This window comes from Olsenella sp. An285, from assembly GCF_002159625.1.
GTDB classification, from domain to species: Bacteria; Actinomycetota; Coriobacteriia; order Coriobacteriales; family Atopobiaceae; genus Thermophilibacter; species Thermophilibacter avicola.
On sequence record NZ_NFIZ01000004.1, the window covers coordinates 1 to 57,671 of the forward strand.

Sequence of the window (57,671 nt, forward strand, 5' to 3'; positions counted from 1 at the left end):
CCGCCCGCCCGCCCGAGCTCCAGGCGCTTCTCTCGTCGCTCTTCCTGTCCCCGGCACCCGCGGTGTCACCCACGGGCGCCCTTCGCGTGCTCCTTCCCGCCGGCCCCTCGGCAGAGCCGGAGCTCGTCGCGCGAGAGGTGGCCTCCCTTGCCAGGGACGGCATGCGCGACGTCGTCGTCGTTGCCCCGGACCCCGTCGGCGCGTGGTCGGCCCTCGCGGGGCGCCTCGTCGCGCGCGGGGTCTCCGTGCGGGCGCAGCTCTCCGTTCCCGTGGCCTCGCTCGAGCTCGGTCGCGCGTACCTCGAGTACGTCCGGGCGGTCGCGCGCCTTGTCGAGCTCGACGGGGCATGGCCTCCTGCCGAGGTCGTCCCTGACGCCCCGCGTTCCGGCACCGTCCGCGTGCGCCTGGCGGACATGTCGTGGTGGCCGCCGCGGGACCTCTCGGACTTCCTCATCTCCGGCGCCTCGCACATGGACTCCTCCCGAGCGCGCCGCCTGGACGCCGAGTGGCGGGCCAACCGTCTGCTCACGCCCGCCGCGGTACTGACGCAGCTCCAGTCCGAGAGGGACGTCTCCCCGGAGGTGGCCTCCGCCACGCGCGAGCTCCTCAGGGGGCGCCTGGGGTCTGCGGCCTCAAAGCTCTTCTCGCCCTACGTGCAGGGAGAGAAGACGTCAGCGCCCGTGGCCCACGAGGCGGCCGCCGTGCTCTCCGCCATACTGGGCGTGGCCAAGAGCCTGAAGGAGCTCGGGCTCTCGGCGGACCCCGCCGAGCCGGGCCACGTTGGGCTCCCCGAGCTGGTGGAGCTTGCCGTGGACGTCATCTCCCGCGCGCGGGCATCGCTCCGACCGGAGCGCGTTGTCGCCGGCGCCACGTGCCAGGCCCGTCTGATGTCCCCGCGAGCGGCCGCCCGCCTCGCCCCCCTTTCCGCAGACGCGCTCCTGCTCCTTGGCCAGACCTCGACCGAGTCGCCCGTCTCCGCGCCCGACGACGTGCTCCACGCCCTTCTCGACGCCTATGGCGTGGAGCCCGGCTCTGGCGCGATGGACGAGGCGCGCGCCCGCCTTGCGGCGGTGGTGCGCGTTCCGAGGGAGGGTCTCGTTCTGGAGAGGACCCTCTTTGGCGCGGACGGAAAGGAGCGCTACCCCTCGGTGATGATGACCGAGCTGCTGGCCTGCTACGGGCTTGCGGCGGACTCGTCGGCGGAGGAGATCGACGACGCCCTGGGCTCCGGGCGCGTGGGCTCTCGCTCGGAGGCCCTCGTGTGCGAGAACGTCTCCTCCACGGGAGAGGCGGCCCCTCGGCAGGGGAGCGAGACGCCGTCTCCCGCGGGCAGGATCGACCCCTCGGAGCGCGAGTGCGTCTCCCCGCCGCCCGAGGGCGTCGCCGCCGAGGATGCCAGGCCGCTTCTCTCCGCCTCGCAGATCGAGACGTACCTCGAGTGCCCCTACAAGTGGTTCAGCCTCAGGCGCCTGAGGCTGCGCGACGCAGACGCCGGCTTCACCGGAGCGGAGATGGGCACCTTCGCGCACCGCGTGCTCGAGGTCACCCGCAGGGAGCTTCTCGCCCGCGCGCAGGAGCGCGCCCTCGACGGGCACGAGCTCGCGGACCTTCGCGCCGCCCATGAGGGCGCGATGCAGCTCGCCTCCTACCGCGAGGCGGTGGGGCGCCTCGAGGCGAGGGCGCAGGAGGACCCCGCGGCTCGCCTGATGGGGTCCTCGGTTGCCGACCCCGCGGCGCTCGAGGAGGCGCGCGCCGTGCTCGGGGAGGAGTTCGACGCCCACCTCTCGCATCAGTACCAGCTCGAGCGCGGCCGCCGACCCCTGCCTCAGGCGCTCGTTCCGCACGACGCCCGCCAGGCCGGGCAGCTCCGCGCGCTGCGCCGGGACCTCTCGACGCTCCTGGACTACGAGGCGGGCGCGCTCGTTGGGTTCGAGCCTCGCTACTTCGAGTGGGGGTTCGGGCGCGGCGGTGCCGAGGTCGAGTATGCGGGCGTGCGCCTCACGGGCACGATCGACCGCATAGACGTGGACGCGCACGGCCAGGCCGTGGTCATCGACTACAAGCACAAGTCGGACGTCGGTTTTGCGGGGGAGTACGACGTCTTTCCCAGGGACGGTGCGGACCCCTCCGCCCTCCAGCTGCCCAGACGCGTTCAGTCGCTCGTGTACGGCCAGGTGGTCAGGCGCGCGTTCCCCGGCCTCAGGGTCCGGGCTGCCGTGTACCTCTGCACCAAGGGCGCCCACGCATTGGCCGGGGCGGTGGACGAGAACGTCCTGGACAACGTGTTTGGCTCGTGCGCCCCCTCGTCGCGGCGCCTGCCGCGCATCGCGGTCCCGCGCGACGCTGCCTTCGGGCGCGAGGGCCAGTGCGGCATGGAGGCCCTTCTCGACGCGTGCGAGGAGCTCGTCGCCGGCCGCATCGAGCGCATGCTCGCCGGGGACATAGAGGCCGCGCCCGTCGACGCGGACGCCTGCCTCTTCTGCCCGGTACTCAACTGCGAGAGGAGGCTTCGCAAGTGAGCGAGAAGAACCGGACGGCCTCGCCGGCGCCCGCGATCGACCTCGCGGGGCTCAATGACCGGCAGCGCAGGATAGCCGAGACGCTCGACGACCCGCTCTTCGTCGAGGCGGGGGCGGGGTCGGGCAAGACGTTCACCCTCACGCAGCGCATAGCGTGGGCGCTCGCTCCGGGCTCCGGGGAGGGTGGCGAGCCCTTCCTGGAGGGGCTCGACCAGGTGCTCGTCATCACCTTCACGGAGGCCGCCGCTCGCGAGATCAAGGAGCGCGTGCGCTCCACGCTCCGCCGCGCGGGCATGGGGGAGGCGGCGCTCGCGGTGGACGACGCGTGGATCTCCACGATTCACGGCATGTGCCGGCGCATCCTCGTGCGCCACGCCCTCGACCTGGGACTCGATCCGTCCTTCTCGGTGGTAGCGGACTCTCGGCAGGCCGCTCTCTTTGACCGTGCGATGGACGATGTCATGCGCGTCGCCAGGAGGGACGAGGGGCTCGCCGGCGTGTTCGAGGAGTACGACCTGGGGACCTACTCACCGCAGACCGGCTACACCGGGCTGATGGGCCTCGTGGAGCGCCTCGTGCGCGAGGGCGGCTCGCTCCCCGGGGGCGTGGGCTCGCTCGAGCCCGCCCCAGGCGGATGGGACGCCGCCGTCGACGCGGCGCACGAGCTGGCCATGCGGATGGAGGAGCTCGGCGCGGTGCCGCGGCTCAGCGCGTCCGCATCGGCCGCCGTGGGGACGTCCCTCGAGGCGCTTCGCGCGCTCGAGGCCCTTCCTCGGCCGGAGCGAACGCCCGAGGCAGTTGCCGAGGCGCTCTCCTCCGTCAGCGTGCCGCGCTCGTCGAAGGCCATCGCTGCCGAGGTGACGGCCGTCAAGTCGGCACTCGCGCTCGCGAGGGCGGAGCTCGCCTTTGCCCGGGTGGCGCCGCTGGCGCAGCCGCTTCTCGAGCTTGCGCGGCGCGTGGAGGCCCGCTACGCGGAGGTCAAGCGCGAGGAGCGCTGCCTCGACAACGACGACCTCGTTCGCCTTGCCCTGATCGCCGTGCGGGACCACGAGGAGGTCCGGCGCGACTACGTCGGGCGCTTCCGCCTGGTGATGGTCGACGAGTTCCAGGACACCGACGAGACGCAGCTCGAGCTCATAGGGATCCTCTCCGGCGACGGGGCGCGCCATCTCTGCACGGTTGGCGACGCCCAGCAGTCCATCTATCGCTTCCGCGGCGCCAACGTCGGCGTCTTCCGCGGCCGCGGAAAGGAGGTCCCCGAGGGGGGCAGCGTCCGACTGGACACCAACTACCGGAGCCATGCCGACGTGCTCGCCCTGGTGGAGCGCGTCTGCACGGGCGGCGAGGCGGCAGGTGCCCGCGGCGCGATGCCCGACTTCATGCACCTCGACGCCAACCCCGAGCGAGAGGACGCCTATCGCGCCCGCGAGCTCCCGCGCATCGACGTCGAGGTGTGCGCCGGACCCGGCGCCTCCGGGTTCGCCACGAGACACCAGACCTCGACCATGGCGGCGCAGGTGGCCGACGCGCTCGCGCGCTATCGGGCCGCAGGCGAGCGTCCTGGAGACATGGCGCTGCTCCTGGGGGTCACCACCCATGCGGACTCCTACATCGACGCCATTCGCGCCCGGGGCATGGAGTGCGTGGTCACCGGCGGCTCCACCTTCACCTCAACGGACGAGGTCAAGGTGGTGCGCGCGCTGCTTCACACTCTCGCCAACCCGGCGGACACCCAGTCCGGGCTCTTCCCGCTCCTTGCCAGCGAGATGTTCGGCCTCGATGCCAACGACTTCTGCGAGCTTGGCACGCGGGCACAGGAGAAGCTCGACGCTCCCACCAAGCGGGGGATCGATCGCGGCCTCTCGGACATGACCTTCTATCGCGACCGCGAGCCGTCCGCCCGTCTCCGCCGCGCCCATGAGGTCATCGTCCGCGCTCTCGAGGACGTGCGCACGCGCCCCGTGGCAGACGTCTGCGAGGACGTGGTGCGAGACTCCGGCTGGCTCGCCCGCCTCGAGGCCGGCGGGCCCGAGGGCCTTGCCCGCGCGGCCAACGTGCTCGCTGCCGTGCGCTATGTGCGCGACCTCACGTCCGAGCTCGGTCTCGGCCCCGCACGCGCCGCCGTCGAGTTCGACCTCTGGCTCGACGCCGCAAAGGTGCCCCCCGCATCCCTTGCGGGAGCGGAGGGTGCCGGCGGCGGAACCGTGCGCGTCATGACGGTTCACGCATCGAAGGGCCTGGAGTTTCCGGTCTGCGCGGTGGCGGAGTGCTGGGGCAACCCGCGCTCTGACGCGCAGGTCGCATGCGGGCGCTCGGGCGCCGGCAAGACCTTCGTGCTCAGACCGGCGAATATGGACTCCAAGCTCCTGGCAGGCATAGGCTCCGAGGAGCTCGAGCCCAGCGCGGATCGCTCTGCCGCCATGCCGCTCTCGGCGCGCTACCTCGCGCTTCGCGCCCAGAACGACGAGGAGGAGGCGCAGGAGAAGGCTCGCCTGCTCTACGTGGCGCTCACGCGCGCCCGCGAGGCGCTCATCGTGGGCGTGAACGCGGCGTCCGGAAGGGGGGGCGTCTCCTCCGCGCTCGCGGGGGCCGCGCTCGAGGCGCTTTCGGGCGGGGAGTGGGTTCCCGAGCCGGGCGAGCGTGCGGTGGACTACGGCGGCTCGGCCCCCGCGCGCCTGCGATGCGTGACGGTTGGCTCCGAGGGCAAGGGGCCCGATCGCCGCGTCGTCGCGTGCTCGGGCGGCACGCTCCCCGGCTTTGACGGGCCTCTTCCGGACGACCCGGCGGAGGTTCCGCGCTGGGGTCTCGGGGACGCCGAGAAGGACCTCGGCCAGGAGGGCCCCGCTCCCTTCGACCTCTACGAGACGGACGTCTCCGCGCGCCCCGCAGCGCCCTGCTCATGGCGTGCCCGTGAGGGCGTCTTCAGCTACTCGAGCGTTCACGCCGCCCTTGCCGAGGCGGGTCCCCGCCCGCCCATGCCCACGCGCGAGCAGCGCGAGGCGGAGGCTGCGGGAGCCCCCTCGACCGAGGACGCCGACCGCGCCACCAACCTGGGCTCTGCCTTCCACGAGCTCGCGCAGGCCATGGTGGAGCGCGGCGGCCCGGTGGGGGAGGACCGCATTGCGGCGCAGGTGCGGCGCTGGAACCTCTCCGCCCGCGCGGAGGCGCGGCTTCGTGCGGCGCTCGAGCGCTGGGAGGGCTCGGGCCTGCGCGCAGAGGCCCTCTCCTGGCCGCTCGTGCGCCCCGAGGTGCCGTTCTTCCAGCGCGTGGATTCCCCGTACGGCGACTACCTCGAGGGTGCCATCGACCTGCTCTGCACCGACGCCTCCACGCGCCGAGCACTCGTGGTGGACTACAAAACCGGCGACGCCGGGCTCTCGCCGGAGGAGGTCCGCGAGCGTCACGCCATGCAGGCGGAGTTCTACGCGGGGGTCCTTCTCACCGAGGGGTTCGAGCGCGTGGACGCCGCCTTCGTCTGCGTGGAGCGGGACGACCCCGAGGCTCCCGACCAGCCTCTCGTGGCCCGTTACTCCTTCGGCGCGTAGGGGCGCGGCGTCGCCCGTCTTCGGGCGTCCGTCCGCGCCCAGGACCAGCTGAACCGTTCCGGCCTTGGGCGCGCGCCGGGAGAGCCCGGGCCGGCCGATGGAGATAATCTGCACCCGCGACCTGCGAAAACAAAATGAATCGCAGGTCAGGCAAGCACCCTCGCCCGCCACCGCCCGTGCCCAAACGGCTATCCTAGAAGAACATGACGCCAGACGGACACCAAGCTGACGGGACACCATCACATGGCCTTCGTGCACCTCCACAACCACTCGGACTTCTCGATCCTCGACGCTGCCACGCGCGTCTCCGACATGGTCAAGCGCGCCGTTGACCTCGAGATGCCGGCGCTCGCCCTCACGGACCACGGCTACATGTTCGGCATCCCGGACTTTGACATGGAGTGCCGCAAGTACAACGACGCCCAGAAGGACATGGGCCAGTGGCGCCACGACGTCGAGTGCTTCCAGAAGGGCTGGGAGCTCGAGGAGCCGGAACCGGACGCCGAGGACGCCAGGCCGCACGACCGCGTGCACGCCCAGTGGGCCTCCGACGTGCGCATCTGGAACGAGACCCATGACCTCGACGCCGTGCGCGCCAACCGCCCGTCGCTGCTCATCAAGCCCATCTTTGGCTGCGAGGCCTACTTCATCACGGACGACTGCATCGAGAAGGGCACGCGGCAGCACCGCTACCACCTGATCCTCCTGGCAAAGAACGAGACCGGCTACGTCAACCTCATGAAGATGATGAGCGAGGCCGCCTCGGGCGAGATGTTCTACTACTACCCGCGCACCACGCTCGACATGCTGCGCCGCTACCACGAGGGCATCATCTGCACCTCGGCGTGCGTCTCGGGCATCATTCCGCGCATGTACTTCCAGGGCCGCCCGGACGAGGCCAAGCGCTGGGCGCTCACGTACCAGGAGATCTTTGGCGAGGACTTCTACCTCGAGGTCCAGGACCACGGACTTGCGGACGAGGCCTGGGGCGGCTTCACGGACCGCACGCTCTCCGAGCAGATCGTGCGGCTCGGCCAGGAGCTGGGCATCAAGGTCATCGCCACCAACGACAACCACTACCTCACGCGCGACGAGGCGCCCACGCAGGACGTGCTCAGCTGCATCGGCACGGCCTCCAAGGTGGACGACGTCAACCGCAAGCGCATGACGGGCACCGAGTTCTACATCAAGAGCGAGGCCGAGATGCGCGAGCTCTTCTCGTGGTGCCCGGAGGTCATCGACAACACCCTCGAGGTAGCGGACAAGTGCTCCTACGAGCTGGACTGGACGCACATGTACCTGCCTAAGTTCCCGGATCTCGAGCCCGGGGAGACCTCCGAGGAGCGCTTCCGCAAGGAGTGCGAGACCGGCCTCGCCCGACGCTACGGGGAGGACTGGCGCGAGCTCACCATCGGCGGCGAGAACGTGCGCGAGCGCTTTGAGTACGAGTACAAGGTCATCTGCGAGAAGGGCTTCGCGGACTACTTCCTCATCGTGCAGGAGTACGTGCGCTGGGCCAAGAGAAACGGCATCGGCGTCGGCCCCGGCCGCGGGTCTGCCGCGGGCGCCATCGTGGCCTACGCCATGGACATCACCACGTTCGACCCGCTCGAGAACGGCCTCATGTTCGAGCGCTTCCTCTCCCCGCAGCGCTCCGAGATGCCGGATATCGACATGGACTTCGACGACGAGCGTCGCCTCGAGGTCGTGGAGCACGTCCGCCAGCTCTACGGCCCCGAGCGCGTCTGCCACGTCATCACCTACTCCACGATTAAGGCCAAGCAGGCCATCAACGACGCCGCGCGCGTGCTGGGCTTCCCCGTGTGGCAGGGTCAGCGCCTCTCCAAGATGCTCAACAACGACCCCAAGCTCACGCTGGACAGCGCCCTGCACAAGAGCGAGAAGCACGCGGACCAGTACTCTCCCGACTTCGAGGACGCCTACAACAACGACGCCGACTCCCGCCGCATCATAGACGCGGCGCTCTCCATCGAGGGCCTGCACCGCGGCGAGGGCGTCCACGCCTGCGCCGTCCTCATCGCCCCCACGCCGGTGAACGACCACGTGCCCACCAAGATAGACACCAAGGGCGGCGTGGAGATCACCCAGTACGAGGGCCACTCGGTCGCGGACATGGGCCTGCTCAAGATGGACTTCCTGGGCCTTCGCACCCTCACCGTCATCTCCAAGGCCCTCGCCAACATCAGGGCCAACCACGGCGTGGACATCAACGTCGACGAGATTCCCTTCGACGACCCGGAGATCTACAAGCTCATGCGCGAGGGTCGCACGGCGGGCGTCTTCCAGATCGAGTCCGCGGGCATGACGTCCACGATCAAGAACATGCGCCCCACCGAGTACAAGCAGGTGGTCGCACTCATCGCCCTCTACCGTCCCGGCCCCCTGGGCGCCGGCATGGTCACGAGCTACATCAACCGCATGAACGGGCGCGAGGAGGCCGTCTCCTACGACCCGCGCCTCGACGACATCCTGGGCGAGACCTACGGCACGATGGTCTACCAGGAGCAGGTCATGAAGATCTCGATGAAGATGTCGGGCTTCTCGGCCGGAGAGTCCGACTCGCGCATCCGAAAGCCCGTGGCCAAGAAGAAGATCAAGCTCCTCACCTCCACCGTCTTCCACTGGGACGACGGCAAGGACGAGACCACCTATGACCACTGGATGAACGGCGCGGTCACCAACGGCTACAAGAAGGAGATCGCGCAGCGCATCTGGGACGACGTCCTCGAGTTCGCCTCGTACGCGTTCAACAAGAGCCACTCGGCCGGCTACGCCATCCTCGTCATGCAGACGGCCTGGCTCAAGGCCCACTACCCGCGCGAGTACATGGCCTCGGTCCTCACGTCCTACATGGGCAAGACCGACAAGATCGTCCACTACGTCACGGCCTACCGCCACGAGGGCGTGGCCATCCTGCCGCCTGACATCAACGAGTCCGGCCGCGACTTCACCGCCACCTCCGAGGGCGTGCGCTTTGGCTTCGCCGGCATCCGCGGCGTGGGCGAGGGCGTGGGCGAGGCCATCATGGCGGAGCGCGAGAAGAACGGCCCCTTCGAGAACCTCCACGACTTCGTGGAGCGCATGGACACCGGCCAGGCCAACCGTCGCGTGGTGGAGGCGCTCATCTGCTCGGGCGCCTTCGACTCCACGGGCTACACCCGCATGCAGCTCATGCGCTTCGTGGACAAGGCCAATCCCGAGAACATCATCGACGCCGCCGCCAAGCGCCAGAAGACGCGCGCCGCGGGACAGTTCTCCATGTTCGACCTCTTTGGCGACGTGGAGGGCTCCGGCTGGGAGAGCACCGTCCCCGAGCCGGACGGAGAGGAGTGGGACCGCTCGACCAAGCTCGCCAAGGAGCACGAGGTCCTGGGCCTCTACGTCTCCGACCACCCGCTGCGCCCCTACGAGTACGCGCTCGCCAAGAACCGCGACTACACCATCGCCGACATCGAGGTCGCCGAGGAGGTCACGGACGCAACGGGCGGCGTCCACGAGCGCTTCAAGGTACCCGAGGGCAAGGTCATCCGCCTGGCCGGCATGCTCGGCGCCATCCAGAAGAAGACCACCAAGAACGGCGACTCCATGGCCATCGTGACGCTCGAGGACATGGAGGGCGAGGTCACGCTCGTCATCTTCCCCAAGCTCTACAAGAAGTGCGCCCAGACCCTCGCGGGCGAGGTGGACGAGGAGACCGGCGAGAGCACGGGCGACGTCTTCGTCAAGGTGGAGGGCAAGCTCGAGCGCTCCGACCGCGGCAACCAGATCATCTGCATGTCCGTGGAGCCCCTTATCCTGGACGAGAAGTCCAACCGCCCCAAGGTCATGGAGGTCAACATCCCCGCGGGCCTGCTCACGCGCCCCTACATGGACAGCCTGGGCCAGATCCTCGGCCGCTACCCCGGCCTCGACCACGTGGAGCTGCGGGTGGAGTCGTCCTCCGGCGACGTCATGCGCATGGAGCTCCCCACGAGGATCGACGCGCGCAACATGGTGCTCCTGGCCGAGATGGTGGACCTCGTGGGACGCCAGGGCCACGTGAAGGTGGCGTAGGGAGGGCCTCCCGCCGGTATGGCGCCCCCCTCCGCTGGGTACGAATACGGGTACGACGTCGCAGTGGGCGGCGCCGCCCGGGAGAGAGAGGATCTGCCATGGCCGAGGTCAAGTTCTACCGCTGCAACCACTGCGGCAACGTCGTCGCCGTCGTGAGGGACGGGGGCGTCACCCCCAGCTGCTGCGGCGAGCCCATGGAGCTGCTCGTCGCCGGCTCCACGGACGCAGCCACCGAGAAGCACGTGCCCGTCGCCACCAGGGACGGCAACCACATCGTGGTGCGCGTGGGCGCGGTCGACCACCCCATGGCGCCCGAGCACTACATCGAGTGGATCGCGCTTGCCACGGACGGCAAGCTCTGCCTCAAGCACCTCAAGCCGGGCGACGAGCCGGCCGCCAAGTTCGGCGCCTGCTGCGCCGAGGGCGGCACCGTGTACGCGTACTGCAACCTCCACGGCCTCTGGAAGGCCGACCTCTAGGGCGCACCCCGGCGGGCGCGCGCCCGCCCAGGACCGCTCGCGGCGACTCGGGCCCCGGGAGACCGGGGCCCTTTCCGTTGCCGCGCGGAGGCTGTGAGACAATGAGGAGACAGAAGAGGGACGATTCGTCGACGGGAGCCCAAGCATGAGGATCGCAATCGCACAGACGAGCACGCGTGCCGGGGACTTCGAGGCCACGGCCGCGCACATGGTCGAGCTCTCCGCCCGTGCGGCGGAGCAAGGGGCCGACCTCCTCGTCTTCCCGGCGCCCGCGCTCTGCGGGACGTCTCCCGTGGCGTACCCGGACCGGGAGGGCTACCTGCTCGATCTTGCCGAGTGTCTCGTGCGCCTGGCGGACGACCTTGCGTGTCCCTGCCTCGTGCCCGTGCTCACGGACCTCGACGGCGTGCCCCTGCCCGAGGCCATGCTCATCGCGGACGGAGACATCACGCCCGTGCGCCTCTCCACCTACATCGCCTCCATGGCGCAGGGTGACGGTGAGGCGGACGCGCGAGCCCTTCCGGAGCTCGAGTTCGCGGGAGCGCGCCTGGGCGTCGCCTTCACGTACGACGATCTCGACGATTACGACGACTACCAGTACGACGTCGACGTCATCCTCTTCCTCTCCGGCTACGGCTTTGCCACGGACGACCCGTCGAGCGCGCTCGGCAGCTCGCTCGCAGAGGGCCGCTACCTCGCGGACGCGGAGGCCACCGGGGCCTGGATCGTGGGCGTGGGTCCGCTCGGCTGCTACGAGTCCCAGGTCTTCTGCGGCTCGAGCTTCGTCCTCGCGCCGTGGGGCGAGCTCGCGGCGCAGGCGCCGAGCCTCGAGGAGGCTCTGCTCGTGTGCGACGTGGACCCCTCCGCCGAGGGCCCGCTTGCCGAGCCCCTCACGCCCGAGGTCTATGACGCGCCGCTCGCCACGTGGGGCGCCCTCGTGAGCGGCCTCTCCGGGGCGATCGAGCGCTCGGGGAGCGACGGTGCCTGCGTCCTTCTGGACGGGAGCCTGAGCTCGCTTCTCGTGGCGACGCTCGCCACGGACGCGCTCGGCCCCACGCGCGTTCACGCGCTCGTGGCGGCGGGCGAGGCGTCCCGCTCGGCAGCCGAGCAGTCGGTCCGCGCGCTGCGCCTGCCCGACGGCGCCGTGACGCGCCTCGACTCTCCCGGGGAGGGGGACGCCCAGCTCGCGCGCGACATCGCGCAGGTCCGCCTCTCCGAGCTCGCCCGGCAGACGGGCTCGCTCGCCCTGGGCTCCGACGACAAGACGACGCTCGCGCTCGAGCCCCCGCTCGGCGTCACGGCAGCGCGCCTCCAGCCCGTCGGCGACCTCTATCGCTCGGACGTCGTGGCCCTCGCGCACCTTCGCAACACCATCTCCCCCGTGATTCCCGCCTCCGCCTTCGCCGGTCTGGCAGCGCCCGACGTAGAGGGGCTTGCGGAGGCGTTCCCCTCGGTCGAGGGCAGGGTGGAGTTCGTCGACCTCGTGCTCTCGAGCAGGGTGGAGTGGGAGCTCCCGCTCACGGACATCGTCTCGGAGCGCGGCCACGCCGAGCTCGTCACCGCCATCATCGAGCGCTTGAGGGAGACGGCGCCCGCGCGCGCGGGTCGCGGCGCGGTGCTGGCCGTCTCCTCCAAGACGCTCGAGGAGGCGCGCGAGCCGTGGGGCCTCGCCTGGGCGGACCACGTGCGCTCCCGGGACGAGCGAGCGGGAGAGGGCATCATGCGCGCGCTCGCCAGGGGCATCGGCAGCATGGGTGCCGAGAGCCAGGGGGACGAGAAGGACGAGGAGCCCCGTGAGCCGACCGAGGCCGAGCAGCGGCGCGACATGAGCGATCTCCTGGGGTACCTACGGGACTTTCTCCCGGGCGGGGGCTTCTCGGGCATGGGTCCCATGGGCCCGGCGGCTGCGGACGAGTCGCGGGGACGACACGACGGCGAGGACGGCCCCTCGCATCCCCTGTGGGACGGGCCCTTCTCCGAGAACTGACCCCGTGGGAGCCGCTTGCCTTCTCCTCTGTCCGTGCTATGATGGAACGAACGTTCGTATTGCGAGACGCGCCTCTGGTCTCGCGCGTCTGCACAGGGGGAGGTGACGGGACCTGGTCGTCCTTGGCATAGACCCGGGGCTGGCCCACACGGGCTGGGGCGTCGTCGAGACGCGCGGGTCCGTGTGCCGCGCGCGAGCGTACGGCTGCGTCACCACGCACGCGAGCGAGCCCATAGACATGCGCCTCGGAAGGATATACGCCGAGCTCAGGCGTGTCATAGAGCGCTATGGTCCCACTGAGCTCGCCATCGAGAGCATCTACTTCGGCGAGAACACCAAGTCCGCCATCGCCACCGCCCAGGCCCGCGGCGCCGCCATCGTCGCGTGCTCCACGGCGGGGCTCTCGGTGGGGGAGTACACCCCCATGCAGATAAAGCAGGCGGTGGTGGGCACCGGTGCGGCTGACAAGCGCCAGGTCATCTATATGGTGAGGAGCGTTCTCGCCCTCGACCACGACCCGCGACCCGATCACGCGGCGGATGCCCTGGCCGCGGCGGTCTGCCACGCCAACGTAACCAGAACCAAGAGCCTCGAGGAGGCAAGGAGGGTCCTCACGTGATAGTTCAGCTCACCGGCACGCTGTTGGAGGTGCTCCCCAGTCGCATAGTGCTGGACGTGGGGGGAGTGGGCTACGAGCTCGGCGTCTCGTCCACCACGGCCGCGGCGCTCCCGCACGCGGGAGAGGCGGGCGTGACCGTGCTCGCCCGTATGATCGTGCGCGAGGACGCGATGGAGCTCTACGGCTTTGCCACGCGCGACGAGCGCGCCCTCTTCGACCAGCTTCGCGCCATATCCGGCGTGGGGCCGCGCCTTGCGCTCGCCGTCCTCTCCACGTTCACCCCCGCCGCGCTCGCCCAGATCGTGACCGCGCAGGACGCCTCACGCATGGCGCAGGTCCCCGGGGTGGGCCGCAAGAAGGCGAGCCGCCTCATCGTTGAGCTCTCGGACGTCTTCTCAAAGAACGCTGAGCTCAGAGGTCTCGTGGGGCTCTCCGAGCCCGGTGCGGCGTCGCTTCCCCTCTCCCAGGCCGCCGCAAGTGCGGGCGTGGAGGCGGACGCGACGGAGGCGCTTCTTTCCATGGGGTTCACCTCGCAGGAGGCCGAGCTCGCCCTCGAGGGCCATGCGGAGGCCGGTGCCAACACCATCGAGCAGGTGCTCGCCTACGCGCTGCGCCGCCTGGGGAGTGGTAGGTGATGTGGGAGGCGAGCGAGAAGGACCTCTTTGCCGGAGCCGCGGCGCCGCGACCCTCCGGGCCGCGCGACGTCACGGGCGAGCTCACGGCGGACGACCTTGACCAGGACCGCACGCTCCGCCCGCGCACCCTCGACGAGTACATCGGCCAGGAGCGCGTGCGCGAGAACCTTCGCGTGCTCATCCAGGCGGCGCGCGACCGCGGGGAGTCGCTCGACCACGTGATCTTCTCGGGCCCCCCGGGGCTGGGCAAGACCACGCTCGCGGGCATCGTGGCAAACGAGATGGGCGCCAAGATGCACACCACCTCGGGCCCCGCCATCGAGCGCGCGGGGGACCTCGCCGCCATCCTCACCAACCTCGAGCCCGGTGACGTCCTCTTCGTGGACGAGATACACCGTCTCAACCACCAGATCGAGGAGGTCCTGTACCCGGCGATGGAGGACTTCTTCCTCGACATCGTCATTGGCAAGGGGCCGGCCGCGCGCTCCATCAGGATCGACGTCCCGCACTTCACCCTCGTGGGCGCCACCACGCGCACGGGCCTGCTCACGGGCCCGCTGCGCGACCGCTTTGGCATCTCGTACCGCCTCGACTACTACACTACCTCCGAGCTCGCCGTCATCGTCACGCGCTCCGCCACCATCCTTGGCGTGGACATAGACGCCCAGGGCGCGGCGGAGATCGCCTCGCGCTCGCGCGGCACGCCGCGCCTCGCCAACCGCCTTCTCAAGCGCGTGCGCGACTACGCGCAGGTCAAGCGCGAGGGCAGCATCACCTGGGACGTTGCGGCGGAGGCGCTCGAGTTCTTCGAGATTGACGCCCTCGGCCTCGACACCATGGACGTGAGGATACTCACCGCGCTCTGCCAGACGTTCCGCGGGCGCCCCGTGGGGCTCACCACCGTTGCGAGCGCCGTCTCTGAGGACCCCTCGACGCTCGAGGACGTCTACGAGCCCTACCTCCTGCAGCGCGGTCTCATCGTGCGCACGCCGCAGGGCAGGCAGGCCACGCTCGCCGCCTTCGATCACCTTGGGATCGAGCCCCCCTCCCAGTAGGGGCGGATTGTGGGGAGCTTCCCAAGGGCCGCTTTTTTTGCTCGGCGCGGGACGGCACATGTATCATGGGGTGGAGGCGTCTACCACCATCCCCGCGGGGATGAAACAATGGAACAGGGGGCTCACGTGAGCGACTTCGTCAAGGCAGAGAACGTCTTCGTGGAGAGCGGCATCAAGACCCGCGAGGACATGATTCGATTCATCTCGGAAAAGGCCGTAGAGCTCGGCGTGGCCGACGACGCTGATACCGTCAACGCCGCCTTCCTCGCCCGCGAGGACATGGGCGAGACCGGCATGACCGACGGCTTCGCCGTCCCGCACGCCAAGAGCGCCGCCATCAAGAGGGCGGCCGTGCTCGTGGTCAAGAACGACGAGCCCATCGACTGGCCGAGCTTCGACGGCAAGCCCATCGACGTGGCAATCGCCCTTCTCGTCCCGGACGACGAGGCGGGCACCGTCCACATCCGCCTGCTCTCCAAGACGGCGGTCCTTCTGATGAAAGACGAGTTCAAGGCCCTCGTGCGCGGCACGGACGACCCGCAGTCCATCGCAGACGCCGTGAACGCTGGAATCGACGACGAGTAGGCCGCCCGCGCGCCCTCAAGGAGGCACCATGTTCAAGCAGGCAACAGACAGTCGCGTGGCCGTGTTCATCGCCCCGGGGCTCGAGGAGATCGAGGGCCTCACGGTGGTGGACCTGCTCTATCGCGCAGGGATTCCCTGCGATACCGTGGCCGTCACGCCCGAGCACGAGGTCACGTCCTCCCACGAGGTGGCCATCGTCTGCAAGAGGTCCATCGCAGACGAGGGCTTCTCGTTCGACGACTACGACATGCTCGTTCTGCCCGGAGGCATCCCCGGAACGCCCAACCTGCGCGCGTGCCAGCCGCTTTGCGACGAGGTCTCGGCGCGCGCGGGCGCCGGCCGTCCCGTCGCGGCCATCTGCGCCGCTCCCTCCATCTTTGCCGAGCTCGGTCTTCTCGAGGGGCGTCGGGCCACCTCAAACCCCGGCTTCCAGCACGTCCTTTCCGAGCACGGTGCGGAGCTCCTGCCCAACGAGCCCGTGGTCGTGGACGGCAACCTCATCACGAGCCAGGGGGCGGGCACGGCGATGCTCTTTGCCCTTGAGATCGTGCGCCACTATCTAGGGGACGAGGCGGTGGAGCGCGTTCGCGCGGGCGTGGTGCTGTAGCCCCGACGTCCCTTTGGAACGCCCCTTGCGCCGCCGCCCCTCCTTGGGGCGGCGGCGCTTCTCGTCGGCGCCTCGTGTACCATGGACGCATGGAGAGAAGAGAGCTCACATATCGCGACTACGCCGCGTTCGCCCGGCAGACGCCCGATGAGATCGCGCGTGACTGTGAGGTGCAGGTCTTTCGCGCCACGGGGCCGGGTGGGCAGGGCGTGAACACGACCGACTCGGCCGTGCGCATGCGCCACGTTCCCACCGGCATCACCGTGGTCTCTCGCGAGTCTAGGAGCCAGCTTCAGAACCGCGAGCGCTGCGTCCGGAAGATCCTGGAGACGTGCCGACGCCGCTCCGTTCCCCCGCGGCCCCGCAAGAAGACTCGCGTCCCCGCGTCTCAGAGGCGCAGGCGCCTGGAGTCCAAGCGCTCCCGGGGTCAGCTCAAGCAGCTTCGTCGCCGCGTGGACGGGGAGTAGGGGACGATCGTCGCCGCGCTCGTCCGAGGACTCGTGCAGGGGGGGCAAGCATGTCGGCTGTGCTGAGGGACTGCGTCTACGGGCAGGCCGTTGCAGACGCGCTGGGCGTGCCGTACGAGTTTCGTGCGCGCGACACGTTCCGCTGCGAGGGGATGGTGGGCTACGGCAGCCACCACCAGCCCGCGGGCACCTGGAGCGACGACACCTCGATGGCGCTCGCACTCTGCGACAGCTATCGCGAGCTGGGCCGCATTGACGTGGGGGACATCCGGGAGCGCTTTGTCGCGTGGTATTGGACGGGCGTCTACACGGTGGACGGCATGTTTGACATCGGCGGGGCCACGGCTCGCGCGCTCGAGCGGGGCCGCGGGTGCGACGGCCCGCGCGACAACGGGAACGGGTCGCTCATGCGCACGGTCCCCCTTGCCTTCACGGGCGCAGCGGACGATGAGGTGCGCGCGGTCTCTGCGATCACGCACGCGCACCACACCTCGACGGAGGCCTGCGTGAGGATGGTGCGGGTGGCGAGGGCGCTCGCCGCCGGCGAGCCCCTCGAGAGCGCGGTCCCGGACTTCGACGCCCTTCTCGCCACTCCGCGGGAGCGGGTCGGATCGGGAGGCTACGTGCTGGACACCTACCGGGTGGCGCTCTGGTGCCTCGTCACCACCAGCAGCTACGAGGAGTGCGCACTCGCCGCGGTCAACCTCGGGGAAGACACCGACACCACCGCCGCCGTTGCCGGCGCGCTCGCGGGTATCGTCTACGGCATGGAGGGGATTCCGGAGGGCTGGCTCTCCGCTCTTCGCGGCAGGGACGTCATCGAGGCGTGCCTGTTCTGAGCTCTGCCGCCGCAGGGCGCCGGGCGTCTGCCGCCCGCGATCATTTTGCCTGACCTTGCGCGTGGCCTGGTGGGGGCTAGACGTTTCCGACCCAGCGGTTCACGTCAGCCCCTGCCGTCACAAGCAGAAAGGCCGCCGCGACGGACGTGACGGCGGCAAGCGCCCAGAGGTCGAAGGCCGCGTCGAACGGCGCTAGCTGCACGGGAAACATCACGCGCCCTCCGACCTCGGGGTCAAGGCCGATCATCGTGAGCACCAGGGTCGCCACGGCAACAAAGACCGAAATCACCGCGACCATGCCAAAGAGAATACGGCTCATGAAGAGCGCGCTTGTCCGGGACGCCTCGCGCGCCTCGTCGCTTCTGTGTGCGAGGCCGCGCAGGTTGAGCGCGCGGCGGCGCATGACGAGATAGCCCGTCAGCGAGACAAAGGCGAGCACCAGGTGAAAGAGGGCAAAGATGCCTATGCAGGGGTTGACCACGCCGAGCAGGCAGGAGCAACAGAGAAGTCCGAACCCGATCCAGAACGCCCGTGACTGTTTCATCGCGCGAAGCCTCCCGATTGTGTGAGAATGGGCAGAGACGATTGTCACACAGAAGAGGGGCCGCCATGCCCGTCGTCCACACCTACTGCAGCGCACCCATCTCCGAGTCCGCGCGCGAGGCGCTCAAGACCGCGTACGGAAGGGCCATCGAGGCCGTTCCCGGCAAGTCCGAGGCATGGCTCATGTGCCTCTTCGAGGGCTCGACGCCCATCTACTTCGCGGGGGACGACTCCGAGCCCTCCGCCTACGTCGAGGTGGGCGTCTTCGCGCGCTCCGAGGTTCCCGCCGCCGCGTGGGAGCGCTTCACCGAGGAGGTCACCCCCGCCATCTCTCGTGAGCTGGGCGTCGACCCCTCGCGCCTCTACATCAGCTACGGCTGGACGCCGAGCTTTGGCTGGAACGGGGCGAACTTCTGATGGAGGAGGGGCACCTGGGGGATGCGGAGCGCCTTGCGGCGTACGACGCCTTCGCGGAGGACGTGCGCGCCGAGCTGGCCGCCACGAAGGAGCGCATGGCCGAGCTCGCTGCCGCGGGCAAGGTGAAGACCGCGACCTATCGTCAGCTCTTTGCCGCGCGCGTGACCCTCAAGGAGATCGACGCGCGCCTCGCCGAGCGCGGACTGTAGGCTGGTCGCCTCCGCCTGCCTGCAATTTGGGCCTTCGGGTCAGTAACTTGGACCCCTCGCTGCAAAAGCTCGCTTCGGGTCAGTGGATTTCTGTCTCCACGAGACAAATAGATTTGATACTTGATACTATTTCCTGGCATGACATTGATATGCGTTTTTGGGAATATGCTGTGAGGGACTTATTTCCACCGTCCCGAAGCCGTGTTTTGCAGAGATACTCGGAAGCCACTGTCCCGAAGGCGTGAATTGCATTGATCCCTTCCGGTCGACTAGGGCGATTTCCTGAGAGACGGGGATTCCCGCCTGCTAGCGCCCCGCAGGGCCGAGGCAGCGCTCGAGGCCGGCTGAGGAAAGGCGCGCGCCCAACGAGGCGCGCTCGCGAAGCGCCTCCTCGTCGAGGGGCTGCTCGCCCATGACGGCGTCGTCGTAGAAGCGGTAGAACCCGGCGCTCACGAAGCGCAGCGCGTCCCCGGCCTACTCCGCCGGAGCGAACTGCGCCTCGTAGATCCTCTTGTAGCGGCCGCCCGCGGCGAGCAGCTCGTCGTGCGTGCCGCGCTCGGCGATGCGGCCGTCCGCCACCACGCAGATGAGGTCGGCGTCGCGCACGGTGGAGAGGCGGTGCGCCACCACGAAGCTCGTGCGGCCCTCCATGAGGCGGGCGAGCGCCCGCTGCACCAGCAGCTCGGTGCGCGTGTCGATGTTGCTCGTGGCCTCGTCCAGGATGAGCATGGCCGGGCGCGCCAGGACCACGCGCGCGATGCACAGGAGCTGCCGCTGCCCAGCGGAGAGCGAGGCGGAGCCGTCCAGGACGGTGTCGTAGCCCTGTGGCAGGCGCATGATGAAGTCATCTGCGTAGGCCTCGCGGCAGGCCGCGCGCACCTCGTCCAGGGTCGCGTCCCGGCGGCCCAGGGACACGTTCTCGCGCACGGTGGCGCGGCGAACCCAGGTGTCCTGCAGCACCATGCCCCAGCCCGCGCGCAGGCTCTCGCGCGTCCAGTCGCGCACGTCGCGCCCGGCGACCACGACGGACCCACCGGCCACGTCGTAGAAGCGCATGAGCAGGTTGATGAGGGTGGTCTTGCCGCAGCCCGTCTCGCCCACGAGGGCGATGCGCATGCCGGGGCGCACGGCGAGGTCCACGTCGCGCAGCACCAGGCGGTCGGCGTCGTATCCAAAGGCGACGTGGCGGAACTCGACGTCGCCGCGCGGGGCGGACAGCGTGGCGGCCTCGGCGGCATCGGGCACCTCGGCGGGCTCGTCCATGAGGGCGAAGAGGCGGCGTGCGCAGGCGACCGAGTTCTGCAGCTCGGTGGCGACGCCGGAGATGTCGTTGAAGGGCTTGGCGTACTGGTCCGCGTAGCCCAGGAAGGCGGAGAGGCCGCCCACGGTGATGCCGCCGGACATGGCGACGAACGCGCCAAAGATGCCGATCGCCGCGTACACGAGGGCGTTGGCAAAGCGCGTGGTGGGGTTCACCAGGGACGAGAAGAACACCGCCTTGAAGCTCTCCTGGCCAAGGGCGGCGTCCGTCTTGGCAAAGCGGGCGTGCACGCTCTCCTGCACCTCGAAGGTCTCCACGGCGGAGATGCCGCCCACCATCTCCTCGACGTAGGCGGTGAGCTCGCCGCGCAGGCGCGTCTGGCCCGAGAAGTGCTTGGCGCTGTGCGTCGCGATGAAGCGCGCCGTGAAGATGGAGACGGGCGTGAGCAGCGCCACGACCGCGGCGATCGCCGGGTTGAGCGCAAACATGAAGACGAGTGTCACCACGATGGTGAGCACGCCCACCGGCAGCTGCTGGAAGGCCATGAGCAGGCCGTTGGTGAGCATGTCGGCGTCCGTGACGATGCGGCTGGCAAGGTCCCCGTGGCCGTGCGCGTCAAGGTAGGAGAGGGGGAGCTCCTGCAGGTGGTCGAAGGCACGACGGCGAAGCTCGAGCGAGGCCCCGAAGGCCAGGCGGTTGGTGACGGCGGTGAGCGCCCACTGGCAGGCGGCCGTGAGCGCGAGTGCCAGCGCTATGAGCGCGAGGGTGCCCTGGAGTCCCGCGAAGTCCACCTCGCCCGGGCCCACCACGCAGTCGACGGCGCGTCCGGAGAGCACGGGGAGCGAGAGCGTCCCCACCACCACGGCAACCGTGAGCAGCGCCGCGAGCGCAACCTTGCCGCGCTGGGCAGAGAAGAGCCCCAGCACGCGGCGCACCGTGTCGTCCCCGCCGGCGTGGGGGGCCGTGTCGGCCCGAAGGTCCTTCTCGCTCATCGCGCCACCTCCTCTGCGGTGAGCTGCGACTCGCAGATCTCCCGGTAGACCGGGCACGTGTCGAGCAGCTCCTCGTGCGTTCCCAGGCCCACCTGGCGCCCGCCGTCAAGAACGAGGACCTGGTTGGCCTGGCGGACGGTGGTGACGCGCTGGGAGATCATGATCACGGCCGCGTCCGCACAGTCGCGGCGGATGGCGCGGCGCAGGGCGGCGTCGGTGGCGAAGTCGAGTGCGGAGGAGGCGTCGTCCAGCACGAGGACGCCCGGTCTCCTGGCGAGGGTGCGCGCGACGGCGAGGCGCTGGCGCTGGCCGCCGGAGAAGTTGCGGCCGAACTGCTCGACCTCCGCCTCGAGGCCGCCGTCCTTGCCGTCCACCACGCCCGCGGCCTGTGCGGTCTCGAGCGCGGCGCGCAGGTCGCCCTCGGTGGCGTTCGGTCCGCCCCAGCGCAGGTTGGAGGCTATCGTGCCCGAGAAGAGCGTGGCGCCCTGCTCCACGAGCGAGACCGCGCGGCGCAGGCTCGAGCGCGTGAGGTCGCGCACGTCGGAGCCTCCCACGCGGACGGAGCCCTCCGTGACGTCGTAGAAGCGCATGGCAAGGCTCGCGAGCGTGGACTTGCCCGAGCCGGTGCCGCCGATGACGCCGAGGGTCTGCCCGGGCATGAGCGAGAAGCTCACGTGGTCGAGCGCGTGCCCGGCGCCGCCGGGGTAGGTGAAGCTCACGTCGTCGAAGGCGATGGCGGGCTCCCCGGGAAGGAGGGCGGCCTCGTGGGAGCCGTCAGTCATGGACGGGGCGGTCTCGAAGACCTCGTTTACGCGCCGGGCGCAGGCCGAGGCCTTGGAGAGCAGCATGATGAGGTTCGTGAGCTTGAGGAGCTCCACGAGCGCCTGGCTCACGTAGCTCACGAGGGCGACGAGCTGGCCCTGCGTGAGGTGCCCGACGTTCACCTGACCGCCGCCCACCCACAGGAGGGCGATGAGGCCGCAGTTGATGGCGGCGTACGTGAGCGGGTTCACGAGGGCGGAGATGTCGCCGGTGGTGACCTGCCGCGCGCGCACGGCGTCGGCCGCCTGGGCAAAGGTGGCGCGCTCGGAGTCCTCGCGGCGGAAGGCCCGCAGCACGCGCACGCCCTCGAGGTTCTCCGCCACCCGGAGCTGGACCTCGTCGAGCCCGCGCTGGATCTGGCGGTAGCGCTCGGTGGTCACGCGCATGAAGCCCATGACGATGGCGCCCGAGACGAGCACCGCCGCCAGGAGCGCCGCACCCTCCACGCCGTCCACCAGAAACGCGGCCACGACGGTGCCAAAGGTGACGAAGGGGGAGCGCAGGATGAGCCTGAAGAACATGTTGAGGCCGTCCTGCACCTGCTGGGAGTCGTTGGTGATGCGGGTCACGAGACTCGCGCGCCCGATGCGCTCCACGTCCTCGCGCGAGAGCTCGAGCACGTGGCGGAAGAGGTCGTCGCGCATGGCGGTTCCAAACGCGGAGGCGAGGCGCGAGCAGAAGTACTGCGCCGTGACCGAGATTACCCACGCGAAGACGCCCACGCCCACGAGCAGCGCGCCGTGCCAGAGCACGTATCCCGCATCGCGGTTGGCAATGCCGACGTCTATGACCTGCGCCATGACAAGGGGGACGAGGAGCTGCAGCAGCGCCTCCAGCCCCTTGAAGAGCGGGGCGAGCACGCACTCGGCGTAGTGCCCCGCAAGGTACCTTCTGAGCTTGAACATGCGGCCTCCGTTGGGTCTGCAACCCTTTCATTCTAGCGTGTGGGGCGCTCCGCACGTTCTTCTCGTCGTGCGGCATCCCATACGGGCGTGTCTGGTCGTGGGAGGGGGCGACCGTGGATGTGGACGAGCGGGCCCTGCCAGGCGCTCCGCGATGCGCAAAACCCCGGCGATTGGGCAGTGCGGGCAGGTTGCGTCCCCGGAAGGACCCTCCCGGCGGATTTGCCATGCGATTGGGCAACATCTTTGATATAGGAAGATTACGTAATCAAGTATGTTGCCCAATTGCCCTCTCAGACGGACGAGAGTGGGCGAGAAGAACAAGCGGGACGTTAATTTGAGCGCCGTGCCTTGCCGCACGGCAGCGAAGGCATCAAAGGTATTGCCCAATCGCCGCGGATTTTCGCGGGGTGTCGGCGCGCTCCGTCAGGCTCCGTCGTGCCCGGGGCCGTTCCGTGCCCTACCCGCTGTTCCGTTGAGGGCCGGGTCGGCGGGGCGACGTGCCAAGGTTTCACGGCAGAAAGGGCTCGCCCGAGGCCGCGCTGACGAGCGGCCTCGGGCGAGCCGGAGAGAGGTCGAGCGAGATGGGTGCGGCTACTCCTCCGCGAGCACCTTGCTCGGGGTGATGGGCAGGTCGCGCACGTAGCGGCCCGTGGCGTGCGCCACCGCGCTCATGACCGCGGGGGAGGGCGTGTTGATGACGACCTCGCCGATGGACTTGGCGCCGAAGGGGCCGGTGGGCTCGAAGCTGGGCATGAACTCCACGCGGGGCTCGGGCACGTCCATGCGGGTGGGCAGCTTGTAGGTCATGAAGCTGCCCGTGCGCAGGTTGCCGCGCTCGTCGCGCGAGACGTCCTCGGTGAGCGCCATGCCGATGCCCTGGGCGATGCCGCCCTCGGCCTGCACGCGCGCGAGCGCCGGGTTGATGACGGTGCCGCAGTCCACGACGGCCGCGTAGTCGGTGACCGTGACCTTGCCCGTGGCCTTGTCGACCTCCACCTCGGCGACGCCTGCCATGTAGGGCGGCGGGGAGGTGGGCTGGGCGTTGGTGCCGTGGCCCTCGAGCATGCCCGGGTGCAGGCCAAAGCCGATGAGCTTGTTGGCCAGCGCGGCGACGGTCATCTCCTGCTCGGTGCCGTCCTCGGCGACGCAGCGCACGGACTCGCCGTCGAACTCCACGTCCTTCTCGTCCACGCCAAAGACGCGGGCCGCCTGCTCGCGGATCTGGCGCTTGAGGTCCTCGGCCGCGCGAACGACGGCGCCGCCGGTGGTGTAGGTGCCCGAGGAGGCGTAGGCGCCGGTGTCGAAGGGGGAGGTGTCGGTGTCCACGCCCTTGGTGACGATGCGGTCGACGTCGCAGCCCAGGGCCTCGGCGGCCATCTGGGCGAGGATCGTGTCCGCGCCGGTGCCCACGTCCGTGGCGCCGATGGAGAGCACGTAGAAGCCGTCATCCTCGAGTCGGATGTCAACGTTGGCGATGTCCACCATCGCGATGCCGGAGCCCTGCATCGTGAGGGCGCAGCCGATGCCGCGCACGCGGTCGCCGAGGTCCTCGCTGAGGGGCCGGTCGCGCCAGCCCACCATGTCCATCGCGCGCTCGAGGCACTCGTCCAGGCGGCAGCTGTAGAGGTGCTCGTCGTTCAGCTGCCAGAGGGTCTCGCCGGGCTTCACCAGGTTCTTGAGGCGCAGCTCGCACGGATCCATGCCCAGCTCATCGGCCATCTCGTTGACGGCGGACTCCACGGCGAAGCAGCCCTGCGTCGCGCCGTAGCCGCGGTACGCGCCGCCCGGCGTGGTGTTGGTGTAGACCACGTCGTAGGAGAAGCGGCTGGCCGTGGCGTGGTTGTAGACGGGCAGCGCCTTGCCGCCCACGAGCGTGACCGTGGTGGTGCCGTGGTAGCCGTAGGCGCCGGCGTTGGAGAGGGCGTAGAGGTCGATGGCCTCGATCGTGCCGTCGCGCCGCGCGCCCATGCGGACCTTGAGGACCATCTCGTGGCGCGTGTTGGAGCAGCACATGGTCTCCTCGCGCGTGTAGGTGCACACGCACGGCCGGCCGGTCTTCAGCGCGGCGAAGGCGGCGAAGGGCTCGTTGCAGCCGCTCTGCTTGGCGCCAAAGCCTCCGCCCACGCGCGGCTTGATGACGCGCACCTGGGACTTGGGGATGCCGAGGGCGTTTGCCACCTGGCGGCGGATGTGGAAGGGCACCTGCGTGGAGCTCACCACGGTGAGGCGGCCGAAGGCGTCGGTGTAGGCGAAGGATCGGAACGTCTCCATCATGGACTGCTGCGTGGCCTGCGTGCGGTAGGTGCGCTCGATGACCACGTCGGAGGCGGCGAAGGCGGCCTCGAGGTCCCCGTGGACGCGCTCGCCGTGCGCCACGAGGTTGCGCGCCGGGTCGCCGGACTTGTCCCCGCCGTAGGTCCAGTCGTCCTCGTCGTGGATGACGGTGGCGTTGTCCAGCGCCTCCTCCACGTCCACGATGGCGGGGAGCTGCTCATAGGTGACCTTCACGGCCTTCACGCCCGCGGCGGCCGCGGCCTCGGTCTCTGCCACGACCATGGCCACCTCGTCGCCCACGTAGCGCACGTGGCGGTCGAGAAGGACGGTGTCGTAGGGGCTCGGCTCGAGGAAGGACTGGCCGGCCAGGGTGAAGCGGTTGTGCGGCACGTCGTCCGGGCCAAAGACCGCCACGACGCCCGGGACCTCGAGCGCGCGGCTCTTGTCGACGTCCGTGACGATGGCGTTGGCATGGCGGCTGCGCACGAGCTTCACCACGAGGGCGCCCTCGGGCGCGAGGTCGGCGGTGTAGACGGGCGCGCCGGCGAGAAGCGCCCCGGAGTCCTTCTTGGCCACCGGGCGGGCGATCTCGCGGTGCTCGGTGCCGGACTCGGTGGTGGCGTCCGCGGGCACCTCGCGCGGCGGCAGCTCGCCGCCGTTCGCGTGGCGAGCGAGGAAGCGGCGGATCGCGCGCATCTGGCTCGCGTAGCCGGAGCAGCGGCAGAGGTTGCCGGAGAGGTAGCGGCGCACGGTCTCGTCGTCCGCGCCCGGGTGGGCGGCGTCGAGCGCGAGCACGGCCATCTCCAGGCCGGGAGCGCAGAATCCGCACTGCTCGGCGCCCTCCTCGGCGAGGCACTGGGCCAGGAGCTCGCGGCGGCCGTCGCGCATGCCCTCGAGCGTGGTGACCTCGCGGCCGTCGGCGCGCGCCATCATGACGGAGCAGGAGAGCACGGGCTCGCCGTCAAGGAGCACGGTGCAGAGTCCGCAGTTGGAGGTCTCGCAGGCGCACTTCACGGACTTGTAGCCGTGCGCGCGGCAGAAGTCGAAGAGCGTCATGTCCGGGCGGACGTCCTCCGAGAGCGCCACGCCGTTCAAGGTGAGGTTGACGAGCATCGTTTACGCCTCCTTCTTGGCGCGGGGCTTCGCGGTCGCGCGCTCCACGGCGCGACGGACGAGGACGGGGGCCACCTTGCGGCGCCACTCGGCGGTCCCGCGCAGGTCGTCCCCAAAGTCCAGGCTCTCGGCGAGCTCGCACGTGGCGTCGAGCTCGGCGGGGGAGAAGTCGCGGCGCAGCGGGATGCGCTCGCCGCCGGTGATGAGCGTCGCCTTCTTGGGGCGGGCTCCCACCGTGACGTGCCAGGAGCCCTGCCAGCAGGCCGCCGCCGCGTTGAGCGCGGAGAAGTCCGTGGCCGCGTTGCGCACGGACTCGAAGGCGGCCTGGTAGCGGTGCTTGCGCACGACGATGTGGGTGAGGACGTCGTTTCTCGCCCCGCGCTCCACGAAGGGGATGATGGGCATGACGCCCGCCCCCTCGAGCACGACCTCGGTGTCGAGGGCCAGCAGGGCGCAGACGATGTCCGAGAAGCCCATGCGCGCGTAGAGCGAGCCGCCCACGGTGGCGAGGTTGCGGAACTGCGTGCCCACGATGTCGCGTACGGCCTCGGTGAAGATGCCGCAGGTCGACGCCGCAAAGCCCTCGTGGTTCTCCAGCTGGCCGAGGGTCACCATCGCGCCGATGCGCCACGCGTCCTCGGTCTCCTCGATCTTGTCGAGCCCGCAGCGGGAGAGGTCGATCCCCAGCGGCGAGGTGCGGTCGGCGAGGCGCAGCCACATCATGCCGCCGATCACCGTGGCCATGCGGTTCTCCTGAAGGAGCTCGTACGCCTGGCGCGTGGTGCCGGGGCGGACGTACTTCTCGAAGGTGAGCACGTGTCCTCCTCTTTGTGTTGTGGCGGGAACCTCTCAATGATACCGCAGGTATCGGGCATCGTCTTCAAACGCGTTATCCTTTTGGGAGCGCAACGCCGCCGGACGTCCGACGCGCCTCGCGGGCGTCTTCTGGCGCGCCTCGCGGGCGTCTTCTGGCGCGCCTCGCCCGGCAATGTACAGAAATCTCGGAGCTCCCTGGGCGCCAACTGGGGGAACGCCAGGCGAACTCCGGGTTTTCTGTACATTGCCGAGAGGGACGCCCCCGGAGACCCGCCGGACGGTGGCCTCCGCATCCCCGCGTCGGGGCGGTCGCGTTGCGGGTAGAATGGGTGACCGTTTGTGCTGACGCAAGCGAGAGGGGGCGAGATGGGCGAGATGGCCGTTGAGGCGCGCGGGGTCTGCCACGCGTACGTGCCCGGCAGGCAGGACCTGCGCGACGTCTCGCTCGATGTCGCCCCCGGCGAGCTCGTGGCAATAGTGGGCGAGAACGGCTCCGGAAAGACCACGCTCGCCCGTCACATCAACGCGCTCATCCCCCTGCAGGAGGGTGAGATCAGGGTGTTTGGCCTCGACGTCTCCGACCCCGCGCTCGTGTGGGAGGTGCGCCGTACCTGCGGCATGGTGTTCCAGAACCCGGAGAACCAGTTCGTCTCCTCGGTGGTGGGAGAGGACGTGGCCTTTGGCCCCCTCAACTTCGGCGCGGCCGAGAAGGACGCGCGCGCCGCGGCCGCGGCCGCCCTCGCCGCCGTGGGCCTTCCTGGCTTCGAGCGGCGCGATGTCCACGGGCTCTCCGGCGGGCAGCAGCAGCGCGTGGCGCTCGCGGGCGTGCTCGCCTCGGGCCCGCGCGTCATCGTCCTGGACGAGGCCACCTCGATGATCGACCCGCGCGGCAGAGACGAGCTCATGGCGGCCGTCTCCCGCGTCCGCCGCGAGCGCGGGACCACCGTCGTCTGGGTCACGCACGACATGGAGCTCGCCGCCCGGGCGGACCGCGTGGTGGTCATGCGCGCGGGCGAGGTAGCGGCGGCGGGCGCCCCGGAAGACGTGCTCGCGGACGAGGCGCTGCTGGAGGGCGCGGGCCTGGAGCCCCCGCTCGTGGTGCGCGCCTGGCACGAGCTCGAGCGCGCCGGGGCGGTCCGCGGGCCCGCGCCCGTCACGGTGGAGGGGCTGGTGAGCGCGCTGTGCGGCTGACGCTCGAGGGCATACGCCTCACCTACGAGGGGCCGGCGGGGGAGCGCGTGGCGGCGCTCGACGACGTCTCGCTCGAGGTGTCCGGCGGGGTGACGGGCCTCATGGGCCAGACGGGCTCGGGCAAGACCACGCTCCTCGAGGTCATGGCCGGCGTGACCCGCCCGGACGCGGGCCGCATGCTCGTTGACGGGGCGGAAGCCTCCCACGGGGCCGGCGCCCGCGCGATCGCCTCCTCGGTGGGGCTCGTCTTCCAGATTCCCGAGCGGCAGTTCTTCGAGCCCACGGTGGCAGACGAGCTCGCGTTTGGCCTGCTCGCCCGCGGCGCCTCGGGAAAGGAGGCCCGCGAGCGGTCGGCGCACGCACTCTCCCTCATGGGCCTCTCCCTGGACGAGCTGGGCAGGCGCTCTCCCTTCGCCCTCTCGGGCGGGCAGCAGCGTCGCGTGGCCGTTGCGTCGGTCCTCGCCACGCGGCCGGGACTCCTCCTTCTGGACGAGCCCACCGCGGGGCTCGACCCGCGCGCCCGCGACGCGTGCCTCGCCGCCGTGGCGGCCGCGGCGCGGGAGGGCGCCACGGTGGTGATGGCGAGCCACGACGCCAACGCCCTCGCCTCCGTGGCGGACCGCGTGGTGTGCCTCGACGCCGGGCGCGTGACGCTCGACGGGCCCGCGCGGGAGCTCCTCGGCAACGCCGCCCTCATGCGCGACCACGGCCTCGAGGCGGCGTGCGCCGCACGCGCCGCCGCGGCGCTCAGGCGCTCCGGCGTTGCCGTGGAGGGGAACCCGCTCACGGCGGAGGAGCTCGCCCGGGCCGTCCTTCGGGGGAGGGGGCTCGCATGAGGGGGGTCTCCGGATACGTCTGGGCGGACTCGCCCCTGCACCGCATGGGCGCCGGTGCCAAGCTCGCAGGTCTTGTCGCCTGCGTGGCGCTCGTGGTGCTGGCCTCCTCGCCCCTGGAGCTCCTCCTGGTCTGCGCGCTCGTGGCCGCGCTCGTGGCGCTCTCGCGCGTGGGATGGCGCTCGGCCGCGCGCTCCGCGTGGGGCCTCAGGTGGTTCCTCCTTGCGGTGCTCGTCATGAACGCGTTCTTCTTCGGCGCAGAGGACCCCGTCATCTCGGTTGGTCCCGCGCACCTCACGGTTGCCGGCGCCGCCCAGGGCGTTCGCGTGGTGGTGCGCACGCTGCTCGTGGTGGTGCTGGGGACCCTCCTCACCGCGACCACGCGCCCGCAGGAGCTCATCGACGGCGTGCGCGCGCTGCTGCGGCCGCTCGCCCGCGTGGGATTTCCCGCGGAGGCCGCGGCGCTCGCCGTTGGAGTGACCGTGCAGTTTGTGCCCACGCTGCTCCGCGAGAGCCGCCAGCTCATGAGGGCGCAGACAATACGTTGCGGAACCGTCGTCTCTCATGCTATTATGCGACGCGCCGTCAGTTATATGCGGCTGCTCGTTCCTATATTCGTGTCCGCGATCCGTCGCGCCGACGAGCTCTCCGTCGCGATGGAGGCGCGCGGGTACCGTCTGCCCCCGTCCCGGCGCGCCGCCGACGGGGGAGAAAGGGAGATGCACGCATGAGTCAGGTCAAGAGAATCGTCATCGCCGCGGTGTGCGCCGCGCTCTGCATCGTGCTGCCGATGGCGTTCCACTCCATCCCCAACGCGGGCGCCACGTGGCTGCCCATGCACATCCCGGTGATGATTTCCGGGCTCGTGGCCGGGCCCGTGGCGGGTGCCGTGACGGGTCTTCTGGGTCCCGTGCTCTCCGGCCTCCTCACCGGCATGCCGGCCGCCCCGATGCTGCCGCCCATGACCTGCGAGCTCTTCACCTACGGCCTGGTCTCGGGCCTGCTCTCCAGGTTCGTGCGCACGGGCAGCGTCACCCGCGACCTCTACGTCGCGCTCATCGGCGCCATGCTCGCCGGCCGCGTGGTGAACGGCGTCCTGCGCGCGCTGATCTTCTCGCCGGGCGCCTACTCGCTCGAGGCGTGGGTCGCCGCGTCCTTTGTCACGAGCCTCGTGGGCATCGTGCTGCAGCTTGCCGTGGTCGTGCCCATCGTGGTGTCGCTCGAGCGCGCCGGACTCGTTCCGCCCCGCTACCCCGAGAAGGACGCGTAGGCGCGAAAGCGCGCCAAGCCTGTGCGTCGAACCTCTCGCTTTGAGGCGGGAGTGCGACCCAGGGGGCACCTGATGCCCGCACATGACAACAGGTTCCGTGAGAGACCCCGCACTCCCGCGCCGTGACTTGTCAGAATGCCCGCACCTGGCGGCCGCACATATGAGTGCGGCCGCTTTCTCTTCAAATGCCGAGAAGTGCCATCAGCCGAGGGTGCCGAACGCCGCCCTACCCGCGCGCGTAGCGCTCGAAGAACGAGAGCGCGTTCTCCGCGCAGAGCTTCCTCGTCACGGTCCCGCCAAAGCGCGCCACGAGAAGGTCCTGGAAGGCGGGGAGGGTCTGCGCGCCGTCGAGGAAGGCGGGGACGTCCGTGCCGTCGAAGTCCGAGCCCAGCGCCACGACGTCCTCGCCGCCGAGGTCGAGCCAGTGCTCGACGTGCGCGGCCACCTCGTCGAAGGCGATGCTGCGCCCGCGCTCGCCCTCGGCGCCCTCCACGAGGAAGCCGCAGCAGTAGTTGAGGCCCACGATGCCGCCGCGGTCGCGAATCTCGCGGAACTGGTCGTCCGTGAGGTTCCTGCGGTGGGCGCACACGGCGCGCGAGTTGGAGTGGCTCGCCACGAAGGGGCGTCGAGCTCGGGCCGCAACGTCGGCGAAGCCCTCGTCGTTGAGGTGGGAGACGTCGAGCACGACGCCCGCGCGCTCCATCTGGGCGAGGACGTCCGCGCCAAGGCTCGAGAGGCCCGCGTGGGAGTCGTGGCCGCTCGCGAGGGGGCCCGCCGCGTTCCAGGTGAGCGATGCCATGAGGAGGCCGCGCTCCGCGAGGCGCTCCACGAGGCCGGGGTCGGCGGCAAAGAGCCGCGCGTTCTCGATGGTCCTCACCGCCACGAAGCGGCCGGCGTCGAGGGCGGGCCTGATGTCCGCCGCGCCCCGGGCAAGGGTCACCGAGCCCGCGTTCTTCTCGGCCTCCCGCTCGACGCAGGAGAAGACGTGGTCACAGAAGGCGACCGCCTGCTCGGGCGAGAGCTCGTCAAGGATGAAGCACGCCATGCACTGGGCCCACGGGGTGTCGCCCACGCGCTCGAGCGAGACGTGGCAGTGGTTGCGGGCGAGCTCGGCGCAGCCCGCGGGGTCGGCCTCGTCCTCCGGGCCATAGAACTCGAGGCCCGTCGCGGCGCGCAGCTCGGCGGGAAGCGAGCGCCACGCCAGGCGGTCGGCGGTGTCGCAGTGCAGGTCGAAGACGGGAAGTGCCATGGGTGCCCCTTTCTTGGTCTGACGCGGGGCACAGTCTAGCACGCTCGCGGCCGCACGGGTCAGGCCGCGGCCCTCTCCAGCATGGCTCCGAGCCGCGCCACGCAGAACGCCGCGCCCGCAGCGGCGACGATGCCTCCGACCACACCCACGAGCCCGATGCCGGGACCGTCGCAGACGAGGCCGCCCACGACCGACCCCAGGCCTATGCCCACGTTGAAGAGGCCCGAGAAGATGGACATGGCCACGGCCGACGCGCCCTCGGGGGTCACGCGGATGATCTCTGCCTGGGCGGCCACGTTGTAGGCGGTGGCGCTGACGCCCCAGAGGGCGCAGACGACAAAGGGGCCGGCGGCGAGCCCGGCGAGGGGCGCGAGGGCGAGAAGCGCCGCGGTGATGCCCACCATGGTGGCAGAGAGGAACGCGCGTCGGTGCGCGTCGAAGAGGCGGGCGAAGAGCCAGCTGCCCGCGAGCCCCGCCACGCCAAAGACCGTGAGCGCCACGGTGACGAGCTCGCTTGGGACGTGGGCGACCTGCTGCAGGAAGGGCTCGATGTAGCTGTAGGCGGTGTAGTAGCCGCACGAGAAGAGGATGGTGGCCAGATAGATGCCCAGAAGCGGGCGGTTGCTCCCGAGCTCGGGGAGGCGGGCGAGCGTGAAGGGCTCTCCCTTGGGGAGGCGCGGGAAGAGGGCGAGAAGCCCGACGAGCGCCACGAGGCCCATGGCGCAGACGCAGGCGAACGTCATGCGCCAGCCAAGCGCGAGGCCGAGGGCGCGCCCGAGGGGGAGGCCAAAGATCATGGCCACGGAGGTGCCCGTGACGATCATGGACATGGCGAGGGAGGCGTGCTCCGGGGCGACGAGGCGCACGGCGAAGGGGGAGGCAACGGACCAGAAGACCGCGTGCGAGGCGGCGACCACAAGGCGCGCGAGCACGAGCAGCTCGAAGGTGGGGGCAACGGCGGAGGCGACCTGACCTGCGCAGAAGAGGGCGAGCACCGTGGTGATGAGCCCCTTGGGCGGAATGCGGCTCGCCGCGATCATGAGCGGCAGGGAAAGGGCCGCGACCGCCCAGGCATAGACGGAGATCATCAGCCCCGCGCCGGACTCGGAGAGGCCGAAGGCCCCCGCGATGTCCGTGAGGAGCCCAATGGGCACGAACTCCGACGTGTTGAGGAGAAACGCGGAGAGCGTGAGCGCCAGGAGTGGCAGGAGCTCGCGCGCGGGCATCGCTGCCCGGTGCGGGGCGGGGGTGGGGGAGGTCACGGTGCTTCCTCTCTGGCAGGTCGGGTCGCGCAGACTATAGCGCAAAGACACTGAGGTCTGATAGTCCTATTGGGGTATATCGCATGCGAATCAGCATGTATTTCGCCGAAAGACGCAAAGTTGATGCACAAAAGGGGACGTGCCGGTTGCATGTTTGGGGACGTGCCTGAAACGTGCAGAATGTTGCACGTTTCAGGCACGTCCCCAAATGTGCAAATCGGGCGCCGTCCCGTGGGGGCGACGCCCGAGGCAGTCGTTCTTCTCGACTGATGCCTAGCGCTCGGCCTGCTCCTTGATCTTGCCGGAGAGCACGAAGCACGCGATGGCGAAGACGAGCGAGACGACGTACAGGACGGTGTCGGTGCTCACGCCGTCGAGCGCCACGCCGAGCAGCATGCCAATCACGGCGAAGATCACGGCGACGAGGCTCATGACGCGGAAGGGGCCGATCTTGCGCGGCGTGTTCGCGCCGCGGATGCCCGCGAAGGCGTAGATGAGGTAGAAGATGCCGGACACGATGCCCCAGATGCCGAAGATGATCGACCACGCCTGGAGGTTGAAGTCGATTCCGCCGACCGCCACGGTGTCGGCGGGGTCGAGCAGGGACATCCCGGCGAGCATGATGCCGCCGAAGACGAGAAACGCGATGGCGTCGAGGACGTACAGGAAGCAGATGATCTTGAGGAGCTTGCGCTCTTTTGACATGGGTTCCTCCTTGGCGAGGACGGGCGCGGGACCCCGCGCTCCGCAGGGTTTCAACTGACGGAATAACTATACAGCGAAGCCCGGCGCGGGCCCCCTATAATGAGCTGTTGCGCAAATTACGACGAGAGGCACGGCATGACCAGGGTCGCACTTCTGTTTGGCGGCGTCTCGACCGAGCACGACATCTCCTGCAAGTCCGCGGACAACGTGATCAAGGCCCTGGGCGGTCGCTTTGACCTCGTTCTCGTGGGCATCACGCGGGAGGGGCGGTGGCTTCGCTACTCCGGTGACCCGTCCGAGGTGACGGGCGACTGGGAGGGCCACGACTGCGCGCCCGTTGCCGTGGTGCCCGGCGGAGGGCTCGCGGAGCTCTCCTCGGACGGCACGGTGCGTCCACTTTCCGTTGACGTCGCGCTGCCCGTCCTCCACGGACAGGGCGGCGAGGACGGCACGGTGCAGGGGACGCTCGAGGTCGCCGGCGTGCCCTACGTGGGCTGCGGCGTCATGGCCAGCGCAATTTGCATGGACAAGGACGCGTCGCACCGCCTTGCGGCGTCAGCCGGGGTGAGGTCCCCGCGCTGCGAGGTGCTCTGGCGCGGATGCTCCGCCGATGAGCGTGCCGCCGCGGCAGAGGCCTGCGGAGGCTTTCCCGTGTTCGTCAAGCCCGCGCGCGGGGGCTCCTCCATCGGCGTCTCCCGAGCGGCGGACCAGGAGGCCTACGACGCCGCCGTCGACGCCGCCTTCGAGCTCGACGAGAAGGTCGCGGTGGAGGAGGCCATCACCGGCGTGGAGGTGGGCTGCGCCATCGTGGGCGACGCCGTGCGCGGGACCTGGATGGGCGAGCCCGACGAGATCGTGGTGTCCGGCGACGGCTTCTTCAGGATCCACCTGGAGAAGGACCCAGGCGCCAACACGGAGCTGCGCTGCCCCGCCGCCCTGCCCGATGACGTGATGGGGCGCGTGCGCGCCGCCGGCACGGCGGTCTACGAGGCGCTGGGCTGCGAGGGCCTCGCCCGCGTGGACCTCTTCGTCACGCCCGAGGGGGAGGTCGTCTTCAACGAGGTCAACTCCATGCCCGGGCTCACGTACTACTCGCGCTTCCCGCAGATGATGCGCGTCGCCGGCCACGAGCTCGGGGACGTGCTCGCGGGGCTGATCGAGGATCGTCTGGGGCGCGCCTAGCAGCGCTCCCTCACCATTACGCTAAGGAGAAGAACATGCAGAGAACCCCCAACATCACCCGTCGCGGCGCCGTTGCCTCCGCCGGCGCATGCCTCGCCCTTGCCCTGGGCGCGTGCTCGAGCCCCGATGCCGCCCAGGACCAGACCGACGAGAGGGGGGAGACGGGCACTGTGAGCGACCGCGCGCCGGAGGGGGACGAGCCCCAGGCGAGCGAGGAGCCCGAGGAGGCCGTCTCCGAGGTCGACAGGATCGTCTCCGGAATGACGCTCGAGCAGAAGGTCGCCCAGCTCTTCGTCGTGCGGCCGGAGGCCATCACGGGCGTGGAGACCGCCGTCGCGGCGGGGGAGACCACCCGCCAGGCCCTTCTCGACATGCCGGTGGGCGGCATCGTCTACTTTGCCGCGAACCTCGTCGACTCCGATCAGACGCGCGAGATGCTGCGCAACACCGCGGCCTACTCCGAGGAGGCGAGCGGCCTTCCCATCTTCCTCTGCGTGGACGAGGAGGGCGGCACGGTCTCGCGCGTGGGTGGGAGCTCCGGCTTTGGCGTGGACAACGTGGGCAACATGTGCGACGTGGGCGCCACCGGGGACACCGACTACGCTCGCGAGGTGGCCAAGCACATTGGCACCTATCTTCAGTACCTGGGCTTCAACGTCGACTTTGCCCCGGACGCGGACATCGCCAACAACCCCGAGAGCGACACGATGCGCCTGCGCTCCTTCGGCTCCACCGCCGACGTCGTGGCGCCGATGGTCGAGGCGCAGGTGGAGGGCTTTGCCGAGGCGGGCGTGCTCTGCTCCGCCAAGCACTTCCCCGGCATCGGCGGCGCGATGGGGGACTCGCACGACGGCCGCATCTACTCCGAGAAGACCCTCGACGAGATTCGCGCCGAGGAGCTCAGGCCCTTCCAGGCCGCCATCGAGGCGGACGTTCCCTTCATCATGGTGGGCCACCTCTCCATGCCCACCATCACCGGTGACGGCGACCCCGCGACGATCTCCAGCGAGATCATCACCGACCTCCTTCGAAACGAGCTCGGCTACCAGGGCATCATCATCACCGACTCCATGGCCATGGGTGCCGCGCTCGAGTCGCTGACCCTGGACCGCCTTGGCGTGGCGCCGCTTCTCGCCGGTGCCGACATGGTGCTCATGCCCGAGGACCTCCAGGCTGCGTACCAGGGTGTCCTCGACGCCGTGGCAGCCGGCGAGCTCACCGAGGAGCGGATCGACGACTCCGTGCGCCGTGTCGTGAGGACCAAGCTCGAGCGTCTGTGACGGGGTTACGGGCCTGCCGGTTGGGGAGAAGAACGCCCCCTCCCGCCAATGTACAGAAAAGTCGGACTTTCCCGCGCGATTTCCCTGATGGGCGCCGGGGAAGTCCGACTTTTCTGTACATTGGCGGGAGGGGGCTGAGGCCCCTAGTTCTTCTCGACGCGCATGCAGCGCATGGCGTTGAGGATGGCGATCATCGCCACGCCCACGTCGCCGAAGACCGCGAGCCACATGTTGGCGATGCCCACGGCGGCGAGCGCGAGGATGAGGAGCTTCACGCCCAGTGCGAAGACGATGTTCTGCCACACGATGCGCATCGTCTTTCTCGCCACGCGCATGGCCTGCGCGATCTTGGAGGGACGGTCGTCCATGAGGACGACGTCCGCGGCCTCGATGGCGGCGTCCGAGCCCATCGCGCCCATGGCGATGCCCACGTCTGCGCGGGTGAGGACGGGGGCGTCGTTGATGCCGTCGCCCACGAAGGCGAGCCTCCCGCCGTCCTTCTCGCCCGCGAGCAGCCGCTCGACCTCGGCGACCTTGTCCTGGGGGAGGAGCTGCGCGCGCACCTCGTCGATGCCCAGGCGTGCGGCCACGGCTTCCGCAACGTCCTGGCGGTCGCCGGTCAGCATGACGCAGCGGTGAACGCCGGCGGCGTGAAGGTCGGTGATGGCCTGTGCGGCGTCATCCTTCACCACGTCCGCGATCACGATGTGGCCCACGTAGGCTCCGTCAACCGTGACGTGCAGGATCGTGCCCGTGAGGTCGCAGTCGTGCCAGCTGGCGCCGTGCTCCGCCATGAGCTTGTCGTTGCCCACCATGACCAGGTGCTCGTTCACGCGCGCGGAGACACCGTGCCCCGATTCCTCGCGCGCCCCCGCGATCTTCTCGCGGTCGATCTCGCCGGAATAGGCGGCGCGGACGGATATGGCGATGGGGTGGTCAGAGAAGGACTCGGCGTGCGCGGCCATCGAGAGCACGTAGTCCGGGTCCACGCCGGCCTCGGGATGAACGGCGACCACGTTGAAGGTGCCGCTCGTGAGCGTGCCGGTCTTGTCGAAGACCACGGTGTCAACGTGGGCGAGGAGCTCGAGGTAGTTGGAGCCCTTGACGAGGATGCCCAGGCGCGACGCGCCCCCGATGCCGCCGAAGAAGGAGAGCGGCACGGAGATTACGAGCGCGCACGGGCAGCTCACGACGAGGAAGGTGAGGCCGCGGAGGATCCAGTCGGACCAGGCTCCCATGCCGGCGAGCGGCGGTATCACGGCGAGCGCGAGCGCCGAGAGCGTGACGACGGGCGTGTAGACGCGGGCGAAGCGGGTGATGAAGTTCTCCGTGCGGGCCTTCTTCTCGCTTGCGTTCTCCACGAGCTCGAGGATGCGGGAGACGGTGGACTCCCCGAAGGGCTTGGTCGTGCGCACGCGCAGGACGCCGGTCATGTTGACGCAGCCGGAGATGACGTCTGCTCCCGTCTCCACGTGACGCGGGACGGACTCGCCGGTGAGCGCGGCGGTGTCGAGCTGGGAGACACCATCTGTGACCACGCCGTCGATGGGCACGCGCTCGCCGGGCTTGATCACGATGACGGTGCCGGGGGCGACCTCGGCGGGGTCGACCTGCTCGAGCTCGCCGTTCCTCTCGACGTTGGCGTAGTCCGGGGCGATGTCCATCATGGCCGCGATGGACTTCCTGCTCTGGCCGACGGCGTAGCTCTGGAAGAGCTCGCCCACCTGGTAGAAGAGCATGACCGCGGCGCCCTCGGCCATGTGGGGCTCGGTCTCGGGGAAGAGGACCATCGCGAAGGCGCCCAGCGACGCGACCGACATGAGGAAGGCCTCGTCGAAGGGGTCTCCGAGGCGGATGTTGCGCGCCGCCTCGAGCAGGGTCTTGTATCCCGCGATGAGGTAGGGGACGAGGAAGAGCGCGAAGCTGGCATAGACGTCTCCCGGCGTGCCGAAGGCGCTGGCGAGAAGCCCCGTCTCCTCCACGACCATCACGGCCGCGAAGATGACGAGCGCGATGATGATGCGGTTGCGCCACTTGATTTGCTTCTTGTTCACGACGGCTCCTCTGCAAATTGGGTCTGCAAATTGGGGACAGTCCCCATTTCACATAAAACTTTTCTGCAAATTGGGGACTGTCCCCAATTTGCAGACCTAGCGGACGATCTCGCAGTCGGGCTCGATTTTGGCGGCGAGGGCCACCACGCGGTCCAGCACGTCGTCGAAGCGGTCATCGGGGGCGGTGAGCGTGAGCTTCTGGGTCATGAAGTTGACCTTTGCGTCGTCCACGCCGTCGACCTTCTTGATGGCGTCCTCGAGCTTGAGCGCGCAGTTGGCACAATCGATCTCGTCGAGCTTGAATGACTTGCGCATGGCGTTTCCTTTCCCGCGGGCTCCGCCCGCTACTCGCAGATGTGGGACATGCCCTGGTTGAGCATCGTGTAGACGTGGTCGTCGGCGAGGGAGTAGACGACGTTTCGCCCGTCTCTCTGGAACTTCACGAGCCGCGCCTGCTTGAGGGTGCGCAGCTGGTGGGAGACGGCGCTCTGCGTGCTCCCGGTCTGCTCGGCGATGTCTGCGACGCAGAGCTCGCGGCCCATGAGGGCAAAGAGGATCTTGATGCGTGTGGTGTCGCTGAAGACCTTGAAGAGGTCGGCGAGGTCGTAGAGCAGCTCCTCGTCCGGCATCTCGTCGGGCGTCTCCCCAACGGTCAGCTTCTCCGCCATGTTCGCTCCTTCCAAATGAGCATATGAACACGTGCTCATATATTACCTACGGATGATTATATGAGCATGTGTTCATATGTCAAGGGAGAATTCCGCAGAACGGAGAAGAGGGGGGGGGACTGGCCTACGCGAACTCGATCTCGCCGGTCTCGGCGTTCATGGACTTCACCACTGCGAGGGACTCCACCTGGTAGCCGCGGCGGCGCAGCTCGTCGCCCCCGGGCTGGAAGCCCTTCTCGATGGCGATGCCGATGCCCTCCACGATGACGCCCGCCTCGTCGCAGATCTCGAGCAGGCCGTTCATCGCGCAGCCCATGGCCATGAAGTCGTCGATGATGAGCACGTGCTCGCCGGGGGAGAGGAAGCGCTTGGCAACGATGACCTGGTACTCGCGTCCCTTGGTGTAGCTCGTGATGTTGGTGCGGTACTGGTCCCCGTCCATGTTCTTGGACTCGGTCTTGCGCGCGAAGACCACCGGGACCCCGCCGAAGTGCGTCGCGGCGACGCAGGCGATGCCGATGCCGGAGGCCTCGATGGTGAGGATCTTGTCGATGCGCTTGCCGGCGAAGAGGCGCGCCCACTCGGCGCCCATGTGGTCGTAGAGGGCCACGTCGCACTGGTGGTTGAGGAAGTTGTCGACCTTGAGGACGTTTCCCTCGCGTACGATGCCGTCCCGACGGATGCGATCCTCAAGCTCCTGCATGTGCGTGCCCTCCCTCGCGCGTGTTATGTCCCAACCATTATGCACGCGCGCAGGAGGTTTTGGCAGCTCGTCCGAAAACTCGCTGAAATCGGGGAGGGGTGCGCGGTGTCGCGCGGCGGCGTCTGGGGCTATCGCGCCTTGCGGCCGAAGAAGGGGAGCCTGGGCAGACGCCCGCGGAAGGGGCTCACGAAGTCCTCCTCGCCGATCTGCTCGGCGGCCTCCACCTCGGGGGGCACCGTCTGGACAACGCCGTTGGGGACGTCTGCCACGGGCATGTCGGTTATGTCCGGCACGACGGTGGCGACGGAGCGCTCCTCGCCGGCCGCCGTCGCCACCGCCTCGGCCTTCTCGCGGTAGCGGACCATCATGTCGCGCTGGAGCTCGGTGACGCTGGGGGGCGCCCAGATGAGGGCGTTCGCGCCGGAGGCGATGGTGGTCGCGGCGGTCTCGTCGTCGCGCCCGCCGGTGGCGATGATGGGGAGCGCGGGGAAGGCGGCGCGAAGCTCCGCGATGACCTCGGGGGTGCGGCGCCCGGCGGCGACGTTGATGATGCGCGCGCCCGCCTGGACCTTCTCGGCGGCCTCGTTGTCGAAGCGCGTGATCGTGGCGACCACGGGGATGTCCACGGTGGAGACCACCTGGCTCACCATCTCGGGGGTGGCGGGGGAGTTGAGCACCACGCCGGCAGCGCCCTGCATCTCCGAGACGGCGGCGAGCTCGGCGGCGCGCCTGCCGGTGGTGGTGCCGCCGCCCACGCCCACGAAGAGCGGGGCCTCGGCCACCGTGAGCAGCGCCTGCGTGATGGCGGGCTGCGCGGTGAAGGGGTAGACGGCAAAGATCGCGTCCGCGTTCGAGTTGCGGATGGCGGCGACGTCGGTGGAGTAGAGCAGGGTGCGGATGCGACGCCCGAAGAGCGTGAAGCCGGAGCACCCCTCGTAGTTCTCGGGCACGCGCAGCGGCGCCTTGCGCAGGCGGCCCTCGATGGGCATGGGGCCGTCAGCGGCGGGCACGAGGTCGTGCGCGCCGCCAGCGGGAAAGATGCCGGGCTTGATGACCTGCTCGGAGGCCTGTCTGGTCGTGCTCTCAGGGTCGTGCATGGGGCCTCCTCGACATGTCGTTTCGAATGTGTGGTCGATCGGAACTTTCAGCCACTACCGTATTCCCCGTGAACGCGTTACGTATTCACGGGGAGCGGGAACGTGACAGGCTGGTAAGAATGGGCTGACGCGGCGCTTACTCCTCGGCCTCGAACTCCGCCGCCACCCCGCGCAGGAGCTCGCGGATGGGCAGGTGCTGCGGGCAGGCGCGCTCGCAGGCGCCGCAGCCGATGCACTCCGAGGCCAGTCCGTGCCCGTGACCGGTGTGGACCGCCTTGTAGTAGAAGCCGGCCGAGTCCTCGCCGTAGGCGCGCTTGGCGTTGAGGCAGGAGAAGACGTCGGGGATGTTGATCTTCTTGGGGCAGCCGTCCACGCAGTAGCGGCAGGCGGTGCACTCGATTGCGTTCTGGCCGCGCAGGATCTGCGTGACGCGGGCGACGGCCTCGCGCTCGGCGGGGGAGAGCGGGACGAGCGGCGAGAAGGTCGACACGTTCTCGGCGATCATCTCGGGCGTGCCCATGCCGGAGAGCACCATCTCAACGCCGGGGAGCCCGGCGGCGAAGCGCAGGGCGTAGCTCGCGGGGGAGCCGGGCCCGGCGGCGGCGAGGACGTCGCGCGCCTCGTCGGGCAGGTTGACCAGCCGTCCGCCCTTGACGGGCTCCATCACGATGACGGGCTTGCCGTGCGCGGCGGCCACCTCGCAGCACTCGCGGCTCTGGATGACGCCGTTCTCCCAGTCGAGATAGTTGACCTGCAGCTGGACGAACTCGACGTCGGGGTGGTCGGTCAGGATGCGGTCGAGGAACGCGGCGTTGCTGTGGAACGAGAAGCCCACGTGGCGCACGAGCCCCGCGTCGCGCGCGGCAAAGGCCTCGTCGTAGGCGCCGCAGCGCTGGTACTTCTCGTAGTTGCCCATGCCCTGGGAGTGCATGAGGTAGAAGTCGAAGTGGTCCACGCCGCAGGCGCGCAGCTGGTCCTCGATGAGCGGGCGGATGTCCTCGCGGCGCTCGAAGTTGCCGGGGGAGAGCTTGTCCGCGAGGAGGAACTCGTCACGGTCGTGGCGGGAGGCGAGCGCCGCCGCGACGGCGGGCTCCGAGTTGCCGGAGTGATAGGGGCGCGCGGTGTCGAAGTAGTTGAGCCCTCCGTCGATGAAGGCGTCGACCATCTGCGAGAACGTGGCGATGTCGACGCTCTTGTCCTCGTTCACGGGCAGGCGCATGCAGCCAAAGCCGAGCTTGCCGCGCGCGGCCTCGAAGGGCGCGGCGTGCGTGGTCGTGGTGTCGCTCATGAGATCCCCTCTCGATCGTCGTGTCTGGTGGACATTCTACGCCGCCGCCTGCACGAAACGGGACGTGCCTGAAACGTGCAAGCTCTTGCACGTTTCAGGCACGTCCCCCTTCGTGCAGGCGCTACGAGAGGGCGAGCTGGGCCAGCTTGATGAGCGCCACGGCTATCGACCCTACGGCAACGATGCCCTTGAGCAGAGGCGCGTTGATCCGGTGCGCGTTGAAGCTTCCCAGGAGGACCCCCGCCCCGTGCGCGAGCAGCGCCACGGGCAGGAGCGCCCACACCTCGGTGCCTACGCCGCCGCCCAGGAGGTAGCCCGCCGCCGCGGGGACCGCGATGGCCACCGAGTCCAGGAGCGACATCCCCACCGCCATGCGCGGCCCCACGCCCATGAGCATGAGCACGGGCACCACGAGCACGGGGCCTCCCGCGCCAGAGGCGGCGCACACGACGGCGGTGATCAGGCCGACGGCAAAGAGGCGGCCGGCACCGGGCATGGGGGCGCGGGACGCACCGTCCTTCTCGCTGCCGCGCATGCGGAGAAGAACGGAGGCCCCGGAGCCCAGGACCACGAGGTAGAGGACGACGGTCAGTACCTCAGCGGGCAGCACGACCCCCACCTGCGTGCCGGCGAGCGCCCCGAGGAAGCTGCCGGCGAGCAGCCCCGCGCTCGCACGCAGCGGGAGGTCCCCGGTGCGGCGGTAGGCGGGGCAGCCGAGCGTGCCGGAGACGACGAACGCGGCGAAGGAGAGGGCGAGCCCCTCGACGGGCGCGAGGCCGAGAAAGCCGGCGTAGAACATCGGGAGCAGGAAGCCCGCGATGCCGGTGAGCCCCACACAGGCTCCCACGAGGGCGTTCGCGAGGGCGACGAGGGCGAGCGTGTCGGCGCCCACTACGCGACCGCCCCGCTCTTCTCGGCGGAGCGCGCCGCGGCTTCGGCCATGTCGTCGAGGTGCGCCTGGTAGCCCGCGGCGCGCTCCATGATGGCGGCCTCGTCAAGCGTGAGGACCTCGCGGTCGCGCATGACGAGGCGGCCGTCCACGATCATGTCGCGCACGTCGGCGGCGCCCGCGCACTCCACGAGCGTGTTCACCACGTTGCCGGTGGGATACATGCCGGGGTTCACCAGGTCCACGGTGATGAGGTCCGCCACGGCGCCGAGCTCCACGGCGCCCGCGCCCTCCGTGCCCATGAAGGCGGCGCCGCTCTCGGTGGCCATGTTGACGATGGCGCGCGCCGGCATGACGGCCGGGTCGGCGATGGGCACGCCGTGAGTGACGTTCATGATGGATCGGAAGAGGCGCATCTCCGCCCAGAGGGAGAGGCCGCCGTGGGCCGCGCCGTCCGTGCCGAGGCCCTCGATGACGCCGCGGCTGCGCAGGCTCGGCGTCTCGGGCGTGGCCTTGGCGCAGTTGGAGAACGGGCAGTGGCACACCTTGACGCCGCGCTCCACGAGGATGTTCTTCTCGACCTCCGAGAGCATGAGGCAGTGGGCCCCGAGGAAGCGCTCGGAGAGGACGCCGCCCAGGCGCTCGAGATACTCGAAGGGGCGCACGCCCTGGTTCTGCAGGGTGTAGTTGACCTCGGTCGCGTACTCGTTCATGTGGGCCTGAAGGAGGGCGCCGCGCTCGTTGGCGTGGTCGGCGGTCTTGCGGATGAGCTCCTCGGAGCAGCTCATGAGCGCGCGCAGGGCGTAGGCCACGCGGATGCGGCCATTCGCGGCGCCGTCCCAGCGCTCGTAGAGGTCGTCCGCCGCCGCCACGGCCTCGTCGCAGGTCATGGCTATCGAGGCGGGGAGCCCCGGCTGGTCCATCGTGGAGACGGAGAGCGTGGCGCGAAGACCCGCAGCCTCGTAGACGGAGGCGGCCTCGTCCATGAAGTAGCTGCCGGCGTCCACGAGCGAGGTGGTGCCGGACTTGATCATCTCGAGCGCGGAGAGCTCGGCGGAGAGGCGCATGAGCTCGGGCGTGAGCGTGGACTCGAAGGGCAGCATGATGCGCGTCCAGATCATGGGGAGCTCGTCGAGGACGCGGCCCTTGAGGAGCTGCTGGCCCGTGTGGGTGTGGCAGTCCACGAGGCCGGGCATGACGAGCCTGCCGCGCCCGTCGATGCGCGTGGCGGCCTCGAGCGCGGCGTCTGCCTCGGCGTCGGCGGCGCGCAGCAGGGCGATGCGGCCCGCCTCGACGCCGACGGTCTGGTGGCGCGCGACGCCCGCCGCGTGGGGGAGAAGGACGGTCGCGTCAGAAATCAGAATATCAAGCATGGTTGCCTCCAATATGACAAGGGGACAGTCCCTTTGTCATGTTATGTGGACGAGGGGGGTGATCCCGCTGCCCCTTGGCGCTAGATGGCGCCGGTGAGGGTGAGGAGAAGCTGCGAGATGATGGCCGTGATGACGAAGGAGCCCGTCATGAAGACGATGCCCACGACGACCATCTTCCAGCCCTGGCGAGCGAAGAAGCCGAGCTGGTCCGCCACGCCGATGCCGGCGAACGCGCCCACGAGCGCGAGCGGCGCCGTAAGGTTGATCACGCCCACCGAGGCGATGACGAAGTCGCGCACGGGGCTCCAGGGCCCGGCGACCAGAAGGCCCAGGACGGAGACATAGGCCACGATCGGGAGCTTGAGCGGGATGAGCTTGGTGCACGCCATGCCCGCGAGCGAGAGCGCCACGAGGATGAGGATGCCCGGCAGGCTCTCCACGATGCCCACCTGGAAGCCCACGAGGTTGGCGAGCGCGATGCCCACCGCGGAAACGAGGAAGAGAAACGCCCACTCGGTGCTGCGCATGCTACTCACCGTCCTTCTCGGCCGTGCCGTCCGTGCCTGCCGCGGCCTCGCGCTCGGCGAGCACCGCGGAGGGCTCGTGGCGCAGCGCCGAGAAGCGCGGCTCGAGCGTCCTGTAGAGCCAGGCCGCGAGCGGAAGCGCCACGAACATGGCGAGGTACACGCCGTCGATGCCGGCGATGGTCTGGCTCGCGGAGGCGAGCGCCGTGATCTGGTCTGCCTGGCCGGGGTAGATGGCCCCGAGCACGCCCGTGGCGGCCGCCATCATGATGCCGGCACCCACGCCGGCGGCAAGGCCAAGCGAGAGCGGGTCAAAGAGCCCGAACGCGGCCACGAGGCTGGCGAGAAGCCCGAAGTAGATGGTGCCGAGCATGCCGCCCACCACGTAGATGGCGAGGCTGCCCTTTGCCTCGGGGCTCTCCGCGCCGTAGACGTCCGTGGTGACGGCGAGGTTGGTCTCTCGGTTGATGGAGCTCGCGGCGCCGATGGTCTCGCGCTTGAGGCCGAGGGCCAGCGCCACGGGCACGGCGATGAGGATCGTGAGGATGTCGCCGAAGGCGTGGGCGAAAAGCGCCGGGCCAGCGGAGATGACGGTGTCGAGCGAGGCGCCCGCGTTGATGCCGAGCTTGGCGATGAAGGGGCAGATGGCCACGATCACGAGCTTGGAGGCGGCCTTCACCTGCGGCGTCTTGAAGATCTTGGCCACGCTGGGGCCGGAGAGGATGCCCAGGATCAGGGAGTAGAAGATGGGGAAGAGGATGAGCGTTCCGGGGCCTATGGGAATCGAGATCTGGCCGATGGCGCTTGCCACGACGGCGAAGACCAGGGCCACGAGGTAGATCTTCCACTCGGCGCGGATGCGCTCTGCGAGTGACGCGTAGGACATGGTTCTCCTCTCGCTGCTTTGGGTTTGTGTGCGAGAAGAGATTGGCACGTTATGCGACGTAAACCGTGGGGCTTGCACGAAACGGGACGTGCCTGAAACGTGCAAGCTCTTGCACGTTTCAGGCACGTCCCCCTTCGTGCAAGCGCCCCCTCGGCTCAGTACAGGGCGAGCGCCATCTCGAAGGTGTCGAACAGGTCCTGCTCGTCCACGACCCACGTGTCGTCCACGAGGTCGAGCTCGAAGGTGTACATGTAGGTCTCGGCGCCCTCCCCGAGGTCGGCGAGGACGTCCTCGGCTGCGGCCGCGACGTGCGCGCGGTGCTCGTCCGTGGGCGTTCCGTCGCTCCTGCCCCAGAGGTCGTTGTCGATCAGGTACGTGCCGAAGGCGTCGTCGAGCGCCCAGAAGAGCTCGCTTGCGCCGGGCGAGGTGACGTCGGCGCAGCCCGACGCGGTGCCGTCGCTGAAGGCGTACGCGTAGCTTACCTTGGCGTCCACGTTCTCGAGGAGAAGCGTCGCGAGCGCGCCCGCGTCGAGGCCGAGCTCTGCGGCGCTGTATCCCTCGATGTCGAGCATCTTTGCGTCGAGGTAGGCGGTCACGGTGTCGTGGAGCCTCCCGGAGCCGGGGTCGGCGAGGAGCTCGTCCAGGCGCGCCTGGAGGGCCGTCGCTGCCGCCTCGTCGTCGGCGTCCTGCTCGGGGACGTACTCCTCCCAGTCATCGCTCGCCCAGTCGTCCCCGTCGTCCTCGAAGAAGACGTCCCCGAGGCTCTCCACGGCCTCGCCCGCCCCCTCCACCGCGCTGCCCACGAGGGACGCGGCGCAGCTCACGAGGGAAGAGCCAAAGCTGACGATAAGAACGAGCGCTATGACGACCTTGGTGACGAGGCGCCGGTCCTTCTCGGTCCTCTGCTGCACCTCGCCCGTGGCATCCGCCCTACGCCGTGGGGCTCCCCGCCTTCTGCGCGCTGTCCTGCGGGGCTCGTCTATGGACGGCGCGTCGTAGTCGTGCCCGCGGGCGACGGGCGCCTGGTAGTTGTCCTCGGGCTTGTGGGGCGTGCCGCCGGGCTCGCCGTGCGCGGCGTACTCGACCTCCGGCTCATCGTCCTCGGCGAGGAAGTCGGGCTCGCCGCCGGGCATCTCGGGCTCGCCGGCGTTGAAGGGGTCCACCTGGGACTCGTCTGAGCGAGAGAAGCGGAACGCGGCCACGGCTGCCCCCTCCGTACGGCGAAAATGTTGGTATCAGTATATTGAAACCCGGCCGCGTTGGGTATGCTGTGAGGACCTAACGGGCGTTCTAGGGAGTGCCAATGCCTCAGCTCATCGGTCTCGTTCTTCTCGTCCTCGTGGTCTTTCTCGTTGTCGGCCTCGTGACCGGCAACCTGTTCTTCGTGGTCAAGCAGCAGCACGCCGTGATCATCGAGCGGCTGGGAAAGTTCTACAAGATCGTGGGCGCGGGCTTCCACGTGAAGATTCCGTTCGTGGACCGCAAGGCCGCCACGGTCTCCCTGCGCACGATGAAGAACGGCTTCAACATCGATGTCAAGACCGAGGACAACGTCACCATCGGCCTCGAGATCTCCGCCCAGTACCACGTGAGCTACGAGCGCGGCGAGACCCCGCAGCAGTCCGGCGTCTACAAGAGCTACTACATGCTCCAGCAGCCCGTGGCGCAGATGCGCGACTTCATCACGGACGCCCTGCGCTCCTCGATTCCCGTCTACACGCTCGACGAGGTCTTTGCCAAGAAGGACGACATCGCCAAGGACGTCAACGCCACCGTGTCCGAGCAGATGGCGGCTTACGGCTTCACGCTCGTCTCCACGCTCATCACCAAGATCGCGCTGCCGGCCGAGGTCGAGGACTCGATGAACCAGATCAACGCCGCCCAGCGCACCAAGGCCGCGGCGCAGGACCTGGCCGAGGCGGACCGCATCCGTCGCGTGACCGAGGCCGTGGCCGAGGCCGAGGCCATGGAGAAGGCCGGCGAGGGCATCGCCAACCAGCGTAAGGCCATCGCCTCCGGAATCTCCGAGTCCCTGGCCACCATCCAGGAGACGGGCGTCTCTGCCGCCGAGGCCAACCAGCTCTTCATGTTCACGCAGTGGACGGAGATGATGTCCGACTTCGCCAAGACCGGCAAGAGCTCCACCGTGGTGCTGCCGAGCGACTTCACCAGCACGGCGAGCATGTTCGAGCAGATGGTGGCCGCCGGTGCGGCGGGGGAGGGCGCCAAGGTCCCGCCGGTGCCGCCGATTCCTCCGACGGAGAAGTGACGCACGGCTTCACGGGAAAGACCGTCGCGCCGCCGCACCCGATTGGTTGAGGTGCGGCGGCGCGACGCTTTTTCGGGCCGGTCTGTCGTCCTTTCGCACCGGACGGGTTGGGGTGCGGGAGGACGACGCTTTTGCGGCTGGATTTGTCGACTTCTCGCACCTGATTCAATGGGGTGCAAAAGAGCGACGGAACGCGACGCGGAAGTGTCGTCCTTTCGCACCTGCCCCTGCGCTCCCGACGTGGCGCGGGGCGAGAAGGACCGTCGGCTCGGGTGTCAGCCCAGGATCGCGGCGGGCAGCTCGCGGAGGCTCCCCAGCACGGCGGCGCAGCGTTCGGTGAGGTCGGACGTGGGCGTCGCCCACTCGGGAATGAGGTAGGTGGCCATGCCGGCCGCGCACGCCGCGAGCGCGCCGTTGACGGAGTCCTCCACGGCGGCGCACGAGCGGGGATCGAGGGCCATGCGGCGCGCCGCCTCGAGATAGATGTCCGGCGCCGGCTTGGCGTGCTCGATCTGGTCGCCGAAGGTCATGGACGAGAAGAACGGGGACATCCCAAACCGGTCCATCAGGGGCAGGGCGTGCTCGCGGATCGTCGAGGTGGCGAGCGCCACGGTGATTCCGGCTTCGGTGAGTGCCCGCAGCGCCTCGAGGGCGCCCGCGCAGGGCTCGAGGCTCTCCTCGCGAATGGCGTAGAAGAGCTCCACCTGGTGCGCGAAGAGCCGCTCCGTGAGCGCGGGATCCCCGAGGTGCTCGTTCATGATTGCGCGGGCGTTGGGCAGGCTGCACCCCACGTATGCGTCCCAGATGCGGTCGGGCACGTCGAGTCCCAGGTCAGCCGCGGCTCGGCGCCACGCGGTCTGGCTCACGCGCTCGGTGTCCACGAGGGTGCCGTCCATGTCAAAGATCACTGCCTGCGGCAGGGCGTGCGATGCGCTCATGTGGGTCCTTCTTGGTCGTCGGGGGCGATACCGACGTGGCATTGTATCTGCCCGTGCCCCGGCCGTTCCGCGAGAAAGAGCTTTTGACAAAATCACGACCGTTTGGGACGCGATTTGTGGCAATAGCTCTTTTTTGACGAGCCTGACAGCCTGACAGTTGGCCCCGGGGTTGACAGTTGGCCCCGGGCCAACTGTCAACCCCGGGGCCAACTGTCAGGCTCAAAGCACCTCGCTGCGGAGGGCCTCCACGAGGTCGAGGGCGTGCGTCTTGCGCAGCGCGTAGGCCACACTCGCGGCGAGCACCGCCACCACCACCGCAAACGCAAGTGCCAGGTGGCTCCAGGGCACCACGAACGCAAGGCCGCTCACCGAGAGGGACATCGCCCGCCACAGGGCAAGCTCCACGACGAGCGCGAGCGCCGTCCCCAACGCGAGCCCGCGCAGCGCGTAGTCGGCGCACTCCGCGAGGATCATGCGCCGGAACGCCCGCTCTCCCATTCCGGCGGATCGCAGCGCGGCGAACTCGCGCGTGCGCAGCATCATGCCCGAGGCGATGGTGTTGAAGACGTTGGCCACGGCAATGAGCGCGAGGATCGCGGCAAAGCAGACGAGGAACACCTGGACGGTGAAGGACATTGCGCGGGCGTCGCGCTGCTGGGCGATGAGGTTGCTGGTGCCGAGGCTCTCGACGCCGGGCAGGCCCGAGGCTGCGTCCTGCATCTGGCGCAGGACCTCGGCGTCGTCCGCGCCTGCCGCAAGGCGAACGTGGTGGCACGCCCACGGCGTGCGCGAGCCGTCGAGAAGCGCCTCGAGCGCGCCGGGGGACTCGCGCACGGCGCGCGCCGGCATGACGAGGGCGGGGAAGTCGCCCTTGAGCTGCGCCGCGCTCACGGAGACGTGCTCGCCGAGGTCGTCGGGTGAGGTTACCGTGACCGGCAGGCTCGCGGCGACGTGCGTCGCCTCCCCAACGGGAACCTCGACCTGCCCGGAGAGGTCCGAAGCGCCCTCCGGCACGTAGTAGGCGGCCGGCTCGCCGTCGCCCCAGGCGATGAGGGGGTCGCCGTAGCCCTCGCGCGCGTCCAGCGCGAGGAGCTCGACCGCGCCGCTCGTGCCGGGCGCCAGGAGCTCGCGCTCTCCGTAGCGCATGCCGTCGGTCGCGCTCACGGTGCTCACGAGCAGGGCGGAGAGGCGTGCCGGGTCGGCGTTCTCCGCGGCTACGACGCCGGCGTCCGCGAGCGCGCGCCAGCTTGTGTCGTCCACGAGATAGATGCTCGCGGAGGCGGTGCCGTCCGCAGAGGCGTTGACGCCGCCGCTCGACCCCGGGACGACGCCCTCGGGCGTGACGGGGACAAGAGCCTCGGAGAGGCGCACCGTGGCCTGGGCCTGCACGTCGTAGGCCGCTGTCGAGACCCCCTCGATCGCGGCGATGCGCCCGAGCATGCCGTCTGCGGTGTCGAGGGCCGCCGAGCGCGCGTCCTTCTCGCCCGCGGCGTCTGGTCCGCTCTCGTCGGCGACCGTGAGCTCGAGGTCGTATGCGAACGCGCCCTCGCCGTAGGCCACGCCCACGGCGCCGGAGAGCATGTCGTTCACCACGCCCGCGGTCACCAGAAGCGTCACGGAGACGGCGAGGGAGAGCACCGCCACGCGGGCCTTGCCCGCCGAGACCAAGAGGGTGCGGCGGGCGAGAAACGCCGGCATGCCGCCGAGTCGCGCCGCGAGGCCGCGCGGGCGGTGACGATCGGGGGAGAGGTCGTCCAGGGCGCTGTGGCGACGTCTGAGGGCGCGGCGCAGGCGGCGGTTCGGACGCACGTCGGCAGCCTGGCGGATGGCGTCCACGGCTGAGACCCGCCCCGCACGCACGGCCGGCACCATGGCGCTCACCAGCAGCGCGAGCACGGCGAGAAGGACCGTGAGGCCCACGCACCACGGGCGCACGGAGAGCGTCACCGCGGAGGCCGTGCCGACCATGCGGGCCCAGCCCGTCCCGGTGACGGCGAAGGCGGCTGCCGCGCCCGCCAGGCCGAGCAAAACGCCGAGCGGGATGCCCGCGGCGCCCACGACGGCTGCCTCCACGAGCACGGCGTGCCTGAGCTGGCGGCGCGACGCGCCGAGCGAGGAGAGCAGGCCAAACTGCCGCGTGCGCTCGGAGACCGAGATCGTGAAGGCGTTGGTGATGAGGCTCACCGCGGCCGCCACCACGACGGTGGCGAGCGTGGCTGCGAAGATGCCCAGCGTGTCGAAGATGAGGCGGTCCGGGGTGAGGCCCTCGTAGGTCAGCAGGCCCGTGTTGAGGGCGGTCGGACGGTCGTCGTCCGCGGGGCGCAGCGTCTCGACGAGCCCCTCGAGCTCCTCGTAGCTTGCGCAGGAGGTCGAGAAGTACGCGGTCTCGCGGGGGATGGTCGCGCCCCCGGTGGCGTCGGTGCACACGTAGGCGGTGTGGCCCGGGATCTCCCAGTCGGGGTCGACGAAGCCGACCACGGTGTAGGTGCGCGGCTCGGAGGCGCCCTCGAGCGTCTCGGCGATCTGGCCCTGCTCGACGTTGGGCGAGCCGTACGGGTCGGTGCCCACGATGACGCTCTGGTACATGACGCTGTTCTCGGCACCGACCTCCTGGGCCGCCCCGTCCTCGTAACGCGCGACGCGCCGGCCGAGGACGAGCGTGACCTCGGAGCCCACGGCGAGCGGGCCCTCTGCCGCCACCCCGGCATCGACCCCGGGGAGCTCCGAGGCACCGGGAGAGAGCTCGACGCCGCGCAGGTTGGAGGTGAGCGCGATCTCGCCGTCCCTCTCGGGCAGGCGGCCGGAGTCGAGGGCGGGGCTCGGAATCACCTCGTAGGCAAGGTCGCCCCGGGCGCGCGCGGTCCCGCCCTGCTCCTGCGGCAGCGTCAGGACGGAGAGGTAGGTGCCGCACGCCTTGGCGTCATCTGCCGAGAAGGGCGCGGCGCCGAGGTCGCGCCGGGTGGCCAGCCGGTCGAGTCTCGCGCCCGCGACCTCACGCAGCCGCTCGAGCTCGGCGTCGTCGGTCTCCCAGAGCTCAACCTGCCAGACGCCGCCCGTCTCGCGGCTCTGGTTGGCGAGCCCCTCCTGGAGGCTCGTCACGCTGGCGAGCACGGCCATGAGGAGGCCCGTTGCCAGCGCGATGCCCACCACCGTGACGGCGGTGCGTACACGGTTGGCAGCCAGCGACCTCAGCGTGTACCTCACGAACACGGAGTGTCCCAAAGAGGGACAGGACACTTTTGGGACACGGGGAGCGGGGCCGCCGGGACTTTTGGGAACGCCTGTCCCGTATCCCAAAAGTGTCCTGTCCCTCTTTGGGACACCCATCACATCACGTCCGATCTGAGGGCGTCCACGAGGTTGAGGGCGTGCGTCCTGCGCAGCGCGTAGCCGGCGCTCAGGGCGAGCACGGCCACCACCACGGCAAACGCCAGCGCCACGTGGCCCCACGGCATCTCGAGCACGAGCGTGGAGATCGAGCCGCTCATCGCCTGGAAGAGGGCGTAGTTGATCAGCGTCGCCAGGGCCACGCCGCCAACGAGCCCCTTGACGGCCACGTCGGAGCACTCGGCCACGATCATGCGCCGGAAGCTGCGTCGCCCCATGCCCGCGGACTGCAGCGCCGCGAACTCACGCGTGCGCAGCATGAGCCCGGAGGCGATGGTGTTGAAGACGTTGGCGACGGAGATCGCCAGCGTGATGGCCACGAAGCAGTAGAGGAACACGTTGACGGTGAGCTCCATCGCGCGGCTCTGGCGGGCCAGCTCCGCGAGGTTGTAGGCCCCCAGGGAGCCGTAATCCGCGACGTCCTCCAGCGCCTCTTCCAGCGCGTCGAGCGTCTCGGCGTCGTCGGCCCCCGGCGCAAGCGTCGCATAGACCGTGCTCGAGGACATCCCCTGGCGCACGGTCTCGTTGGCGCCGCTCGCCGCCACGGCGCGCGCGGGCATGATGACGTTGGGGGCGTTGGCGCCCAGGTCGTCTGCCGAGAAGGACGAGGCATCGCCGAGCCCCTCCGCATATGCGGCCACGGGCACCTGAGCGACGGCGGCCATCCCCAGCTCGTCCGCCGGCGCGGCCAAGACGGTCTCCATCGTGTCGTCGTCGGTGGTGACGAGGCCGAAGGTGCCGTCGTCTGCGGGCCCGAGCCACTGGTCAGCGGACATGTTCTCGGGGTCGGCAAGCAGCTCGATCGTGTCAGCCGCTCCCGTGAAGGGACGCACCGTGCCATAGGTCTCGTCGTTGGTGACGCTGGCGGCGTTGAGGACGACGCAGGAGAGCTCGGCAGGGTCCTTCTCGGCATCCGAGAGTCCGAGCGACTCCGTGAGCGCGCGCCACGTGGCGTCGTCGAGCAGAACGAGATGCGCGGATCCGTAGCCTGAGGCGTCAAGGTAGTATGCGCCGTAGGGGCTCTCCTGCATGAAGGTCTCGAGGGCATCCCCGTCCACGCCGGCGGCGTCGAGGTGAAACGCCGCGGAGCCCTGTGAGGTGACGCTCGCCGCCGACACGCCCGCGATCTGCTCGGTGCGCCCGGCGAGCGCGTTGGTCTGCGCCACGAGGTTGCCGACGGGGAGGTAGTCGTCGTCCGTCTCGGCGAAGAGGCTCACCCTGAGGTCGGCGGTGCCCGTGTCGATATAGCCCGTGGCGCCGTGGAGGTAGTCGCTCACGAGTCCGGCGGTCACGAGCAGTGCCACGGAGACGGCGAGGGCGATCACGGAGACCCGCTGCTTGCCGGCCGAGACCGCGAGCGTTCGCCGGGCGAGAAACGCCGGCATGCCGCCGAGGCGCGCTGCGAGGCCGCGGGGCCGGCGACGGTCGGCGGAGAGGTCGTCCAGGGCGGTGCGGCGTCGCGCGAAGACGCGGCGCAGGCGGCGGCTCGGGCGGATGTCGGCCGAGGAGCGGATCGCGTCGACGGCAGAGACCCGACTCGCGCGCAGGGCGGGCGCGAACGCGCTCGCGAGCAGCGTGACCGCCGAGAGCCCGACGGCGAGCGCGAGGTCGGCGGGCGCCACGACCAGGCTCACCGAGGTCGTCTCCCGCAGCATCGCCGTCCAGCCGTCGGCCGTGACGGCAAAGGCGACGGCGGCCCCGCCCACGCCGAGCGCGAGCCCCAGCGGGATGCCCACGAGCCCGAGGACACCGGCCTCCACGAGGACGGTCCTTCTCAGCTGGCGGCGCGACGCCCCGAGCGACGAGAGCAGGCCGAACTGGCGCGTGCGCTCGGAGATGGAGATGGTGAAGGCTCCCGATATGAGCGAGACGGCGGCCACCATGATTACGACGGCGAGCACCGCCGCGATCTGCGCGAGCGAGTCGATGATGGCGCGGCCTCGGTCGAGGCTCTGATAGATGAGAAGGGTTGTGTTGTAGCTCCACGAGTCGACGCCGGCGGAGGTGATGGCGTCGCCAATTTGGCCCGCGCTCTCATAGCCGACGGTCGAGAAGTACGCGGTGCCGGCGACCTCTCCGGAGGCGGTCGCGGCGGGCTCGTCGTAGCAGACGAAGGCGGCGCTGCCCGTCTCGTAGCCCGTCTCGACGAAGCCGACCACGGTGTAGGCGCGCGGCTCGCCCACGTCGGAGAGCGTCTCGCCGTCCATCAGCGAGGCGCCGGAGTGCCAACGGTGCGTCGGGTCCGTTCCGTCATGGCGCTGCCCGAGCGCGAGCGTGACCGTGGAGCCCATCTCGAGCGGGCCGTCTGAGACGGCGCCCGCCTCGACTCCGGCGATCTCGGAGGGGCCGGCGGTGAGCTCGGCCCCCTGAAGATACGTGGGCAGCGCGATTTCGCCCGCTCGCTCGGGGAGGCGCCCCTCGGCCACGGTGGGCCCTGGGATGACAGCGTACTGGTCGTCGCCGGCAGAGCGCGCGGTGCCGGCCTGCTCCTCGGGCAGGGAGAGGACGCCGAGATGCGTGCCGTTGTCCTCGGCGCTCTCGACGCTGAGCACGGCGGCCCCGAGGTCGCGGCGCAAAGCGAGCCGGTCGAGGTGCTCGCCCGTTGCGGCGCGCAGCTCGTCCACCGTCTCGTCGTCCTCGTAGGTGAAGCCGGCCTGCCAGACGCCGCCGGAGGCGCACGACTGGGCTATGAGCGCCGCGCGCAGGCTCGTCACGCTCACGAGCACCGCAGCGAGCAGCCCCGTCGCCAGCGCGATGCCCACCACGGTGACGGCGGTGCGCACGCGGTTGGCCGCTAGCGACCGCAGCGTGTACCTCACGAACACGGAGTGATTCAAAAGGGGCCTGCCCCCAATTGAATCACGCAGGTGCCTGGCGGCCATGGCTAGCGCACCCTCGTGTCGGAGGCGATGCGCCCGTCCTCGAGGGCGATCACGCGGTCCGCCGTGAGCGCGATGTCCTCGTCGTGCGTAATCACGATGAGCGTCTGCCCGAGCTCCCTGTTGGACTTTCGAAGCAGGGACATGATCTCGGCCGAGTTCCTGGAGTCGAGGTTGCCGGTGGGTTCGTCCGCCAGCACGACGGCCGGCGCGTTCATGAGGGCCCGGCCTATGGCCACGCGCTGCTGCTGGCCGCCGGAGAGCTGGTTGGGGAGGTGGTGCTCGCGTCCCTCGAGGCCGAGCACGTGGAGCATGTTGGTGAGGCGCCTCTCGTTGACGGCCCGGCCGTCCATGAGGACGGGCAAGCACATGTTCTCCACCACGTCGAGGACGGGCACGAGGTTGTAGAACTGGTACACCAGCCCCACCTCGCGCCTGCGGAAGACCGCGAGCTGCTCGTCGGAGCGCTTGAAGACGTCCTCGCCGTTGAGCCTCACGGTGCCGGAGGTGGGCCGGTCCACGCCGCCCATCATGTGGAGCAGCGTGGACTTGCCGGAGCCCGAGCTGCCTATGATCGCCACGAACTCGCCCGCCCCGACGGAGAAGCTCACGTCGTCGAGCGCGCGCACGGCGGTGTCGCCGCTGCCGTAGGTCTTGGTGAGGTGCTCGATCTGCAGGATGTCCATGCTGCCTCCTCGTTCTTGTCGTCAATTCTATGATGGGGGAGGGTGGCTGCGCGGCCGTGACGCGCACGTGACGGATTCGTCACGCTGGACGCATCGCCGCCGCGAGTCGAGCCGCGAGGGTATGCGCGCGGCCCCGGAGGGTATGTACACCCAGCCATCGAGTGCGGGCAGAAAACCCGCAGGTCAGAGCTCTGCCGAGAAGAACGCGCCGAAGGGAAGGCGTACATACCCTCGAGGGGTGGCGTACACACCCTCTCGAGTCGGGGCCGGCGCCCGGAGCCGGGCGTCCCCGGTGCCCGTCCTACACCACGGCCTTGAAGAACACGACGTCGAAGCGCGCCCCGCCGCCCGCGGCGCTGCCCGCGCGGATGGATCCGCCCTGGGCGACGACGAGGCTTTGCGCAAGTGCAAGCCCGATGCCCACGCCCGCGGGGTCGACCTCGGAGCCCGCGCCCGCCGCCCGCGCGTCCTTCTCGCCCCCGCGATAGAAGCGCTCGAAGACGTGCGGCAGGTCCTCCGGGGCGATGCCGGGTCCCGTGTCCTCCACGCAGAGCCTGAACGCGAGCGCGTCCTCGGCGCAGCTCACGCGCACCTCGCCGCCCGCGGGCGTGTGCTCGAGGCAGTTCTTGAGCACGTTCTCGAGCGCCTCCGCGGTCCAGGAGAGGTCCCCCTCAAAGCCCGCCCCCGCCGGAGTGTCCACCACCAGCCGCACGTCCGCGAGGTCGAAGGCCACGGCCAGCGGCTCGGCCGCCCGCGCCACGAGCTCGGCGCCCTCCACGCGGGCGCGCACGAAGCTCACCACGCCCGCATCGATGCGCGCGAGCTTGAGCAGGCTCGCCACGAGCCACTCCACGCGGTCCTCGAGCCGCTCCATCGTGCGCAGCCGCGCGACCTCCGCCTCGTGCGCGCCTGCGGCCACGAGGTCGCGCCGCACGAGCGAGGTCATGAGGGCGAGCGAGGTGAGCGGCGTCTTGAGCTGGTGGGATATGTCCGCGAGGGCGTCTGCGAGGGCGTTTCTCTCGTGCTCGAGGTCCTCGTTGGCGAGGGTGAGCCGGCTGCGCATCTTGTCGAGCTCCGAGGCCAGGATGGCCAGCTCGCCCTCGCGCATGCGCTCGAGGCTCACGTCGCGCGAGCCGTGGAGGATGTCGTCCACCTGCGCCGCCAGGCGCGCGAGCGCACGGTAGCGCGCCCGCGTGGCAACGAGCCACACGACGAGCAGGGCCGCCGCTGTTCCCGCGACGCACGCCGCCGCCACCGGCCCCGCCAGGTGCCACGCGCAGACGGCGCCGGCGGCACCAACGACGACGGACGCCGCGACCGTCCTTCTGACCTCGCGGTTGCGCAGGAGCACGACCGTCACCTACTCTCCGCCGCCCGCGCGGTAGCCCAGGCCCCTCACGGTGACTATGAGGGAGGGGTCGGACGGGTCGTCCTCGAGCTTGTCGCGCAGGCGCTTGATGTAGACCGAGAGCGTGTTCTCCTCAACGTAGGCGCCGGCGTCGTCCCAGAGGGCCTCGCGCATCATGTCGCGCGTGACCAGGCGTCCCGCGTTCTTGGCAAAGAGGAGCAGCAGGCGGTACTCAAGGGCTGAGAGCACGACCTCCCGCCCGTCCTTCTCCACGTGCGCCCGGTCGGGGTCTATGGTCACGCGCCCCAGGCGCAGGACGGTGCGCTCCGGGTGCGCGCGGCGGATGGCAGCGCGGATGCGCGCCACGAGCTCGCGCGGGCGGAAGGGCTTGGCCACGTAGTCGTCGGCGCCCATGGTGAGCCCGGTCACGGTGTTGAGCTCGTCGTCCGCGGCGGTGAGAAAGATCACGGGGACGCCCGGCGTGGCGGACTTGATGGCGTTGCACACGGCAAAGCCGTTGCCCTGCGCGAGCGTCAGGTCCACGAGCGCGAGCGCATAGTCGGCGTGCGGGCGACAGGCGAGGGCCACGGCTCCCGCCTGGGTGGGGGAGGAGTCCACGACAAAGCCCTCGTTGGCCAGGAGCTCGGAGAGCCCCTCCACGATGAGCGGATCGTCCTCGGCGAGCAGAATGCGCGGCTGGTGCACGGGTCTCCCTCCCTCGTCTCCTGCTCTGAGTATAGGCGCCGAGAAGAGCGCGGTCCCGTGACGGTTCCGTCACGGTGGCGAAGCCCCCGTCCCCCGTCACGTTCCGTGAACGGTATGTTTCTCGCCGGTTAGCGGTCAGAAACCATGTCCGTAACGCGTCAGGCAGACAGATGTTAAGCGCGCAACATGTCGTGCGGTTCCAACGATCCGCAAAGGGGGAAACATGAACGGAATCGTCATCG

At 69.8% G+C, this 57,671-nt stretch carries 47 protein-coding genes and 1 pseudogene (1 of these 48 running past the window's edge); 22 read left to right on the top strand and 26 right to left on the bottom strand.

Going from position 1 to position 57,671, the window contains the following annotated elements:
* The 12 genes and pseudogenes from B5F79_RS10815 to B5F79_RS03680 all read left to right on the top strand — a co-directional run.
* Nucleotides 1-2,519, top strand: a 2,519-nt coding sequence (locus B5F79_RS10815) for a PD-(D/E)XK nuclease family protein (protein ID WP_143786235.1), incomplete at its 5' end; no start/stop codon positions are given.
* Nucleotides 2,516-6,064, top strand: coding sequence for a UvrD-helicase domain-containing protein (locus B5F79_RS03630; RefSeq protein ID WP_158094832.1), 3,549 nt, complete (start codon nucleotides 2,516-2,518; stop codon nucleotides 6,062-6,064). The genes B5F79_RS10815 and B5F79_RS03630, both read left to right, overlap by 4 nt.
* A 243-nt stretch (nucleotides 6,065-6,307) precedes the next feature.
* Nucleotides 6,308-10,138 (top strand): DNA polymerase III subunit alpha, encoded by a 3,831-nt coding sequence (gene dnaE, locus B5F79_RS03635; protein ID WP_087217602.1) that lies wholly within the window; start codon nucleotides 6,308-6,310, stop codon nucleotides 10,136-10,138.
* A gap of 98 nt (nucleotides 10,139-10,236) precedes the next feature.
* Entirely contained in the window at nucleotides 10,237-10,617 is a 381-nt protein-coding gene (locus B5F79_RS03640; RefSeq protein ID WP_087217604.1) for a desulfoferrodoxin family protein, read from the top strand.
* 145 nt (nucleotides 10,618-10,762) lie between these two features.
* On the top strand, nucleotides 10,763-12,604 hold the full coding sequence (locus B5F79_RS03645) for a nitrilase-related carbon-nitrogen hydrolase (RefSeq protein ID WP_087217606.1): 1,842 nt from the start codon (nucleotides 10,763-10,765) through the stop codon (nucleotides 12,602-12,604).
* A gap of 127 nt (nucleotides 12,605-12,731) precedes the next feature.
* Complete coding sequence (gene ruvC, locus B5F79_RS03650) at nucleotides 12,732-13,223, top strand: crossover junction endodeoxyribonuclease RuvC (RefSeq protein ID WP_342632975.1); 492 nt, start codon at nucleotides 12,732-12,734, stop codon at nucleotides 13,221-13,223.
* On the top strand, nucleotides 13,220-13,858 hold the full coding sequence (gene ruvA, locus B5F79_RS03655; protein WP_087217610.1) for a Holliday junction branch migration protein RuvA: 639 nt from the start codon (nucleotides 13,220-13,222) through the stop codon (nucleotides 13,856-13,858). Before ruvC ends, ruvA begins: the two co-directional genes overlap by 4 nt.
* Nucleotides 13,858-14,913, top strand: coding sequence for a Holliday junction branch migration DNA helicase RuvB (gene ruvB, locus B5F79_RS03660; protein ID WP_087217612.1), 1,056 nt, complete (start codon nucleotides 13,858-13,860; stop codon nucleotides 14,911-14,913). The genes ruvA and ruvB overlap by 1 nt, the downstream gene beginning before the upstream one ends.
* A 126-nt stretch (nucleotides 14,914-15,039) precedes the next feature.
* Nucleotides 15,040-15,498: a fructose PTS transporter subunit IIA gene (locus B5F79_RS03665; protein ID WP_087217614.1), complete on the top strand. Its 459-nt coding sequence runs from the start codon at nucleotides 15,040-15,042 to the stop codon at nucleotides 15,496-15,498.
* Between the two features lie 28 nt (nucleotides 15,499-15,526).
* A complete protein-coding gene (locus B5F79_RS03670) occupies nucleotides 15,527-16,105 on the top strand; it encodes a DJ-1 family glyoxalase III (protein WP_087217616.1) in 579 nt (192 codons plus the stop codon).
* Nucleotides 16,106-16,266: 161 nt separating this feature from the next.
* Nucleotides 16,267-16,572: pseudogene (locus B5F79_RS03675) on the top strand (peptide chain release factor-like protein); the annotation flags it as partial.
* Nucleotides 16,573-16,622: 50 nt separating this feature from the next.
* Nucleotides 16,623-17,411 (top strand): ADP-ribosylglycohydrolase family protein, encoded by a 789-nt coding sequence (locus B5F79_RS03680; RefSeq protein ID WP_087217620.1) that lies wholly within the window; start codon nucleotides 16,623-16,625, stop codon nucleotides 17,409-17,411.
* 76 nt (nucleotides 17,412-17,487) lie between these two features.
* Here B5F79_RS03680 and B5F79_RS03685 read toward each other — a convergent pair whose 3' ends face one another.
* Nucleotides 17,488-17,955, bottom strand: coding sequence for a hypothetical protein (locus tag B5F79_RS03685; RefSeq protein ID WP_087217622.1), 468 nt, complete (start codon nucleotides 17,953-17,955; stop codon nucleotides 17,488-17,490).
* A 65-nt stretch (nucleotides 17,956-18,020) separates the two neighbouring features.
* Here B5F79_RS03685 and B5F79_RS03690 point away from each other — a divergent pair, with 65 nt between their 5' ends.
* A complete protein-coding gene (locus B5F79_RS03690; protein WP_087217624.1) occupies nucleotides 18,021-18,371 on the top strand; it encodes a hypothetical protein in 351 nt (116 codons plus the stop codon).
* Nucleotides 18,371-18,580 carry a hypothetical protein gene (locus B5F79_RS03695; protein ID WP_087217627.1) on the top strand — a complete coding sequence of 70 codons (210 nt, stop codon included), beginning with the start codon at nucleotides 18,371-18,373 and terminating at the stop codon, nucleotides 18,578-18,580. The genes B5F79_RS03690 and B5F79_RS03695 overlap by 1 nt, the downstream gene beginning before the upstream one ends.
* Before the next feature lie 306 nt (nucleotides 18,581-18,886).
* Here B5F79_RS03695 and B5F79_RS10965 read toward each other — a convergent pair whose 3' ends face one another.
* The 5 genes from B5F79_RS10965 to B5F79_RS03715 form a co-directional block, all read right to left on the bottom strand.
* Nucleotides 18,887-19,033, bottom strand: coding sequence for a hypothetical protein (locus B5F79_RS10965; protein ID WP_158094833.1), 147 nt, complete (start codon nucleotides 19,031-19,033; stop codon nucleotides 18,887-18,889).
* A gap of 21 nt (nucleotides 19,034-19,054) precedes the next feature.
* Entirely contained in the window at nucleotides 19,055-20,833 is a 1,779-nt protein-coding gene (locus B5F79_RS03700; RefSeq protein ID WP_087217629.1) for an ABC transporter ATP-binding protein, read from the bottom strand.
* A complete protein-coding gene (locus B5F79_RS03705; RefSeq protein ID WP_087217632.1) occupies nucleotides 20,830-22,560 on the bottom strand; it encodes an ABC transporter ATP-binding protein in 1,731 nt (576 codons plus the stop codon). Before B5F79_RS03705 ends, B5F79_RS03700 begins: the two co-directional genes overlap by 4 nt.
* Nucleotides 22,561-23,151: 591 nt before the next feature.
* Nucleotides 23,152-25,947, bottom strand: a complete 2,796-nt coding sequence (locus B5F79_RS03710; RefSeq protein WP_206391015.1) for a molybdopterin-dependent oxidoreductase — start codon at nucleotides 25,945-25,947, stop codon at nucleotides 23,152-23,154.
* 3 nt (nucleotides 25,948-25,950) lie between these two features.
* Nucleotides 25,951-26,763 (bottom strand): FAD binding domain-containing protein, encoded by an 813-nt coding sequence (locus B5F79_RS03715; RefSeq protein ID WP_087217634.1) that lies wholly within the window; start codon nucleotides 26,761-26,763, stop codon nucleotides 25,951-25,953.
* A 366-nt stretch (nucleotides 26,764-27,129) separates the two neighbouring features.
* Here B5F79_RS03715 and B5F79_RS03720 point away from each other — a divergent pair, with 366 nt between their 5' ends.
* Genes B5F79_RS03720 through B5F79_RS03735 form a run of 4 tightly spaced genes read left to right on the top strand, consistent with a single transcriptional unit; the run spans nucleotide 27,130 to nucleotide 30,057 of the window.
* A complete protein-coding gene (locus tag B5F79_RS03720) occupies nucleotides 27,130-27,954 on the top strand; it encodes an ATP-binding cassette domain-containing protein (protein ID WP_087217636.1) in 825 nt (274 codons plus the stop codon).
* The gene (locus tag B5F79_RS03725) at nucleotides 27,945-28,790 is read left to right on the top strand and encodes an energy-coupling factor ABC transporter ATP-binding protein (RefSeq protein ID WP_087217638.1); all 846 of its coding nucleotides are present in this window, start codon (nucleotides 27,945-27,947) and stop codon (nucleotides 28,788-28,790) included. The genes B5F79_RS03720 and B5F79_RS03725 overlap by 10 nt, the downstream gene beginning before the upstream one ends.
* Nucleotides 28,787-29,518, top strand: coding sequence for an energy-coupling factor transporter transmembrane component T family protein (locus B5F79_RS03730; protein WP_087217640.1), 732 nt, complete (start codon nucleotides 28,787-28,789; stop codon nucleotides 29,516-29,518). Before B5F79_RS03725 ends, B5F79_RS03730 begins: the two co-directional genes overlap by 4 nt.
* Nucleotides 29,515-30,057, top strand: a complete 543-nt coding sequence (locus B5F79_RS03735; protein ID WP_087217642.1) for an ECF transporter S component — start codon at nucleotides 29,515-29,517, stop codon at nucleotides 30,055-30,057. Before B5F79_RS03730 ends, B5F79_RS03735 begins: the two co-directional genes overlap by 4 nt.
* Nucleotides 30,058-30,283: 226 nt before the next feature.
* Here B5F79_RS03735 and B5F79_RS03740 read toward each other — a convergent pair whose 3' ends face one another.
* The 3 genes from B5F79_RS03740 to B5F79_RS03750 all read right to left on the bottom strand — a co-directional run bounded on the left by B5F79_RS03740 (nucleotide 30,284) and on the right by B5F79_RS03750 (nucleotide 33,273).
* Nucleotides 30,284-31,306: a dipeptidase gene (locus tag B5F79_RS03740; protein ID WP_087217644.1), complete on the bottom strand. Its 1,023-nt coding sequence runs from the start codon at nucleotides 31,304-31,306 to the stop codon at nucleotides 30,284-30,286.
* A gap of 59 nt (nucleotides 31,307-31,365) precedes the next feature.
* Nucleotides 31,366-32,568 carry an MFS transporter gene (locus B5F79_RS03745; protein ID WP_241147243.1) on the bottom strand — a complete coding sequence of 401 codons (1,203 nt, stop codon included), beginning with the start codon at nucleotides 32,566-32,568 and terminating at the stop codon, nucleotides 31,366-31,368.
* Nucleotides 32,569-32,841: 273 nt separating this feature from the next.
* On the bottom strand, nucleotides 32,842-33,273 hold the full coding sequence (locus tag B5F79_RS03750; RefSeq protein WP_087217646.1) for a hypothetical protein: 432 nt from the start codon (nucleotides 33,271-33,273) through the stop codon (nucleotides 32,842-32,844).
* A 135-nt stretch (nucleotides 33,274-33,408) separates the two neighbouring features.
* Here B5F79_RS03750 and B5F79_RS03755 point away from each other — a divergent pair, with 135 nt between their 5' ends.
* Both B5F79_RS03755 and B5F79_RS03760 read left to right on the top strand, forming a co-directional pair.
* Nucleotides 33,409-34,455, top strand: coding sequence for a D-alanine--D-alanine ligase family protein (locus B5F79_RS03755; RefSeq protein WP_087217648.1), 1,047 nt, complete (start codon nucleotides 33,409-33,411; stop codon nucleotides 34,453-34,455).
* A gap of 35 nt (nucleotides 34,456-34,490) precedes the next feature.
* Nucleotides 34,491-35,735, top strand: coding sequence for a glycoside hydrolase family 3 protein (locus tag B5F79_RS03760; protein WP_087217650.1), 1,245 nt, complete (start codon nucleotides 34,491-34,493; stop codon nucleotides 35,733-35,735).
* A 143-nt stretch (nucleotides 35,736-35,878) separates the two neighbouring features.
* Here the strand turns inward: B5F79_RS03760 and B5F79_RS03765 are convergent, their stop codons facing one another.
* The 11 genes from B5F79_RS03765 to B5F79_RS03815 form a co-directional block, all read right to left on the bottom strand.
* Nucleotides 35,879-37,789 carry a heavy metal translocating P-type ATPase gene (locus B5F79_RS03765; RefSeq protein WP_087217652.1) on the bottom strand — a complete coding sequence of 637 codons (1,911 nt, stop codon included), beginning with the start codon at nucleotides 37,787-37,789 and terminating at the stop codon, nucleotides 35,879-35,881.
* 96 nt (nucleotides 37,790-37,885) lie between these two features.
* Entirely contained in the window at nucleotides 37,886-38,104 is a 219-nt protein-coding gene (locus tag B5F79_RS03770) for a cation transporter (RefSeq protein ID WP_087217654.1), read from the bottom strand.
* Between the two features lie 29 nt (nucleotides 38,105-38,133).
* Nucleotides 38,134-38,457, bottom strand: a complete 324-nt coding sequence (locus tag B5F79_RS03775; RefSeq protein ID WP_087217656.1) for an ArsR/SmtB family transcription factor — start codon at nucleotides 38,455-38,457, stop codon at nucleotides 38,134-38,136.
* A 124-nt stretch (nucleotides 38,458-38,581) separates the two neighbouring features.
* Nucleotides 38,582-39,160, bottom strand: coding sequence for a xanthine phosphoribosyltransferase (locus tag B5F79_RS03780; protein WP_087217658.1), 579 nt, complete (start codon nucleotides 39,158-39,160; stop codon nucleotides 38,582-38,584).
* A 128-nt stretch (nucleotides 39,161-39,288) separates the two neighbouring features.
* Nucleotides 39,289-40,257, bottom strand: a complete 969-nt coding sequence (locus tag B5F79_RS03785) for a hypothetical protein (protein ID WP_206391019.1) — start codon at nucleotides 40,255-40,257, stop codon at nucleotides 39,289-39,291.
* A gap of 136 nt (nucleotides 40,258-40,393) precedes the next feature.
* Nucleotides 40,394-41,545, bottom strand: coding sequence for an aldo/keto reductase (locus B5F79_RS03790; protein WP_087217660.1), 1,152 nt, complete (start codon nucleotides 41,543-41,545; stop codon nucleotides 40,394-40,396).
* A gap of 121 nt (nucleotides 41,546-41,666) precedes the next feature.
* Nucleotides 41,667-42,437, bottom strand: a complete 771-nt coding sequence (locus tag B5F79_RS03795; RefSeq protein WP_087217662.1) for a sulfite exporter TauE/SafE family protein — start codon at nucleotides 42,435-42,437, stop codon at nucleotides 41,667-41,669.
* Nucleotides 42,437-43,807 carry an amidohydrolase family protein gene (locus B5F79_RS03800; RefSeq protein WP_087217664.1) on the bottom strand — a complete coding sequence of 457 codons (1,371 nt, stop codon included), beginning with the start codon at nucleotides 43,805-43,807 and terminating at the stop codon, nucleotides 42,437-42,439. The genes B5F79_RS03795 and B5F79_RS03800 overlap by 1 nt, the downstream gene beginning before the upstream one ends.
* 80 nt (nucleotides 43,808-43,887) lie before the next feature.
* Nucleotides 43,888-44,334 carry a hypothetical protein gene (locus B5F79_RS03805; RefSeq protein ID WP_087217666.1) on the bottom strand — a complete coding sequence of 149 codons (447 nt, stop codon included), beginning with the start codon at nucleotides 44,332-44,334 and terminating at the stop codon, nucleotides 43,888-43,890.
* A 1-nt stretch (nucleotide 44,335) separates the two neighbouring features.
* Nucleotides 44,336-45,217: a DUF3100 domain-containing protein gene (locus tag B5F79_RS03810; protein WP_087217668.1), complete on the bottom strand. Its 882-nt coding sequence runs from the start codon at nucleotides 45,215-45,217 to the stop codon at nucleotides 44,336-44,338.
* 155 nt (nucleotides 45,218-45,372) lie between these two features.
* Nucleotides 45,373-46,419 carry a hypothetical protein gene (locus B5F79_RS03815; RefSeq protein WP_087217670.1) on the bottom strand — a complete coding sequence of 349 codons (1,047 nt, stop codon included), beginning with the start codon at nucleotides 46,417-46,419 and terminating at the stop codon, nucleotides 45,373-45,375.
* Nucleotides 46,420-46,520: 101 nt separating this feature from the next.
* Between B5F79_RS03815 and B5F79_RS03820 the strand changes: the two genes are divergently transcribed.
* Nucleotides 46,521-47,486, top strand: coding sequence for an SPFH domain-containing protein (locus tag B5F79_RS03820; RefSeq protein WP_087217672.1), 966 nt, complete (start codon nucleotides 46,521-46,523; stop codon nucleotides 47,484-47,486).
* 275 nt (nucleotides 47,487-47,761) lie between these two features.
* Here B5F79_RS03820 and B5F79_RS03825 read toward each other — a convergent pair whose 3' ends face one another.
* The 6 genes from B5F79_RS03825 to B5F79_RS03850 form a co-directional block, all read right to left on the bottom strand.
* Entirely contained in the window at nucleotides 47,762-48,424 is a 663-nt protein-coding gene (locus B5F79_RS03825; RefSeq protein ID WP_087217674.1) for an HAD family hydrolase, read from the bottom strand.
* Between the two features lie 219 nt (nucleotides 48,425-48,643).
* Entirely contained in the window at nucleotides 48,644-51,634 is a 2,991-nt protein-coding gene (locus B5F79_RS03830) for an ABC transporter permease (RefSeq protein WP_143786236.1), read from the bottom strand.
* Between the two features lie 116 nt (nucleotides 51,635-51,750).
* Nucleotides 51,751-54,648 (bottom strand): ABC transporter permease, encoded by a 2,898-nt coding sequence (locus B5F79_RS03835; protein ID WP_158094834.1) that lies wholly within the window; start codon nucleotides 54,646-54,648, stop codon nucleotides 51,751-51,753.
* Between the two features lie 47 nt (nucleotides 54,649-54,695).
* Nucleotides 54,696-55,376, bottom strand: coding sequence for an ABC transporter ATP-binding protein (locus B5F79_RS03840; RefSeq protein WP_087217682.1), 681 nt, complete (start codon nucleotides 55,374-55,376; stop codon nucleotides 54,696-54,698).
* A gap of 301 nt (nucleotides 55,377-55,677) precedes the next feature.
* The gene (locus B5F79_RS03845) at nucleotides 55,678-56,736 is read right to left on the bottom strand and encodes a sensor histidine kinase (RefSeq protein WP_241147244.1); all 1,059 of its coding nucleotides are present in this window, start codon (nucleotides 56,734-56,736) and stop codon (nucleotides 55,678-55,680) included.
* A complete protein-coding gene (locus tag B5F79_RS03850) occupies nucleotides 56,737-57,429 on the bottom strand; it encodes a response regulator transcription factor (RefSeq protein WP_087217684.1) in 693 nt (230 codons plus the stop codon).
* Nucleotides 57,430-57,652: 223 nt separating this feature from the next.
* On the opposite strand from B5F79_RS03850, the gene B5F79_RS03855 reads away from it, so the two are divergent.
* Nucleotides 57,653-57,671 carry the 5' portion of a carbon starvation CstA family protein gene (locus B5F79_RS03855; protein WP_087217687.1) on the top strand. It continues 1,781 nt past the right edge of the window, so 19 of the gene's 1,800 nt are visible here — the first part of the coding sequence; its start codon is at nucleotides 57,653-57,655; the stop codon falls past the right edge of the window.

Excerpts from the sequence above, each read along its gene's own strand:
- dnaE (WP_087217602.1), top strand. The coding sequence starts at position 6,308 with ATGGCCTTCGTGCACCTCCACAACCACTCGGACTTCTCGATCCTCGAC.
- B5F79_RS03640 (WP_087217604.1), top strand. The coding sequence starts at position 10,237 with ATGGCCGAGGTCAAGTTCTACCGCTGCAACCACTGCGGCAACGTCGTC.
- B5F79_RS03645 (WP_087217606.1), top strand. The coding sequence starts at position 10,763 with ATGAGGATCGCAATCGCACAGACGAGCACGCGTGCCGGGGACTTCGAG.
- ruvB (WP_087217612.1), top strand. The coding sequence starts at position 13,858 with ATGTGGGAGGCGAGCGAGAAGGACCTCTTTGCCGGAGCCGCGGCGCCG.
- B5F79_RS03670 (WP_087217616.1), top strand. The coding sequence starts at position 15,527 with ATGTTCAAGCAGGCAACAGACAGTCGCGTGGCCGTGTTCATCGCCCCG.
- B5F79_RS03680 (WP_087217620.1), top strand. The coding sequence starts at position 16,623 with ATGTCGGCTGTGCTGAGGGACTGCGTCTACGGGCAGGCCGTTGCAGAC.
- B5F79_RS03685 (WP_087217622.1), bottom strand. The coding sequence starts at position 17,955 with ATGAAACAGTCACGGGCGTTCTGGATCGGGTTCGGACTTCTCTGTTGC.
- B5F79_RS03690 (WP_087217624.1), top strand. The coding sequence starts at position 18,021 with ATGCCCGTCGTCCACACCTACTGCAGCGCACCCATCTCCGAGTCCGCG.
- B5F79_RS03695 (WP_087217627.1), top strand. The coding sequence starts at position 18,371 with ATGGAGGAGGGGCACCTGGGGGATGCGGAGCGCCTTGCGGCGTACGAC.
- B5F79_RS03700 (WP_087217629.1), bottom strand. The coding sequence starts at position 20,833 with ATGAGCGAGAAGGACCTTCGGGCCGACACGGCCCCCCACGCCGGCGGG.
- B5F79_RS03705 (WP_087217632.1), bottom strand. The coding sequence starts at position 22,560 with ATGTTCAAGCTCAGAAGGTACCTTGCGGGGCACTACGCCGAGTGCGTG.
- B5F79_RS03710 (WP_206391015.1), bottom strand. The coding sequence starts at position 25,947 with ATGCTCGTCAACCTCACCTTGAACGGCGTGGCGCTCTCGGAGGACGTC.
- B5F79_RS03720 (WP_087217636.1), top strand. The coding sequence starts at position 27,130 with ATGGGCGAGATGGCCGTTGAGGCGCGCGGGGTCTGCCACGCGTACGTG.
- B5F79_RS03730 (WP_087217640.1), top strand. The coding sequence starts at position 28,787 with ATGAGGGGGGTCTCCGGATACGTCTGGGCGGACTCGCCCCTGCACCGC.
- B5F79_RS03735 (WP_087217642.1), top strand. The coding sequence starts at position 29,515 with ATGAGTCAGGTCAAGAGAATCGTCATCGCCGCGGTGTGCGCCGCGCTC.
- B5F79_RS03740 (WP_087217644.1), bottom strand. The coding sequence starts at position 31,306 with ATGGCACTTCCCGTCTTCGACCTGCACTGCGACACCGCCGACCGCCTG.
- B5F79_RS03750 (WP_087217646.1), bottom strand. The coding sequence starts at position 33,273 with ATGTCAAAAGAGCGCAAGCTCCTCAAGATCATCTGCTTCCTGTACGTC.
- B5F79_RS03755 (WP_087217648.1), top strand. The coding sequence starts at position 33,409 with ATGACCAGGGTCGCACTTCTGTTTGGCGGCGTCTCGACCGAGCACGAC.
- B5F79_RS03760 (WP_087217650.1), top strand. The coding sequence starts at position 34,491 with ATGCAGAGAACCCCCAACATCACCCGTCGCGGCGCCGTTGCCTCCGCC.
- B5F79_RS03770 (WP_087217654.1), bottom strand. The coding sequence starts at position 38,104 with ATGCGCAAGTCATTCAAGCTCGACGAGATCGATTGTGCCAACTGCGCG.
- B5F79_RS03775 (WP_087217656.1), bottom strand. The coding sequence starts at position 38,457 with ATGGCGGAGAAGCTGACCGTTGGGGAGACGCCCGACGAGATGCCGGAC.
- B5F79_RS03780 (WP_087217658.1), bottom strand. The coding sequence starts at position 39,160 with ATGCAGGAGCTTGAGGATCGCATCCGTCGGGACGGCATCGTACGCGAG.
- B5F79_RS03785 (WP_206391019.1), bottom strand. The coding sequence starts at position 40,257 with ATGCACGACCCTGAGAGCACGACCAGACAGGCCTCCGAGCAGGTCATC.
- B5F79_RS03790 (WP_087217660.1), bottom strand. The coding sequence starts at position 41,545 with ATGAGCGACACCACGACCACGCACGCCGCGCCCTTCGAGGCCGCGCGC.
- B5F79_RS03800 (WP_087217664.1), bottom strand. The coding sequence starts at position 43,807 with ATGCTTGATATTCTGATTTCTGACGCGACCGTCCTTCTCCCCCACGCG.
- B5F79_RS03805 (WP_087217666.1), bottom strand. The coding sequence starts at position 44,334 with ATGCGCAGCACCGAGTGGGCGTTTCTCTTCCTCGTTTCCGCGGTGGGC.
- B5F79_RS03810 (WP_087217668.1), bottom strand. The coding sequence starts at position 45,217 with ATGTCCTACGCGTCACTCGCAGAGCGCATCCGCGCCGAGTGGAAGATC.
- B5F79_RS03820 (WP_087217672.1), top strand. The coding sequence starts at position 46,521 with ATGCCTCAGCTCATCGGTCTCGTTCTTCTCGTCCTCGTGGTCTTTCTC.
- B5F79_RS03825 (WP_087217674.1), bottom strand. The coding sequence starts at position 48,424 with ATGAGCGCATCGCACGCCCTGCCGCAGGCAGTGATCTTTGACATGGAC.
- B5F79_RS03840 (WP_087217682.1), bottom strand. The coding sequence starts at position 55,376 with ATGGACATCCTGCAGATCGAGCACCTCACCAAGACCTACGGCAGCGGC.